At 61.6% G+C, this 56,903-nt stretch carries 53 protein-coding genes and 1 riboswitch (2 of these 54 only partly in view); of the genes, 24 read left to right on the forward strand and 29 right to left on the reverse strand.

The features are described 5' to 3' along the window. A protein-coding gene (locus CLV85_RS00535; RefSeq protein WP_100387674.1) for a cupin domain-containing protein crosses the window boundary here: on the forward strand, positions 1-270 show its 3' portion. Its footprint begins 87 nt before the window's first position; the window shows 270 of its 357 coding nt (coding positions 88-357); its start codon lies off the left edge, out of view; it ends in the stop codon at positions 268-270. 54 nt (positions 271-324) lie between these two features. Continuing rightward, positions 325-693: a hypothetical protein gene (locus CLV85_RS00540; protein WP_100387675.1), complete on the forward strand. Its 369-nt coding sequence runs from the start codon at positions 325-327 to the stop codon at positions 691-693. A gap of 62 nt (positions 694-755) precedes the next feature. Here the strand turns inward: CLV85_RS00540 and CLV85_RS00545 are convergent, their stop codons facing one another. From CLV85_RS00545 to CLV85_RS00565, 5 genes are all read right to left on the reverse strand, one after another. Further along, on the reverse strand, positions 756-1,943 hold the full coding sequence (locus CLV85_RS00545) for an MFS transporter (RefSeq protein WP_100387676.1): 1,188 nt from the start codon (positions 1,941-1,943) through the stop codon (positions 756-758). Between the two features lie 34 nt (positions 1,944-1,977). Beyond that, the gene (locus tag CLV85_RS00550; protein ID WP_100387677.1) at positions 1,978-2,487 is read right to left on the reverse strand and encodes a hypothetical protein; all 510 of its coding nucleotides are present in this window, start codon (positions 2,485-2,487) and stop codon (positions 1,978-1,980) included. 148 nt (positions 2,488-2,635) lie between these two features. Then, positions 2,636-3,109, reverse strand: a complete 474-nt coding sequence (locus CLV85_RS00555) for a hypothetical protein (protein ID WP_100387678.1) — start codon at positions 3,107-3,109, stop codon at positions 2,636-2,638. 296 nt (positions 3,110-3,405) lie between these two features. Next, on the reverse strand, positions 3,406-3,609 hold the full coding sequence (locus CLV85_RS00560; protein WP_100387679.1) for a hypothetical protein: 204 nt from the start codon (positions 3,607-3,609) through the stop codon (positions 3,406-3,408). Positions 3,610-3,651: 42 nt separating this feature from the next. Beyond that, positions 3,652-4,890, reverse strand: a complete 1,239-nt coding sequence (locus tag CLV85_RS00565; RefSeq protein WP_229820430.1) for a Fic family protein — start codon at positions 4,888-4,890, stop codon at positions 3,652-3,654. A gap of 152 nt (positions 4,891-5,042) precedes the next feature. Between CLV85_RS00565 and CLV85_RS00570 the strand changes: the two genes are divergently transcribed. From CLV85_RS00570 to CLV85_RS00580, 3 genes are all read left to right on the forward strand, one after another. Continuing rightward, on the forward strand, positions 5,043-5,543 hold the full coding sequence (locus tag CLV85_RS00570; protein ID WP_100387681.1) for a GNAT family N-acetyltransferase: 501 nt from the start codon (positions 5,043-5,045) through the stop codon (positions 5,541-5,543). 76 nt (positions 5,544-5,619) lie between these two features. Beyond that, on the forward strand, positions 5,620-6,594 hold the full coding sequence (locus CLV85_RS00575) for a 1-phosphofructokinase family hexose kinase (RefSeq protein ID WP_100387682.1): 975 nt from the start codon (positions 5,620-5,622) through the stop codon (positions 6,592-6,594). A 48-nt stretch (positions 6,595-6,642) separates the two neighbouring features. Continuing rightward, positions 6,643-7,038, forward strand: a complete 396-nt coding sequence (locus CLV85_RS00580; RefSeq protein WP_100387683.1) for a GntR family transcriptional regulator — start codon at positions 6,643-6,645, stop codon at positions 7,036-7,038. A 15-nt stretch (positions 7,039-7,053) separates the two neighbouring features. Here the strand turns inward: CLV85_RS00580 and CLV85_RS00585 are convergent, their stop codons facing one another. Together CLV85_RS00585 and CLV85_RS00590 are read right to left on the reverse strand one after the other, a co-directional pair. Continuing rightward, positions 7,054-7,674, reverse strand: a complete 621-nt coding sequence (locus CLV85_RS00585; protein WP_100387684.1) for a response regulator transcription factor — start codon at positions 7,672-7,674, stop codon at positions 7,054-7,056. Continuing rightward, complete coding sequence (locus tag CLV85_RS00590) at positions 7,671-8,918, reverse strand: sensor histidine kinase (protein ID WP_100387685.1); 1,248 nt, start codon at positions 8,916-8,918, stop codon at positions 7,671-7,673. The genes CLV85_RS00585 and CLV85_RS00590 overlap by 4 nt, the downstream gene beginning before the upstream one ends. Positions 8,919-9,081: 163 nt before the next feature. On the opposite strand from CLV85_RS00590, the gene CLV85_RS00595 reads away from it, so the two are divergent. Both CLV85_RS00595 and CLV85_RS00600 read left to right on the forward strand, forming a co-directional pair. Then, entirely contained in the window at positions 9,082-10,155 is a 1,074-nt protein-coding gene (locus CLV85_RS00595; RefSeq protein ID WP_100387686.1) for an ABC transporter permease, read from the forward strand. Then, the gene (locus tag CLV85_RS00600; protein WP_100387687.1) at positions 10,152-10,868 is read left to right on the forward strand and encodes an ABC transporter ATP-binding protein; all 717 of its coding nucleotides are present in this window, start codon (positions 10,152-10,154) and stop codon (positions 10,866-10,868) included. Before CLV85_RS00595 ends, CLV85_RS00600 begins: the two co-directional genes overlap by 4 nt. Before the next feature lie 63 nt (positions 10,869-10,931). Here CLV85_RS00600 and CLV85_RS00605 read toward each other — a convergent pair whose 3' ends face one another. Next, on the reverse strand, positions 10,932-11,744 hold the full coding sequence (locus CLV85_RS00605) for an aldo/keto reductase (protein WP_100387688.1): 813 nt from the start codon (positions 11,742-11,744) through the stop codon (positions 10,932-10,934). A gap of 90 nt (positions 11,745-11,834) precedes the next feature. Continuing rightward, on the reverse strand, positions 11,835-15,305 hold the full coding sequence (locus CLV85_RS00610) for a bifunctional proline dehydrogenase/L-glutamate gamma-semialdehyde dehydrogenase (protein WP_100387689.1): 3,471 nt from the start codon (positions 15,303-15,305) through the stop codon (positions 11,835-11,837). Positions 15,306-15,432: 127 nt separating this feature from the next. Here CLV85_RS00610 and CLV85_RS00615 point away from each other — a divergent pair, with 127 nt between their 5' ends. Continuing rightward, positions 15,433-16,326, forward strand: coding sequence for a LysR substrate-binding domain-containing protein (locus tag CLV85_RS00615; protein ID WP_100387690.1), 894 nt, complete (start codon positions 15,433-15,435; stop codon positions 16,324-16,326). Between the two features lie 3 nt (positions 16,327-16,329). Here the strand turns inward: CLV85_RS00615 and CLV85_RS00620 are convergent, their stop codons facing one another. From CLV85_RS00620 to CLV85_RS00655, 8 genes are all read right to left on the reverse strand, one after another. Further along, positions 16,330-17,322: a LacI family DNA-binding transcriptional regulator gene (locus tag CLV85_RS00620; protein ID WP_100389209.1), complete on the reverse strand. Its 993-nt coding sequence runs from the start codon at positions 17,320-17,322 to the stop codon at positions 16,330-16,332. A gap of 67 nt (positions 17,323-17,389) precedes the next feature. Next, positions 17,390-18,814 carry a GH1 family beta-glucosidase gene (locus tag CLV85_RS00625; RefSeq protein ID WP_100387691.1) on the reverse strand — a complete coding sequence of 475 codons (1,425 nt, stop codon included), beginning with the start codon at positions 18,812-18,814 and terminating at the stop codon, positions 17,390-17,392. Next, positions 18,814-19,725 carry a carbohydrate ABC transporter permease gene (locus CLV85_RS00630; protein ID WP_100387692.1) on the reverse strand — a complete coding sequence of 304 codons (912 nt, stop codon included), beginning with the start codon at positions 19,723-19,725 and terminating at the stop codon, positions 18,814-18,816. Before CLV85_RS00630 ends, CLV85_RS00625 begins: the two co-directional genes overlap by 1 nt. Next, a complete protein-coding gene (locus CLV85_RS00635) occupies positions 19,722-20,825 on the reverse strand; it encodes a carbohydrate ABC transporter permease (RefSeq protein WP_100387693.1) in 1,104 nt (367 codons plus the stop codon). Before CLV85_RS00635 ends, CLV85_RS00630 begins: the two co-directional genes overlap by 4 nt. Before the next feature lie 72 nt (positions 20,826-20,897). Continuing rightward, positions 20,898-22,211, reverse strand: a complete 1,314-nt coding sequence (locus CLV85_RS00640; protein ID WP_100387694.1) for an ABC transporter substrate-binding protein — start codon at positions 22,209-22,211, stop codon at positions 20,898-20,900. 256 nt (positions 22,212-22,467) lie between these two features. Beyond that, the gene (locus CLV85_RS00645; protein ID WP_100387695.1) at positions 22,468-23,016 is read right to left on the reverse strand and encodes a thioesterase family protein; all 549 of its coding nucleotides are present in this window, start codon (positions 23,014-23,016) and stop codon (positions 22,468-22,470) included. Positions 23,017-23,143: 127 nt separating this feature from the next. Continuing rightward, the gene (locus tag CLV85_RS00650; protein WP_100387696.1) at positions 23,144-24,052 is read right to left on the reverse strand and encodes an endonuclease/exonuclease/phosphatase family protein; all 909 of its coding nucleotides are present in this window, start codon (positions 24,050-24,052) and stop codon (positions 23,144-23,146) included. Between the two features lie 22 nt (positions 24,053-24,074). Then, on the reverse strand, positions 24,075-24,887 hold the full coding sequence (locus tag CLV85_RS00655; protein ID WP_100387697.1) for a hypothetical protein: 813 nt from the start codon (positions 24,885-24,887) through the stop codon (positions 24,075-24,077). Positions 24,888-24,900: 13 nt separating this feature from the next. Beyond that, positions 24,901-25,015, reverse strand: a riboswitch (SAM riboswitch). Between the two features lie 162 nt (positions 25,016-25,177). Here CLV85_RS00655 and CLV85_RS00660 point away from each other — a divergent pair. Beyond that, positions 25,178-28,684, forward strand: coding sequence for a TM0106 family RecB-like putative nuclease (locus CLV85_RS00660; protein WP_100387698.1), 3,507 nt, complete (start codon positions 25,178-25,180; stop codon positions 28,682-28,684). A 21-nt stretch (positions 28,685-28,705) separates the two neighbouring features. Here CLV85_RS00660 and CLV85_RS00665 read toward each other — a convergent pair whose 3' ends face one another. The 4 genes from CLV85_RS00665 to CLV85_RS00680 are packed head-to-tail and all read right to left on the reverse strand — an operon-like array spanning position 28,706 to position 35,257. Further along, positions 28,706-29,146 carry a hypothetical protein gene (locus tag CLV85_RS00665; protein WP_100387699.1) on the reverse strand — a complete coding sequence of 147 codons (441 nt, stop codon included), beginning with the start codon at positions 29,144-29,146 and terminating at the stop codon, positions 28,706-28,708. 3 nt (positions 29,147-29,149) lie between these two features. Then, positions 29,150-32,305 carry a helicase C-terminal domain-containing protein gene (locus tag CLV85_RS00670; protein WP_100387700.1) on the reverse strand — a complete coding sequence of 1,052 codons (3,156 nt, stop codon included), beginning with the start codon at positions 32,303-32,305 and terminating at the stop codon, positions 29,150-29,152. Continuing rightward, positions 32,302-34,056, reverse strand: coding sequence for a phospholipase D family protein (locus tag CLV85_RS00675; RefSeq protein WP_100387701.1), 1,755 nt, complete (start codon positions 34,054-34,056; stop codon positions 32,302-32,304). The genes CLV85_RS00670 and CLV85_RS00675 overlap by 4 nt, the downstream gene beginning before the upstream one ends. Continuing rightward, positions 34,049-35,257 (reverse strand): DUF6361 family protein, encoded by a 1,209-nt coding sequence (locus tag CLV85_RS00680; RefSeq protein WP_100389210.1) that lies wholly within the window; start codon positions 35,255-35,257, stop codon positions 34,049-34,051. Before CLV85_RS00680 ends, CLV85_RS00675 begins: the two co-directional genes overlap by 8 nt. A gap of 184 nt (positions 35,258-35,441) precedes the next feature. Between CLV85_RS00680 and CLV85_RS00685 the strand changes: the two genes are divergently transcribed. From CLV85_RS00685 to CLV85_RS00700, 4 genes are all read left to right on the forward strand, one after another. Then, on the forward strand, positions 35,442-37,391 hold the full coding sequence (locus CLV85_RS00685) for a type I restriction-modification system subunit M (RefSeq protein ID WP_229820428.1): 1,950 nt from the start codon (positions 35,442-35,444) through the stop codon (positions 37,389-37,391). Between the two features lie 167 nt (positions 37,392-37,558). Continuing rightward, on the forward strand, positions 37,559-38,764 hold the full coding sequence (locus tag CLV85_RS00690; RefSeq protein ID WP_158592981.1) for a restriction endonuclease subunit S domain-containing protein: 1,206 nt from the start codon (positions 37,559-37,561) through the stop codon (positions 38,762-38,764). 16 nt (positions 38,765-38,780) lie between these two features. After that, on the forward strand, positions 38,781-41,732 hold the full coding sequence (locus tag CLV85_RS00695; RefSeq protein WP_100387704.1) for a type I restriction endonuclease subunit R: 2,952 nt from the start codon (positions 38,781-38,783) through the stop codon (positions 41,730-41,732). 194 nt (positions 41,733-41,926) lie between these two features. Then, on the forward strand, positions 41,927-42,496 hold the full coding sequence (locus CLV85_RS00700; RefSeq protein WP_100387705.1) for a hypothetical protein: 570 nt from the start codon (positions 41,927-41,929) through the stop codon (positions 42,494-42,496). Between the two features lie 74 nt (positions 42,497-42,570). Here the strand turns inward: CLV85_RS00700 and CLV85_RS00705 are convergent, their stop codons facing one another. Continuing rightward, complete coding sequence (locus tag CLV85_RS00705; protein WP_100387706.1) at positions 42,571-43,203, reverse strand: NUDIX hydrolase; 633 nt, start codon at positions 43,201-43,203, stop codon at positions 42,571-42,573. A gap of 87 nt (positions 43,204-43,290) precedes the next feature. Here CLV85_RS00705 and CLV85_RS00710 point away from each other — a divergent pair, with 87 nt between their 5' ends. The 5 genes from CLV85_RS00710 (at position 43,291) to CLV85_RS00730 (ending at position 47,755) form a co-directional block, all read left to right on the forward strand. Next, positions 43,291-44,199: an ARPP-1 family domain-containing protein gene (locus tag CLV85_RS00710; RefSeq protein WP_147433326.1), complete on the forward strand. Its 909-nt coding sequence runs from the start codon at positions 43,291-43,293 to the stop codon at positions 44,197-44,199. After that, on the forward strand, positions 44,196-45,083 hold the full coding sequence (locus tag CLV85_RS00715) for a hypothetical protein (RefSeq protein ID WP_100387708.1): 888 nt from the start codon (positions 44,196-44,198) through the stop codon (positions 45,081-45,083). Before CLV85_RS00710 ends, CLV85_RS00715 begins: the two co-directional genes overlap by 4 nt. After that, positions 45,080-46,495: an ADP-ribosylglycohydrolase family protein gene (locus CLV85_RS00720; protein WP_100387709.1), complete on the forward strand. Its 1,416-nt coding sequence runs from the start codon at positions 45,080-45,082 to the stop codon at positions 46,493-46,495. Before CLV85_RS00715 ends, CLV85_RS00720 begins: the two co-directional genes overlap by 4 nt. 91 nt (positions 46,496-46,586) lie before the next feature. Beyond that, the gene (locus CLV85_RS00725; protein ID WP_100387710.1) at positions 46,587-47,186 is read left to right on the forward strand and encodes a helix-turn-helix domain-containing protein; all 600 of its coding nucleotides are present in this window, start codon (positions 46,587-46,589) and stop codon (positions 47,184-47,186) included. Continuing rightward, positions 47,183-47,755, forward strand: a complete 573-nt coding sequence (locus CLV85_RS00730) for a nucleotidyltransferase (RefSeq protein WP_100387711.1) — start codon at positions 47,183-47,185, stop codon at positions 47,753-47,755. The genes CLV85_RS00725 and CLV85_RS00730 overlap by 4 nt, the downstream gene beginning before the upstream one ends. 34 nt (positions 47,756-47,789) lie before the next feature. Here the strand turns inward: CLV85_RS00730 and CLV85_RS00735 are convergent, their stop codons facing one another. Continuing rightward, on the reverse strand, positions 47,790-48,725 hold the full coding sequence (locus tag CLV85_RS00735; RefSeq protein ID WP_100387712.1) for a DNA-3-methyladenine glycosylase family protein: 936 nt from the start codon (positions 48,723-48,725) through the stop codon (positions 47,790-47,792). A gap of 71 nt (positions 48,726-48,796) precedes the next feature. Between CLV85_RS00735 and CLV85_RS00740 the strand changes: the two genes are divergently transcribed. The 6 genes from CLV85_RS00740 to CLV85_RS00765 all read left to right on the forward strand — a co-directional run bounded on the left by CLV85_RS00740 (position 48,797) and on the right by CLV85_RS00765 (position 53,122). Next, positions 48,797-49,165: a hypothetical protein gene (locus CLV85_RS00740; protein ID WP_100387713.1), complete on the forward strand. Its 369-nt coding sequence runs from the start codon at positions 48,797-48,799 to the stop codon at positions 49,163-49,165. Between the two features lie 9 nt (positions 49,166-49,174). Then, positions 49,175-49,579 carry a hypothetical protein gene (locus CLV85_RS00745; RefSeq protein WP_100387714.1) on the forward strand — a complete coding sequence of 135 codons (405 nt, stop codon included), beginning with the start codon at positions 49,175-49,177 and terminating at the stop codon, positions 49,577-49,579. 18 nt (positions 49,580-49,597) lie between these two features. Then, the gene (gene trhO, locus CLV85_RS00750) at positions 49,598-50,485 is read left to right on the forward strand and encodes an oxygen-dependent tRNA uridine(34) hydroxylase TrhO (RefSeq protein ID WP_100387715.1); all 888 of its coding nucleotides are present in this window, start codon (positions 49,598-49,600) and stop codon (positions 50,483-50,485) included. Between the two features lie 67 nt (positions 50,486-50,552). Continuing rightward, positions 50,553-51,578 carry a 6-phosphofructokinase gene (locus tag CLV85_RS00755; RefSeq protein ID WP_100387716.1) on the forward strand — a complete coding sequence of 342 codons (1,026 nt, stop codon included), beginning with the start codon at positions 50,553-50,555 and terminating at the stop codon, positions 51,576-51,578. Positions 51,579-51,696: 118 nt separating this feature from the next. Then, positions 51,697-52,686 (forward strand): MDR family oxidoreductase, encoded by a 990-nt coding sequence (locus tag CLV85_RS00760; RefSeq protein ID WP_100387717.1) that lies wholly within the window; start codon positions 51,697-51,699, stop codon positions 52,684-52,686. A gap of 28 nt (positions 52,687-52,714) precedes the next feature. After that, entirely contained in the window at positions 52,715-53,122 is a 408-nt protein-coding gene (locus tag CLV85_RS00765; RefSeq protein WP_100387718.1) for a DUF1304 domain-containing protein, read from the forward strand. A gap of 60 nt (positions 53,123-53,182) precedes the next feature. Here CLV85_RS00765 and CLV85_RS00770 read toward each other — a convergent pair whose 3' ends face one another. From CLV85_RS00770 to hemB, 6 genes are all read right to left on the reverse strand, one after another. After that, a complete protein-coding gene (locus tag CLV85_RS00770; protein WP_100387719.1) occupies positions 53,183-53,935 on the reverse strand; it encodes a uroporphyrinogen-III synthase in 753 nt (250 codons plus the stop codon). Positions 53,936-53,977: 42 nt separating this feature from the next. Beyond that, on the reverse strand, positions 53,978-54,205 hold the full coding sequence (locus tag CLV85_RS00775) for a DUF3618 domain-containing protein (RefSeq protein WP_100389211.1): 228 nt from the start codon (positions 54,203-54,205) through the stop codon (positions 53,978-53,980). An 11-nt stretch (positions 54,206-54,216) separates the two neighbouring features. Next, positions 54,217-54,645: a phage holin family protein gene (locus CLV85_RS00780; protein WP_100387720.1), complete on the reverse strand. Its 429-nt coding sequence runs from the start codon at positions 54,643-54,645 to the stop codon at positions 54,217-54,219. Between the two features lie 8 nt (positions 54,646-54,653). After that, on the reverse strand, positions 54,654-55,028 hold the full coding sequence (locus CLV85_RS13500) for a hypothetical protein (RefSeq protein WP_100389212.1): 375 nt from the start codon (positions 55,026-55,028) through the stop codon (positions 54,654-54,656). Positions 55,029-55,203: 175 nt separating this feature from the next. Continuing rightward, the gene (gene hemL, locus CLV85_RS00790) at positions 55,204-56,589 is read right to left on the reverse strand and encodes a glutamate-1-semialdehyde 2,1-aminomutase (RefSeq protein WP_100389213.1); all 1,386 of its coding nucleotides are present in this window, start codon (positions 56,587-56,589) and stop codon (positions 55,204-55,206) included. Then, positions 56,586-56,903, reverse strand: the 3' end of a protein-coding gene (hemB, locus tag CLV85_RS00795) for a porphobilinogen synthase (protein WP_229820518.1). 639 nt of this gene lie beyond the right edge of the window; only the last 318 of its 957 coding nucleotides appear in the window; the start codon falls outside the window, past its right edge — the gene reads right to left on this strand; its stop codon occupies positions 56,586-56,588. The genes hemL and hemB overlap by 4 nt, the downstream gene beginning before the upstream one ends.

Here is a 56,903-nt window from a genome sequence, read left to right on the forward strand (position 1 = left end):
GAGGTGGTGGAGGGCACTCCCACCGCGGGCTACGCCGTGCTCGACACCCTCGGCGACAGCGAGATCGGCGTCTGGGAGATGAGCGTGGGCACCGCAACAGACACCGAGGTCGATGAGGTCTTTGTCGTGATTAGCGGGCGCGCCAGCATCCATTACGCTGCGGATGATCGCACCGTCGTTGTCGGCCCCGGCGATGTTGTGCGGCTCACCGACGGCATGCAGACCACCTGGACCATCACCGAAACGCTGCGCAAGATCTACATCAGCTAGCGCGTAGGCCCGCTTGAGGCTGCTGCTGCGGCCCGGGTCGCGTACCGTAGAAGCATGATTACGAAACGGGAAGCTGCGCTTCGCCTCGACATCCCTCTGGAGATGGCCACGAGGCACGGCATTCCGTCGCGGATGTCGGATGCCGAGTTCGAAGAACTTGAAACCAACCCGCCAGCGTGGCTGGTTCAGTCGCGCGCCAACCGCACCGGCAAGCGCCCTGTGTGGATGCAGCTGACCTGCACGGTCTGCGGCTTCACGGAGGCGGCTCGCCCCAAGAAGTGGTGGCCCGCGTTCACGTACCTCTCGTGCGACTGGCACTCCCCCACGGAGCTCCCCGAGCCTGCTGAGGGCGTGTACCGCTCAGAGATCGACGGCATCGGTAGTCGCTTCGTGGGCATCGTCGACGAAGCCGTTAAGTCCTGAGCTGACTCCCCGGCGGCTAAGCCCTGAGCTGGCTCCCCGGCGGCGTTCGCACGGGCGCTGAGCTACTTCTTCGGCAGCGGTTTCGCTGCGCCGGCGAGCACGAGTGCCACCAGAATCGGAAGCCCGATCGCGAGCAGAGCGCCCCTGATTCCGACGGCGTCGCCGAGGAATCCCAGCAGTGGCGGTCCGGCAAGGAAGGCCACGTAGCCGATAGTGGCAACGACAGACACTCTGGCCGCAGCGTGCTTCGGGTCATCGGCTGCCGCCGACATCCCCATCGGGAAGGCGAGCGCAGCCCCAACTCCCCAGAGTGCGACACCGATCAGGGCGAGCCAGAGGGTGGGGGCGACCACGAAAACGGTGAGGCCGATGGCGGCTGCGGCCATGCTTCCCCGCAGCACGACGACGCGACCGAACGCATCAATCGCTCGGCCGCCGAAGAAGCGCATAGCCGTCATCGCCAGCACGAAGGTGGCGAACATGAAGGCACCGTTGGCTTCGGTGACCTCGAGTCCGTCGACCGCAGCCTTGGCGATCCAGTCATTCCCGGCGCCTTCGGTGAGCGTCGCCCCGAGCACCACAACACCAATGAGCAGGGTGCGGCGGTCACTCCACGCGCTGCGCGCCTGGGGCGAAGCAACGTCGCCTGTGGGCTGAGTCGGCTCCGGGATGCGCGGCACAAAGTAACGCGGAAGCCATTGCGTCGCCACCGCAACAACAGCAGCGATGACGAAGAGGTGAGCCGGTAGCCCGATACCGATGTTGGCAAGACCCGCACCGATGATGGCTCCGAGGAACGCTCCCCCGCTGAAAGCGGCGTGCAACTGCGGCATGATGGTGCGCCCCAGCCTGTGTTCGACGTGGGCACCTTCGATATTGATCGCGACATCCCAGAGCCCGATTCCGATACCGAAGATGAAGAGCGATACGGCGGTGCCCATGGTGGTGGCAGCAGAAAGCGAGAGCGCGACGCCTGCCGCGGCGAGCGCCGCGATGAGGCCGGCGACTCGTACTGTGTTGGCGGCACCGATTCGCTCAGTGATGAAACCCGCCGTCGGGAGCGCGATAAGAGAGCCCACGGCGAGGCACAACAGCAGTCCGCCCATCTGCCCCGGCGTGAGGCTCAGGGTTTCTGTGACGGCGGGGATGCGGGCCGCCCAGCTGGCGAACACCAGGCCGTTGATTCCGAAAACGAGAAACGTCGCAATCGCAGCAGCGCGAAGGCGGGCCGGCGTGGCAGTGGCGGTCATGGGATCAATTCTCCCAGCTAACCGCGCACTCGGCTTACTGCGACTGCATCGGTGAAATGTCGACCTCTACTGCACCGAAGGGGAACGGGAAGAAGAATGTTCCACTGCCATTCCAGTCGGTAATCGGAATTTGCCAGAACCAGACGTGACTGATGACCAAGGATGCAACTACAAGAATCACGATGCCGGCAGCGGCACGGTCGAGATAGCGCATGGCCGCCGCCACCGTACTTGCCCGGCGCTGCACGGCGCGGATCGCAAGAATCGCGATGACAGCGATCGCAATGTAGATGACACCACTCGGTCCGAGAGTGAGGGAGATGCACTGCGGCACACTCTCGGTGACGTTGCCATCCGCATCGATAAAGTCACCGTCGCCGCTGAATCCGCCCGGGCAATACGACCTACCGGCCATGAGAAAGGCGCCGTAGCCGAACGCTGCGAGCGCTGCCGTGATGATCAGTCGCTGGATGCGCGCCACGATCTCTTTGGCCTGAGTCAGGCCCGTGGAATTCGCCGTCTCGGTCATCGACTCCTGGGACATGGGAATCTCCTCGCGTTAATTCGTGGTCCCCCTAGGCTACGGCGAAAGTCGAGAAAATATCGAGCCCGTCGACCAACTAACCCTCCTCGCGCAGCGCGGAGGTTCATTGGGACGAGCCCGACGTCACGATGAGGAGAAGGATCCAGGCCTACCGCGCCAAGGGCAAGAAGAGGAGCGTGCCCCCGCCATCCCAATCGGTGCTCGGAATAGGTGAGAACCAGGCATAACTGATGATCACGGCTGCCACGGCCAGAATGATAATGCCGGCGGCCGCACGGTCGATATAGCGCAGAACCTCTGCAGCCGTGCCCGCCCGGCGCTGCACTGTACGGATCGCAAGAATCGTGGTGACAGCGATCACGACGTAGATGAGGCCGCTGGGCGCTTGAGCCAAAGAGATGCACTGCGGAACGCTGACAACGATGTTGCGACCCGCGTCGAGAAAGCCGCCTCCGCTATTGAGCACGCCCGCACAAATTCCCTTGCCCGCCAGAAGGAACGCGCCGTAGCCGACCGTCGCGAGCGCCGCCGTGACAATCAGGCGTTGGGTGCCCGCCACGATCACCTTGGCCCGCGACAGGTCGTCCGACTCCATCACCTTGGTCATCGAGTCTTGCGACATGAGAAAATCCTCGCGATCGTGCGTAAGCCCCTTCCCCACCCATAGGCTAGGCCAGAAGTCGAGAAAATGTCGAGCGACTAATGGGCAAGCGACAATTAATCGCCGCAAACGTGGACAGCCATAGTGAAGTCGGACATGTACTGAGTAGGAGCAACCCTACAAAGCGGAGAACGTGATGGACCGAATAACAGAACTGCTCGACGCGAGCGCGGGGCCCGTGTCAACCCGGAGGCACAGGTGATGGCTCGCGTCAGAGCCCAATGGAGGTGGACGGGCTCAAGGCGTTGACCGTTTCGCTACTCGGTGTATTCGATCGCGGCGAGTAGCTGGATGTTTTGCGAAAAGATGCCAGCCCACATGCTGGTCGAACGCTGCGTCAGGGCCGTGACGCGAGCGTCGGGATACTTGGCCAGCTTCTCCCGCAGCGCCGCCGCCGCGGCCTCCATGTCAGTGCCGGGGACGGTGACGGTGATTAACTGGCGACCCACATAATCAGACATACGCTCAGGTTACGCGCGCGACCACCTCGGCGCTAGCGACGCTCATACCCCGCGACGAATCCGGGCTGCATAGGAATCAAGCACGCCAAGAATTCCGGGGTGCTCCCACACTCGGTTGCGTGAGAATCCAGTTCGTTCGACAATCACTCCGCGGTCGACGAGCACGTCGAGCGCTCGAACTACGGTTGCGTCAGTGAGCGCCAGCGCCTCGACGAGATACCGAGCGTTGACAACGGGTTGCCCGATCAGGCGCGGTAAGACTCTCCAGGCTGCCGAGTCAGAACGGATGCCGCTTAGCGCCTCGCGAGATCGCTGCAGCTCGGCCGCGAGGCTGTCCACCAGTTCGCGCCCGGTCACGGCTGCGTAGCGGGCGGCATCCGCGAAACGTCGCACGATGGGCCCGGCGTCGCCTGCGCGGTATGCGGTCAACGCCGAAAAATAGCTCTCGGTATCCACGAGCAGACCTGCCGAGAGGGGCACTGTCGTGTGGGTTGTCAGCCCCTTGTTCCGCAACATCGCCTGAGCGATTGCTCTACCGGTGCGACCGTTTCCGTCCACGAACGGATGAATGGTCTCGAACTGAGCGTGCGCCACGGCGACCTGCACAAGTGCTGGCACATCTACTCGACGCATGAAGTGAACAACATCGCTCACCGCAGCCGCCACCTGCCGATGCTGAGGAGCGATGAAGGTTGCTCCCCGCGGCCCAGCATTGTCTCGATTTCCAATCCACACGAGTTCCTCGCGATAGCGTCCCGCTTCGTGCTCAACCCCAGGTTGACGACTGAGCAACTCGTAATGCATCGCGAGGATGCTTGGTTCGTCGAGGGTGGCCGAGAGTCGAATTGCGGCTTCCATAGCGCGAACGTTTCCCACCACAGTGAGTGCGTTGTGCTTGCGGCCTTCGTCAAGCTCGGCAAGCGCAAGTTGCTTTGCGGATGTCGTCAGTTGTTCTATCTGGCTGCTTGACGCAGACTCCGTTCGCAAAAGTATGGCCGACATCGGTGCAAGTGTTGGATCTGCTGACCCGAAAAGCGTGAGCGAGTGAAGGTCAAACTCTCGGAGCGCGAGGGCGGCCTCTTCGACATCTGCCATCGTTTCGCCCCCGAGCCGCGGTACCCATTGCGCGAGCGCGGGGGTGAGCGCTGCCGCGTATTCACCCGTTTGGCGCTCCACTTCGGCTTTGGAGTACATCTGCGGATGCCGGGGAACCCACTGAAGAGTCTCGTGGCGCAGCGGCGGCACGGGGATCATCCCCACTGCTAAGTCATCTGATTCCACGGCTCGACTGTACCATCACTTAATGCACTAAATGATGGTAAAGGACTGCCCGACCCGCGGTTAGCCCCCAGTGGGATGATCAAGCACCAGAACCAGAAAGATAAGGTTGCCACCATTGTGGGCTCGCGATTGCTCCGAGCAGAATAGAGCCAATGCCTCACACGACAACGCAGCCCGCGATCCAGCTCCGCACCTTCCTAACCGCGGATGCTCACGCCACCCTGGCCGTGTTTCTCGACGCGATCACCGTCACTGCCGCGGTCGATTACTCGCCAGAGCAGATCGCCGCATGGGCCCGACCACAGGAACGCGAGCTCAGCGCGTGGGCGCAGGCAATGGTCAATCGCAACAGTGTCGTAGCCCTCGTGGATAACGAAATCGCCGGCTTCTCCGATGTCGACGACAGCGGCTTCATCGACATGATGTTCGTCTCCCCGCAATACTCACGCAAAGGTGTGGCCTCGGCACTTCTCAAGCACAACGAACTAGCCGCCCGCGAGCACGGAGCCATCGCACTCACTGCCAACGTCAGCATCACCGCTCGCCCGCTCTTCGCATCACGCGGGTTTTCGACCGACGCTGAGCAGCACCTGCTTATCCACGGCATCCGGATGACGAACTACCGGATGAGCAAACAGCTCGACAGCGCGTAAAGCGTCGCACCACCCGGTCGACTTTCGCGAGCGCGAACCCACCGCAGCACAACCGCAGCGCCGTAAAATGAGGATCATGGCATCCGCTACTTTTCCGCTGCCCACGAGGGCACGGCCGATCGTGACGCTCACGGTGAACCCTGCGCTCGACATCAGCACGTCGACAGCGCAGGTCATCAAGGATCACAAGATGCGCTGCGGCCCCAGCCGGATCGACCCGGGGGGCGGCGGCGTGAATGTGGCGCGCACCATCCAGAGTCTCGGCGGAGATGCGCTCGCCATCTACGCTGCGGGCGGCCTGACCGGTGCGACCTACCGTCAGCTGCTTGAGGCCGAGAACGTGCCGAGTGTGGTCGTGCCGATTGACGGCACCACCCGAGAGAGTTTCACGGTGGACGAGGGCGGCTCGGGCGAACAGTTTCGCTTCGTGCTGCAGGGCCCCGAGTTCTCCGAGGCCGAGTGGCGCAGTTGCCTCGCGGCGCTCGAGGCCGCGATCGTTCCCGGCGGCTACGTCGTGGCCAGCGGCAGTCTGCCACCCGGAGTGCCCACCAACTTTTATGCCCAAGTCGCGCGCTTGGCGCACCAACGCGGAGCACGCTCGATCATCGACACCTCGGGCGATGCGCTGGCCGCCGCTCTCGCCGAGGGCGTCTATCTCGTGAAACCCAGCCTGCGTGAACTCAGCGAGCTCGTCGGTCGAGAACTCTCCACCGAGCAGGCCGAAGTGGATGCCGCCGCCGAACTTGTCGCGCGCGGCTCCGCCCAACTCGTGGCCCTCACTCTAGGCGACCAGGGTGCCGTGCTCGCCTCGGCTGCAGGCGTCATCCGTTTGCCGGTGCCTCACGTGCAAGTGCAGAGCGCGGTGGGAGCGGGCGACGCTTTCCTCGGAGCGTTCGTGTGGCGGCTGTCGCAGGGGCGCGATCCCGAGGCCGCGTTCCGTTCCGCCGTGTGCGCCGGCAGCGCCACCGCGGCGAAACCGGCTACCGAGATGTGCGCGATTGCCGAAGTGGAAGCGCTCGAAAAACTGCTCCCCGAGGCCACTCGTTACTAGTTGTGAATAGCCTCGGATGCCGCAAAAGGGCGTGTGAGACAATCAACCATGGCTGAATCATGGCGTCGCACCCCGACCGAAAGTCCCGTTACTTTCGAGATCGATACCTCGGCGTCGATCCCGCCTTTTGAGCAGATTAAGGCTCAAGCTATTGCTCAGATCACGAGCGGTGAGCTGCTCGCTGGCACCAAGCTCGCCACGGTGCGCCAACTCGCGAGCGACCTCGGCATTGCGCCCAACACTGTGGCCCGCGCCTACCGCGAGCTCGAAGCCGATGGCTTTCTGCACTCGCGCGGCCGCAACGGCACCGTCGTCAAAGCCCAGCCCGGCGATGCCGCCGCCCTACTTCAACTCGAGGCCAAGGCGTACGCCAGTCGCGCTGCCGAACTCGGCATCAGCGACGACGAAGCGCTGCGCTTCATCACCATCGCGCTCAAGAAATAGCAGCGCAGCTGCGAGCTACCGCAGCACTCCCAGTTCGCGCGCCTTCGACACCGCAGCCGTGCGCGATGACACGTTCAGCTTCGAGAAGATGTGCACGAGATGCGACTTCACGGTGGTCTGCGACACGAACATCTCTCCGGCGATGGCCGCGTTCGACATCCCGGCAGCAACCCGCTCCAGCACTTCGATCTCGCGCTTGCTGAGGCTCACTTGCGGCGCTCGCATCCGATCAAGCAGCCGCCCCGCAATGACGGGCGCCAGGGCACTCTCCCCCGCAGCCGCAGCACGCACTGCTGCGATCAACTCGTGCGGCGGAGCGTCCTTGAGCAAGTAGCCACTCGCGCCGGCTTCGACCGCACCCAGAATGTCACCATCGGTGTCGTAGTTGGTCAGCACCAAAACGTAGGGGGCAGCCTCCAGCGCGCGGATGCGGCGCGTGACATCGGCGCCGGTCTCCTGCGCCCCAAACTGCAGATCCATCAGCACCACACTCGGGTGCACCGACTGCACGAGCGCGAACGCCTCATCCGGAGTCGCGGCCTCGCCGACCACCGTCAGGTCGTCTTCGTGCTCCAGCAGTGCCCGCAGGCCCGCGCGCACCACAGGATGGTCGTCGGCAATCGCTACCCGAATCATGCGCGCTCCTCCGACTCGGTCGCGTCCGCAGCAGAACCAGCAACCGCCCGCGGAGCCACCGTCAGATCGACCATTACCGTGGTGCCCTCGCCCGCCTGCGACTCGACCGTCAGCGCGCCATCGAGCTGCTCGACTCGCTCGCGCGTAGCCGTGAGCCCGAACGAATCTGAGAAACCTCGCGCCGATGCATCCTCGACCACGGCGGGGTCAAAGCCGCGACCGTTATCGGCAATCGTCAGCCGCACGTGCGAACGATCGCGTTCGATCGAGATAGTCGCCTGCGTTGCTTCGGAGTGCTGCACGACGTTCGCCATTGCTCCCTGCGCGATTCGCAACAGCGCGGTCTGCACGGGCATCGGCAGGTCGAGCGCATCCGCCACGCGAACGCGCACTTCGCGTTCAGGGCTCTGCCACTGAGTGTCTGCAAGGCGGCGCAACGCTGCACCAATCCCCTGGTCCACGAGGGCTGCCGGTGCGAGCTCGCGGATGAAGTTACGAGTGTCGGCCAAGTTGGCGGCGGCAGTCTCCCGAGCCAGACGCACATGCTCGAGGCCAGCGGCATCCGGGTCAGCGCGCTCCGCAGCATGCAGCAGCATCTGGATGCTCGACAGCCCTTGAGCCACGGTGTCGTGAATCTCGCGCGCGAGTCGGGCGCGTTCGGCAAGCACCCCGGATTCACGTTCAGTCTGCGCCAGCTGGTCGCGCGTCTCAAGGAGTTGCTTCACCAACAGTTCGCGTTCCGCCGCCTCGGCCGCGAGTGACTTGTAGCCGAGACCGATCACGATCGCGACGCCCGCACCGACGAGGGGGCCGACCACTCCGCCGACCGTCCACTCGCTGTGGAGACCGAGGGCGGCAATGGCCAGCAACGTCGATCCCAGCACGGCGAGGGTGCGCCAGCCGCGCGGCAACAGGTGCAGATAGAGAAAGAACAGCGGGAACACGAGGTAGGCGGCATCCGGGCTCAACCACACCAGCACCAGCCACTCTGCCGACAGCACGAGCGCCCACACGTAGGCGGTGGCTGACTGAGCACTCGCTCCCGAGCTCATGGCATGCCGGGCCAAATACCCGCCGAAACCATAGGTGGCGAGCAGCACTACCGCGAGCACGACCACCGCCACGGTGTAGGGGTTGCTTTCCACGAGAGCACGCACGACAACCAGCACGGTTAAAGCAACAAAGAGAATATGCAAACTGGTGCGCAACCCCACAAAGACAGGGGTCAACGCAGTGTGGCTCATTCTTCGACCCTACTGCCGCGCACGACCGCTCCTATCCACCGAAAGGATGATTGTGGGCTCCGCACTTAGCGTTCGCAAGTGCACCCTCTCGGCCGATGTATCGCCGATACAAACAGAGCAGTCTGGTTACTGTCGCCATTCGTCGACGCCGAAAGGACTCCCCATGTTTGTTGCGTGGCGCGATCTGCGCTTTGCCCGCGGACGATTTGTGCTCATTGGCACCGTCGTTGCCCTCATCACTTTGCTCGTCGGATTTCTCAGCGGCCTCACTGGCGGGCTCGCTGCCCAGAACATCTCGGGCGTTCTCTCACTCCCCGCCGACCAACTTGTGTTTGCAACCCCGAGCAGCAAGGGCGCGGATGAGGCGAGCTTCTCCGACTCGAACGTCACCGAAAAGCAGGCGACGACCTGGGCTGTCGCCGACGGCGTGGTCTCAGCCAACCCCATCGGAGTTTCGCAAACCAAGGCGGAATCCCCCGAGTCCAGCACCGCCATCGCCATCTTCGGCGTTGTCGCCGACTTCGACGACACTGCTCCGAGCGGCGACGGCAAGGTCGGACTCTCCGAGGATGCCGCCACCGGCCTCGACGTCACCACCGGCGACACCATCACGATCGCCGGCACCGACTACACAGTCGAGAAGGTCAGCGGCAACTGGTGGTACAACCACACGCCCGTCGTGCAGATGACGCTCGACGACTGGCAGGGTTACTCCGCTACGACCGGCAATCCGGATGCCTACGCCACCGCCATTGCGGTCACCGGCGATGCCGACTGGGATGCCATCAACGCCGATGCCGACACCCTCAGCAACTCGGTTTTGCTGTCGCTGACCGCTGTCAGTTCGTTCCGCTCGGAGATCGGTTCGCTGCTGCTCATGGTCGCGATGCTGTTCGGCATTTCCGCCCTCGTGATAGGTGCGTTCTTCACCGTGTGGACGATGCAGCGCAAGGCAGACATTGCGATGCTGAAGGCGCTCGGAGCATCCACTTCCTCCCTCGTTCGCGATGCTCTAGGTCAGGCCCTCATCGTGCTGCTGATTGGTGTCGGGATCGGCATCGGGGTAACTGCGTTACTCGGCGCGCTCATGGGTGACGCGCTGCCGTTCATCCTGAGCCCGTTCACCACCCTGCTGCCGGGAGTCGTGATGATTGTGCTCGGCCTCGCCGGCGCCGCCTTCGCCCTGCGTTCCGTCACCACCGCCGATCCACTCACTGCCCTAGGGAGCACCCGATGATCACTCTCGACAACGTCACTCTCACGTTTCCCGATGGCGAAGGCCGCGTCACCGCCGTCGACCACGTCACGCTCAGCGCCCGGCCCGGCACGGTCACCGGCATTACGGGGCCAAGTGGGTCCGGCAAGTCGAGCCTGCTCGCGGTAGCCGCCACCCTCATTCACCCCGACTCTGGTCGCGTCATGATCGACGATGTGGATGCCGCCCAACTGTCTGCGCCAGAAGCGACGGAGCTGCGCCGCGACAGCATCGGCATCGTGTTTCAGCAGTCGAACCTGCTGCCCTCGCTGACCGCACTGGAACAGCTCGCCGTCATGAACGAACTCGGAGCCCCGCACAGCCGCGGCAAGCGTGCCGAGGTTGCCGCTCACGCTCGTGAACTGCTGGATGCCGTGGGCCTCGCCGACCAGGCTCACAAGCGACCGCATCAGCTGTCGGGCGGTCAGCGCCAACGCATCAACATCGCTCGCGCCCTCATGAACGACCCGAAGGTACTGCTCGTTGACGAACCGACGAGTGCTCTCGACCAAGAGCGCGGTGCGAGCATCATCGAGCTCATCCTGCGCCTCACCGACGAACGCAACACTTCAACGCTGCTCGTGACCCACGACCTCGTGCACCTTCCGCGCATGCACGCGGTTGTGAACATGGTGGATGGCGCGCTCGAGTCGGTGCGCGGCGAAGTACGCGGCGAAGTGCCCGTCGCCCTCTAACGAACCGGCCCAGCGAACCGGCCCGGCGAACCGGCCGAGCGAACCGCCTCGCTAGCTTGCGCGCTAGTGACCGATCTGGTCGGAGTCAGCGCCTGACCCCGGCACGTCGATCGCCGCAATGGCTTCGAGGTCGCGCGAGTCGAGTTCGAAGTCGAAGACCGCAATGTTGTCGGCCAGCCTCTCGGGGTTGGCCGACTTCGGAATAGCGACGATGCCGTTTTGCAGGTGCGAGCGCAGCGCGACTTGAGCGGCCGAACGCTCGTGCTTTTCTGCAATCTCGAGCAGCACAGGCTGATCGAGGATGTCTTTGATGGGGCTCCACGCTTCCGTAACGATTCCGCGGGAGTCGTGGTACGCCCGCTCCGCGAGGCGAGCGTTGGTCGGCGAGAGGTCGACCTGGTTGACGGCCGGAACGGTGGCGCCAGCATCCAGCAGCACATCAAGGTGGGCCGGCTTGAAGTTGGAGACACCGATGGAGCGTGTAAAGCCCTCGGCCTGAAGCTTCTCGAAGGTGCGCCACGTCGACAGGAATTCACCGCGGTCGGGCAGCGGCCAGTGAATCAGCAGCAGGTCAACGAACTCGAGATCGAGGCGTTCGAGGCTGCCCCGCAGGCCCTCGATTGCGCGATCCTCACCCTGGTATTGCCCATCCAGCTTGGTCGTGACGAAGAGTTCGTCGCGATCAATACCGCTGCGCCGGATGCCCTCGCCCACGCCCGCTTCGTTGCCGTACTTGGCTGCCGTGTCGATGTGGCGGTAGCCGAGCTCGATGGCGGTCGGCACAACAACAGCGACTTCAGCATCGCCGAGCGGCCACGTGCCGAGACCGAGTTGGGGGATGCTGTGGCCGTCGTTGAGCGCAATCGAAGGGATCATCGTCTTAGGCTAAGCGACGGATATGACAGTGCGCGAGGACTCGCTGAAGCGAATCCCCGCGCACCATCGTGAGCTGGTTATTGAAAGTCCTTAGACCTCGAGGGCAGCCATCGCCGGGTCGGGGTTTCCGAAACGGTGGGCCGTGATCGAGAGCGACTGCTCCTGCACGAAGATCAGCAGTTCGACGCGACCGGAGGTCGTGACTTCTCCCGACCACACAGCGACGTCGGGGTTACCCTCAACGGCTTCAGCGAGGTCAACAGCGGAACCGCCGATGAGACGAACCCGGCTGGTCTTCAACCCACCCTGGGCCGCACGCTCGTTCCAGCGAGCATCCGACTCCACAAGAACCTCACCGACCGAAACTCCCGTGTTTGCCGACTCGAACGATTCGGTGAGCAGCGACGGCAGCGGGATGGCGGAGCTGATGTGGATGGTCGCACCAATGCGCGCGGCACCGGCGATCATCCGCACAAGGTGTCCCATGGGTTCGCCTTCGGAGAGGCGAACGGTGACGGGTACCGGACGGTAACGGAAGACGTTGCGTTCAACACCGAGGTTGGAGACGTCGCGGCTAACGCCAAACTCTGTCTCCCACGCGCGCTGGTCGCTTTCGGCGGCACGACGTACACGGTCGAACTCGTCGAATTCCATGCCCGACTGCGCCTTCTTGATAACCGCAGATACCTGGTCGCTGAGACCGCGAACCTGAATGTCGCGAGCAGCGGGCTGTTCGACGGCTTTCCACTGTCCAAGTGTCATCAGGTAGTTGGGTCCACCAGCCTTGGCGTGGCAGCCCACGGCCGAACGCTTCCATCCGCCGAAGGGCTGGCGACGAACAATGGCGCCCGTGATTCCACGGTTCACGTAGGCGTTGCCGGCCTGAACTTCGTCAAGCCAACGCGCTACCTCGGTGGGATCAAGCGAGTGGATGCCCGCAGTCAGACCGTAGTCCACGGCGTTCTGCATCTCGATCGCCTCGGTGAGGTTCTTGGCGCGCATGATGCCGAGCACCGGACCGAAGTATTCGGTCATGTGGAACTCGCTGCCGGGAACAACGCCGGTGCGAACGCCGGGGGTCCACTGCTTGCCTTCGTCATCGAGCTGGCGTGGCTTCACGAGCCAGCTCTCACCGGGAGCGAGCGTGGTGAGTGCGCCGAGCAGCTTGCCCTGAGCGGGCTCAACAATCGGGCCCATGGTGGTGAGCGGATCCTGCGGGAGGCCAACGCGCAGCGTGCGCACCGAGTCAATAAGCTGGCGCTCGAAGCGTTCGCTCTTACCAACGGAACCGACCAGGATCACGAGGGAGGCAGCCGAGCACTTCTGCCCAGCGTGACCAAAGGCGCTCTTGGTGACGTCAGCAACCGCGAGGTCGAGGTCTGCGCTCGGGGTCACGATGATCGCGTTCTTGCCGCTAGTCTCCGCGAGAATCGGCAGGTCGTTGCGCCACGAACGGAACATCGCTGCCGTCTCCCACGCACCGGTCAGGATGACGCGGTCAACAGCGGGGTCAGCGATCATGACACGACCGAGTTCACGATCCTTCAGGTCAACGAACGTGAGCACGTCGCGGGGGACTCCGGCTTCCCAGAGCGCCTCAATCATCACTGCTGCGCTGCGCTGCGAAAGCTTCGCGGGCTTGATGATGACGCCGCTGCCGGAGGCGAGAGCGGAAAGCACGCTACCGGCCGGAATCGCGACCGGGAAGTTCCACGGCGGGGTAACGACGATAAGACCTGACGGCACGAAGGTGGCGTCTTCGATCTTTTCGAGGTCAAGCGAGCGCTCTGCGTAGTAGTGGGCAAAGTCGATTGCCTCGCTGACTTCAACGTCACCTTCGGCAATGGTCTTGCCGGCCTCGTTGGCCATGACCTCGATGAGTCGGGCACGCGAGTTCTCGAGAGCGTCACCGGCACGGTGCAGGATTGCGGCACGCTCAGCAGCGGGCATCGCACCCCAGCGGCGTCCGGCAGCCGTGGTGGATTCGAGGATGCTCTTCATCTGTTCGGTGGTGCTGACAGCACCAGCGGTGACAGTCTCGACGCCGAGCTGCGACCCTCCGCTGCGGGCCAAGATAGCGCGACCCCACGTGCGGTTTTCGCCAATGGCGGGGTCGGTGTCGGCAACGTTGTTGAACGGGCGGTCGCCGATGATCGCAGCAGGCGTGGAGCGGTCCTGAACCCGGTTGGTGGCCTGAGCCGGCACATCGAGGTTCGCGAGCGATGCCAAGAAACGGTCTTGCTCGCGCACGAAAATGTGTTCGTTGCTGGAGAGTTCGAACAGGCCAGACATGAAGTTCTCGGTGCTGGCGTTCTCTTCGAGGCGACGCACGAGGTAGCTGATGGCCGAGTCGAACTCGGTCGGCTGAACGACGGGCGTGTACAGCAGCAAGCTGCCGACATCCTTTCGCACCGCTTCGGCCTGGCCCGTAGCCATTCCGAGCAGCATTTCGAACTCGATGCCCTCGGTGACGCCTCGCTCTTGAGCGAGGTGCCACGCGAAAGCGATGTCGAACAGGTTGTGGCCGGCAACACCAATGCGAACAGCATCGATGTGCTCGGGAGTGAATGCCCAGTCGAGCACGCGCTTGTAGTGAGTGTCGCTGTCTTGCTTGGTTCCCCAGGTAGCCATTGGCCAGTGGTGGGTCACAGCGTCAACGTGTTCCATCGCGAGGTTGGCGCCCTTAACAACGCGCACCTTGATACCGGCGCCGCCGCGAGCGCGACGTGCCGTCGACCACCGGGTCAGTTCTTGAAGCGCGGTGAGGGCATCCGGCAGGTAGGCCTGAAGCACGATGCCGGCTTCAAGTTCGAGCAGTTCTGGCTGGTCGAGAAGCTTCTCGAATACCGCGATCGTGAGGTCGAGGTCTTTGAACTCTTCCATGTCGAGGTTGATGAACTTCTTCTGTGGCGAGCGCAGCGCGAGCAGGTAGAGCGGGGTGAGGCGGTCGACAACACGGTCGACGGTCTCGTCGAAGGCCCACATGGAAAGTTGGGACACGACTGACGACACCTTGATGGAGACGTAGTCAACGTCATCCCGGTTCAGGAGCGCCCGAGTTCCGGCGAGGCGGTTGTCGGCCTCGTCGTCACCGAGAACAGCTTCACCGAGGAGGTTGAGGTTGAGGTTCACGCCTTCACGACGCAAGTGCACGAGAGCCTTGTCGAGCTTCGCGGGGGTTGCGTCGATGATGAGGTGGCCGACCATCTGGCGAAGTACGCGGCGTGCGATCGGAACGATGATCCACGGCAGCAGTGGCGCGAAGCCTCCACCGACCATGATTGCGAAGCGGAGGTACCACGGCAGGAACGCCGGGATGATGTGAGTGAGGCGCTCGAGGTTACGACCGGCAACGCGCACGTCTTCGGGGCGCACGACCGTGTCGATGAACCCGAGCGTGAACTCGAGACCGTTCGGATCCTTCAGCACGCCAGCGAGGCGCGTGGCACTCGCATCGGCGGGAAACTCTTCGCTTTCGGCCAGCCACCGGCGCACGGTACTGATCGTTTGATCCGCGATGTGCTGGTGTGAAGCACTGAGGTTGTCGGCAGTCGTTGACATGCTCACGAGAATAGGCCTCCGAACGGGGGTTGGGCTGGAACTCTCAGTGTGCGGCCAGAAAGGCCTTTAGCAAAAGCGACGGAATTCGCACGATATCGCTTAGAATAAGTTAACCATTGGAGGAGAAATGCTCGACGTTCGCCGGCTTCGACTTTTGCGAGAACTCAAGCTTCGCGGCACCATCGCTGCCGTCGCCAGCGCGCTCAGCTACACCCCCTCCGCCGTGTCTCAACAACTGGCCCTTCTCGAGGAAGAAGCGCGAGTTCCGCTGCTCGTCAAAGCGGGCCGCCGCGTGCAACTGACGCCCGAAGCCGAACTGCTCGTGGAGCACACCGTCGCCCTTCTCGAACGCCTCGAACTGATGGAAGCGGAGATCCATTCTTCCCTCACCGAAGTGCGAGGAACCGTTCGTCTCGCCGTCTTCCAATCGGCCGCACTCGGCATCATCCCCCAAGCCCTCAGCGTTATCGCGCGGGACTACCCTCAACTGCGCATCAAGATGACGCAGCGCGAGCCCGAGAGCGCCCTCTTCGAAACCTGGACCCGCGAGTTCGACCTCGTGATTGCCGAACAGTACCCGGGTCACGCCGCGCCGCGGCATCCCGACCTCGACATGATCCCGCTCTACGCCGACGAACTGTCTCTGGCCGTTCCCATCGCCAGCGGCATCACCACCCTCGCCGAAGCCGCCGGCAGCTCATGGGTGATGGAACCTCGCGGCACCGCCTCCCGCCACTGGGCAGAACAGCAGTGCCGGCGCGCGGGAATCGAACCCGACGTACGCTTCGAAACCGCCGACCTGCAGGCGCACATCCGCCTCGTTGAATCCGGTCACGCCACCGCGATCTTGCCGGGGCTCGTGTGGGGCAGCCGCACCCCCACCGTCGAACTGCGGCCAATGCCGGGCCTGCCGCGACGTTCGGTTTTCACCTCAGTACGAGAGTCGAGCGTGAGCCGGCCGTCGATCATCGCCTGCCGCGAAGTGCTCGAACAGGTCGTGCAGTCGTTCGCTCCCGAGTAGCCGCTACGCCGAATCGCGGATGACGAGCTCGGTGTTCAGCGTCGTCACGGTGTCGACGGCACGCTTTTCAATCAGCGCCACAATCTTTTCGGCCATGCGGCGGCCCATCTCGATGGAGGGCTGGCGCACCGTCGTAAGCGGCGGAGTCGCGGTGCTCCCGTAGTTGTCGTCGTCGAAGCCGACCACAGCGATGTCTCCCGGCACCGACAAGCCAGCTTCACGGATGGCCGAGTACGCGCCAATCGCCATCTGGTCGTTGGCAGCAAAGATGCCGTCGATGGGTTCGCCGCGCGCAAGGAGACGGCGCATTGCCTCAGCACCCGAGGGCGGCGAGAAGTCGCCAGTCTCCACGAGGTCGCTCGTGAGCCCGTGCTTCGACAGCGTGGTGTGAAAAGCCGACAGGCGATCGACACCCGGAGGCATATCCTGCGGTCCCGCGATCGTGGCGAGACGCGTGCGACCGGATGCCACCAAATGCTCAACGGCAGAGCAGGCTCCCGTGAAGTTGTCGACATCCACGTAGTAGTTGTCGCCGTCAACGTCGCTGAGCGGGCGCCCACCGAACACGACGGGAAGGTTGCGGCTGAGCTCGGAGTACGAGTGATCGCCGGTGTGGTGCGAGACGACCAGCGCGCCATCCACGTTGCCACCGAGGAGGTAACGACGAGTCTTGTGCGAGGCCGAACCCGACTCGATGATCATGTTGAGGGTGTAATCGGTGTCTTCGAGATACTGCGCAACGCCCTGCACAACCGCAGCGAAGAAGGGGTCATCGAAGACCTTGGCTGCCGATTCCGGAACCACCATCGCGATGGCTTGCGTGCGGCGGCTCACGAGCGAACGGGCAGCGCGATTGGGCACATAGTTCAGGTGCTCAATCGCGGCCTGAACGACTGCCGCGACATCCGGACTCACCTTGGGAGACTGATTGACCACGCGCGAAACGGTGGCGCGCGAAACGCCCGCCTCTGCCGCCACCATCTCGAGTGTCGGCATCGAACCGCTGCGCAATTTTTCAGCCACGAGCTCGCTCTCTACCTAATCGTTTCTCTAAGAGTAGCGATCAGACCCCGGCTTTCGTGGCCGCGATGAGCGCGGCGTACTCCTTGGCGCTCTGCTTCGGGATGCGTTCCTGCGTCTCGTAATCGACGTAGACGATGCCGAAACGCTTGTTGTAACCCCAAGCCCACTCGAAGTTATCGAGCAGCGACCACACGAAGTACCCGCGCACATCGGCACCGTCAGCAATGGCATCCGCCACCGCCTGAATGTGTTGCGCAATATAGCTTGCGCGCTTCGGGTCGTCGATGGAGTCGCCCTCACGAGTGTCGTCGTACGAGGCACCGTTCTCGGTGACGTACAGCGGCGGCAGTGTGGGGTACTCCTTTCCGAGACGAACAAGGAGGTGGTGCAAACCGCTCGGGTTGACTTCCCAATCCATCGCGGTGCGAGGGAGGTCACGCGGGGGCATCGTCACAAACTCACTACCGACGAACATGGAGCGACCGGGCTTAGTGGTGGGTCGAAGTCCGGGTGCTGCATCAGCGGGAGCGGGATGACCGCTCACGTTGTCGTCGTGATAGTGATTGACGCCCAAGAAATCGATGGGCGCCGAGATGATGTCCAAATCTCCGGCCTGAATGTACTGCTCGAAGTCGTAGTCGCGCATGTCTTCGATCACATCGGCCGGGTAGGCGCCCAGCACGAGAGGCTCAAGGAACATGCGGTTCCAGATGCCATCGATGCGGCGAGCGGCGTCGATGTCAACGGGATCGCTCGGGTCGTTCGGAACAGCGTTCGTGAGGTTCAGGGTGATGCCGAGCTCGATCTCGCGGCCCTGCTCGGTAGCGAGCTCGCGCAAGCGGTTCGCTGCCAAGCCGTGCGCGAGGTGCTGGTGGTGCAACGCCGCGAGCCCCTGGTTCGGGTCGGTGAGACCGGGAGCGTGCTCGCCCGCGATGTACCCGATGAGCGACGAGCAGAGTGGCTCGTTGAAGGTCGTCCAATGGCTGACGCGATCGCCCAGTACCGAATAGACAGCCTCGGCGTAATCAGCGAAACGGTACGCGGTATCGCGGTTAGCCCAGCCGCCCTTCTCTTGAAGAGCCTGCGGAAGATCCCAGTGGTACAGCGTGAGCCACGGCAGGATGCCGGCCTCGAGCAGCGAGTCGACAAGACGGCTGTAGAAGTCGAGCCCCTCAGCGTTCGGGGTGCGGTCACCGGGAACGACGCGTGCCCAGCTCGTGGAAAAGCGGTATGAGTCGAGGCCTAGCTCTTTCATGAGCTGAACGTCGTCGGTCATGCGGTGGTAATGGTCAACCGCAACTTCGGGGGTGTCCCCGTTGGCGACGGCGAGAGGCTGGCGAGCGTAGTGATCCCAGATGGAATCTTCTTTGCCGCCCTCGTGAGCTGCTCCCTCAATTTGGGCAGCCGCGGTAGCGGAACCCCACAGGAAGCCCTTCGGCCAGGTGGTGGTGCTGAGTGAATTCATTAGCCTTTTACTGCTCCTGCCATGATGCCCGAGACGAGTTGACGTCCCGCGAGAATGAAGACGATCAGCAGTGGCAGTGTTGCCAGTACTGCGCCCGAAAGAACGACTGAGTAGTCGACGTATTTAGCGCTCTGCAGTTGGCTGAGCGCGACTTGCAAGGTGGGGTTCTGCGGCGCAACAAGCAGCGGCCACAGGTAGTCGGTCCACGCGGTCATGAACGTGAAGAGACCGAGGATCGCCATGGCCGGGCGCGCGGCCGGGATGCCGACGTTCCAGAACGTGCGGAACATGTTCGCCCCGTCGACACGGGCCGCTTCAATCAGCTCGTCGGGAATGACATCCACCAAGTATTGGCGCATGAAGAACACCCCGAAGGCCGTGACCAGCGTCGGCACGACGACGGCACCGAGGGTTCCTGTCCAGCCGAGCTCTTTCATGAGCATGAACTGCGGGATGATGCCCAGCTGGGTGGGAACGGCGAGCGTCGCGATCACAAAGATCATGAGCCCTTCGCGGCCCTTGAAGCGCAGCTTGGCGAAGGCGTAGCCGGCGAGCGTTGAGAAGAACACAACCGAGGTGGTGATGATCGTCGACACGATAATGCTGTTGAGCAGCGACTGCCAGAACGGAACCGTCGAAAGCACTTCGCTGACGTTGATCCAAAACCGACCACCGGGCAGCAGCGGCGGCCAGGTTTCGGTGATGGCAGTGTTGTCGCTCGAGCCGACCACATACGACCACCAGAGTGGGTACGAACCGCCGAGGAAGAGGGCGAGCAGGATGCCGTAAACGAAGAAGCCGGGGCGCTCGGCCAGACCACGGGCACGGCCACGACCGCGGCGGTTCTCCTTCGCTTGCGTGCGCGCATCCGTCACTTTCTCAGGGGCACGCGGGGGGCTCGTGGTGCTCATGAGCGCTTCTCCTCATCTACAACGGTTGCCGCCGGTGCGCCGGTGGTGCTGGCGCTGGCTGCGGTGGTGGCGCGGTATCGCGCAAGTTTCTTCGCTCGGCGCTTGGAGATGACTTTCACTTCGGTCGAGGCGATTTTGCGAGAGATCGCAAAGTTCAGCAGGCCGATGCCCACGATGATGATGAACAGCAGCCACGCGATGGCGGAGGCCTTACCGAAGTCACCGCGATTGAACGCCATGTCCCACAGGTAGAGCACGGTGGTTTGGTACTCGCGATGGGCTCCGCCCAGGTTCGCGCTGGTGGGGTTGAAGAGCTTCGGTTCGGTGAAGATCTGCAGGCCACCGATGGTGGCGGTAATGATCACGAAGATCATGGTGGGGCGGATGCTCGGCAACGTCATCGAGAAGAAGCGACGCACAGCGCCCGCTCCGTCCAGGGCTGCCGATTCGTAAATGTCACGGGGAACGGCCTGCATAGCGGCGAGAAGGATGAGGGCGTTGTAGCCGGTCCAGCGCCAGTTGACCATCGAGGCAATCGCGAAGTGGCTTGCGAACACTTCGCTCTTCCACATCACGGGCTCAATGTTGAACGAGGTCAGGATGTTGTTGATGAGGCCGTACTTCTCGCCGAAAGCACTCGAGAAGATGATCGCAACCGCTACCGGGGTGACGATGTACGGGATGAGGATGCTCATGCGCCAGAACGTCTTTGCGCGCAGGTTCTGGTCGAGCACCGCCGCGATGAAAACAGCGGCAACGAGCTGCGGGATCGCGCTCAGCAGGAAGATGCTCATCGTGTTGAAGAGCGAGTTCCAGAAGTAGGGGTCGTTCAGTTCGGCGACGTAGTTGTCGAGGCCGATCCATTCGCCGGGGCCGCTGAGGATGTCCCAGTCGTTGAGCGAGACAACGAAAGTGTAGATAAGCGGGAAGAGCCCGATGAGTGCGAAGAGCACAAAGAAGGGGGCGATGTAGAGGTAGGGGGATGCTTTCACATCGAGACGACTAAGACGCTGCCGTCTGGTGAGCTTGGCCTTGTTGGGCTCAGAGCGTTTCTTCGCCGGACCAGTATCTGGTCGGGGAGGGCTCGTCATGGTCGTCATGGAGAAAGTCGCTTTCAAGAAATGAGGCCCCCGGCAGAGGGGACGCCGGGGGCCTCAGATGTTTCTAGGTGGTTAGTTGAGGTCGAGGTTCTTCAGAACCTCAAGCGCGTTGTTCCACGCCGTGTCACCGTCAACGCCCGAGTCGAGTTCCTTGGTGGCAGGACCGAAGACCTGCTCCTGAACAACGGCGTCGTTCGGGCCCTTGAACTGAGCCTTCACACCCTCTGCACGCGATCCGAGGATCGTGCCGATGGGGGCGTCGTTGAAGAACGTGCTGAGCTCGCTGCCGCCGGTTACACCGTCGTCAGTCTGTGCAGCGACAACGCTGGGGAAGGTTCCTGCAGCCTGGAAGGCGGCAACTTCGGACTCGGCCGAGGTGAGGTACGCGGCGAGCTTTGCTGCCTCTTCCGGGTGCTCCGACTGGGTCGGAACGGTCAGGAATGCGCCGCCCCAGTTAGCTGCTCCACCGGGGAAGACATCTGCGAAGTCCCAGCCGCTGCTGGCGTCTCCGCCTGCTGCTTCAACCTGTCCCTTGACGACTCCAAGCATCCAGCCGGGGCACATGAACGTTGCGAAGGAGCCATCAACGAAAGCCTTTCCCCCGCCCCAGTCCCAGGCGCTCTGCTGAGCCGAGAGACCGGATGCTGCGCCATCGGCGAGCTTGTCCCACTGCGACTTGAGGTCGGCGTTGCCTTCGATGTCGAGCTCTCCACCTGCGGTGTAGTAGCCCTCATCGAGCTGGTTGACCATGGCGTTCCAGACGAATCCGGAGTGGTCGTAGAAAGCCTTGCCGGTTGCGGCGTTGTAGTCCTTGCCAACCTGGAAGAAGTCATCCCACGTTGCGCTGTCGCCACCGAAGAGCTCGGCTACGGCGTCGCGGTCGGAGGGCATGCCAGCGGCTTCGAGGAGGTCTCCGTTGTAGCAGAGCCCTTCCGGTCCGATGTCGGTTCCATAGCCGATGATGCGGCCGTCAGCGTCGGTGCCCTGAGCGAGCTTCCAGTCGACCCAGCGGTCCTTGATGTCGTCGGCGCCGTAGTCGCGAAGGTCATGGAAAGTATCCGAGACCTGCATGACCTGGCCGAGCCATCCTTCTTCAACGGCCTGAACGTCGGCGAGACCGGCGCCTGCTGCCTGCTTGGTCTTCCAGTCGGTCAACGCGTTTCCACCGGTGTCGATGTTCGTTGCCTTGATGGTGATGTTGGGGTTCTCGGCTTCGTACGCTTCGTAGAGTCCGTCGAGACCCATCGTGCCGAAGGTGGTCACGGTGAGGGTGATGGGGCCATCACTGTCTCCGCCGTCAGTTGCCGAGCAACCAGTGGCGAGAAGGGCAATGGATGCTGCGCCTGCGACGGCTGCAACCATCTTGGTGCGTCGTAGAGATTTCACGGTCACTTCCTTGTGAATGAGGGATGTTGGTGTCCGAAAGAGGTCCCTCATCAGGAATGAGAGCGCTCTCACGATTGCAGACTGATCTTATGAGAGCGCTCTCTCGAATGTCAAGAGAGCGCTCTCACGAATCCTGAAATGTGACCTTTACAGCAAGCGCTTGCTGTTTTCGCGGCGCCTGAAAACCACAGCAACCCCGGCACTCTGGCCGGGTTTGCGGCTCAGTGCGGGGGTTGCTGAGAAAAACTGGAGGCGCTTACTCCCAGGTGCTGGGCGCTTCGGCGCGACTGACGGGCAGCGCAACATGGTCGGCCCACTCTTGAACCCATGCGGGCATGACGGGCTGTTCGTCATCCCATCCGATGGTTTCAAGAAGCTCGGCGACCGGCACCGTTCCGCCGCCCCGCTTGAGGAAGCGAGCGCGGGTCATGGCCTGGGCGTAAATCTGACCGTCGACAACGAAGCGCTGTTCGACAAAGACGGCCTTCTCGTCGTAGCCAACGACGCGCGATTCGAGCTGGAACTTCTTCCACAAATCGAGCGACTTGCGAAAGCTGATCGTCTCGTTCGCCATCACCGGGTAAAAGCCCTTGCGCTCAAGCTTTTGCCAGCCGCCGGCGCGAATCAGCAGGTCCATACGACCAATATCCATGATGGAGAAATAGCGGCCGTTATTCATGTGGCGCAGCAGATCAACATCGGTGGGCAACACCCGCATCGTCATGCTGCCGACATCGGTGATGCCAAGCGGCGAGCGACGTGTGCTGAGGATGCGGTGCAAGATGGTGCGGAAGATCAGATTCACTCGCCCAGATTAGGTGAATCGTGATCGACTTCGTAAATCGTTTGTAGGGATGCTCTAGAGTCCGGGTCTGCGTTCGCCTGCTTCAGGTTCGCCCGCTCGAGAGCCGGCCCGGCTAGAGAATCCGGCTTTACGTCTGCTCTACGAACCGCACCACGGCTTGCACGGGGGCGTGATCTGACGGCCAGCCGCCCTCGTAGCGCGTGACATTGATTCCAGCACTCTCTGCGATGACTCCGGGCGTGGCCAGAATCCAGTCGATCCGCTTGCGGTTGCGCTTGGGTGGGCCGTAATTGGGGAACGTGCCCCACACCTGAGTGAGGCGTTCTTCTGCCGTGTTCCAGGTGTCGAGCAGCAGCCCATTACCCGTGAGCTCAGCATATGGATGAGTGTCAGCATCCGTGTTGAAATCGCCGGTCATGATGGTCGGATGCGGTGTCGCCTGCACGATGTTTCGCAACGCGTCGGCAGAACGAAGGCGTGAGGTGCGCGAGCGATGGTCGAGATGGGTGTTCACGGCCTGAAAGTGGATGCCGGTGGCGAGGTCTCGAAAGGTCGCCTCGACGACAACGCGCGGGGTGCGATTGCCCCACGACACCGACCCTGCCACCGTCGGAGTATCGGAGAGCGCGGACTGTCGCCACTCCACCATCTCTAGCCGGCGAGAGTCGTAAAAGATGGGGCAACCTTCGCCACCCGTGTTCTTTTCGCGACCATGCCCGAGCGCACGATAGTGCTCCCCCAGCGCCCGGAGTACAAACTCTTTCTGCGTGAAGAGAGCTTCTTGCACCCCGATGAGCGCCGGCTGTTCGGCGGTGAGTAACCGCCTCATCAGCGGTTGGCGGTGTCGCCACAGGTCAGGGTTACGAGGCAGAAGTTTCGGCAGACGTCGGCGGATGTTGTAACTCATCACGTGCACGCCAGGCGCATCGACCGGGCCGATTAGAGAACTGCCACGCGCAGGGAACGCCAGTCGTGGCTCACGCTCCGGGGCAAGCGCAGAAAAATGCTTTGACCGTGGGGCGGTGATTCCCGTCATTGCTACACCCTATGGGGTGAAGTTATGAGAATTTGGGCGGTCGCGTCGACGGCGGCGACGCGGATCGGGTGATCTCACCGCTGAGCCATTCGACCTGCCACGTTCGAGCATCCGTGAAATGGATCGCTTTGACCGTCGGGTGGCAGCGGGGAGGCGCACCAGCGCGGCCGAGAAAGATGTCGGCAGCCTTGAAAACATTGAGAAGTTCGCTCCAGCTCCAGCCGGGGAAGTTCTCGTCGACGTACTTCTGTGTGTAGCCCCTCCCCAGCGGAATGGCGTGGCCGTAGTGGAGCAAGTGGTCGATCTGGGCGCCGGTGCGGTGCTCACGATAGTTGTCCCATTGTGATTCGCGATTCACGAATCCACTGCTCGGAGTGGCGATCCGAAAGTGAGCCGCCGCATTGAAGCTGACCGGCTCTTGACCCTCCGGGACGCCCTCGAGGGTCGTGAGGAACTCGACCACGGTCTGTGAGATCCCGCTGTTCCGCGCCGGTTGTTCGCCTTCGTCGACGGGATCCCAACTCCACGTCGAGCGGTTTGGGGTTTCGTAAGGACCGAAGGGACCACTCGCCGTGATGACATCGGACTCGGAGCGGTAAATGGTGACCCACGCGATCTCCCGGTAAGTAACCGTGAAACCGAGTTCGATGAGGTGGCCGGTTTGCAGTGCGTCGAGGCGAGCGAGAAGCCCAGCGGCGATGGTGGCCCAGGTCGCTGAGGTCGGGATCTTGTAGGTGCCTAGGGCGGCAAGGTCATCCGGGGTGCTCGGGTTGTGCTGGTTGTTCAGGTCGTTCGGGTTGGGCCGGTCGTTCGCGCTGTCAAAGTTGTCGGGCATCGGATGCTCCTATCCGTCGAGCTTGCGGCTCGCAAACACGAACCGCCCGTTCTTCCCCTGGGGCACCCGCTCGATGGATCGGGTTGCCGTGCGGCCAGCCAGGTACTGTGTGGCCGCAACTCGTGAACGTAGTGATCACGGTAGCGACGACCCCCGACATTGGGGTCAGGGTTTCAGCGGCGCAGGGGTTCATTCGCGATAGCGTGAGGCATCCGCTCCGCGTTGACTGCCAACCGCTGACTACTGACTACTGATCGGATGTCTCCGGCCGGCCATATTCTGATTGAGACATGTACCTACTCACCGACACCGCTCTCGTCACGAGCGCCAGCGATCTGACCCAAGCCTCGAACTGCGAGTTTGGGTTTCTGCGCGTGCTCGACAAGCGGTTGGGGTTCTCGAGGGATCCGCTGCCCGACGACGATGCCATGCTCATGCGGGCGGCGGAGCTGGGCAACGTGCACGAGGAGCGGCTGCGGGATCGCTACCGTGCGCAGTTCGGCGATGCGATGGTCGAGTTCGACAAGCCTCCCGGGCGGGATGCTGCCGTGCTGCGCGACTACGCGGCACGCACGCGCGATGCTCTACTGGCCGGCGCACCCGTCGTTTTTCAGGGCGTCTTCTTTGACGAAACCGACCCCGAGTCACCGTTCATCGGCTACGCAGACTTTCTGGTCAAGCAGCCCGACGGCAGCTATCGGGTGGTTGACTCGAAGCTCTCGCGCCATGTGCGCGTCACCGCCCTTCTTCAGCTGGCGGCGTATCACGAGCAGCTTCAGAAGCTTGGGATTCCCGCCGACGGCACCGTCGAGCTGATTCTCGGCAATGACGCCTCCGAGCTCGCTGCGGTGGCCGACATCGCCCCGGTCTTTCGACGCCGCCGAGCCCGCATGCACGCGATCATCGCCGAGCACCGCGCCGAAGGTAAACCGGTCGAATGGAACGACGAGCGTTACGCGCGGGATGGCCGCTGCAAGTTCTGCAAGGAGCCTGCCCAGCATGCCGATGACCTGTTTACGGTGGCGGGGTTGCGCGCCGGGCAGCGTACGAAGTTCATGGCGGCGGGCATCCGCACCCTCACTGATTTAGCTGAAACCTCCGAGCGCCCCGACGACTTGGCTATCCCGAAAGCGAGTTTCGCCAAGCTTCACCTTCAGGCCAAGCTGCAGCACACCGTTGATCCGACTGACGCTCACGCGGTGCCGCCGGTCGTGGTCGTTGATCCGCTGCCGATCGCTAGCCTTCCGGCGCCCAACCCCGGTGATCTGTTCTTCGACTTCGAGGGTGACCCGATGTACTCCGAGCCGGGAATCGGTGGGGTTCCGCGCTGGGGGCTCGACTACCTCTTCGGGTGGGTCGATGCCGCGGGCGACTTCGATTGCCTGTGGGCTCACTCGCACGCCGAAGAAAAGGTAGCGCTGCGGTCGTTCCTCGACTTCGTTACGAAACGGCGGCAGCAGCATCCGGGTCTCCATATTTATCACTACGCCGCCTATGAGAAGACGCATCTGCTGAGCATCGCCGCCCGGCACGGCGAGGGTGAGGATGTCGTCGACCAGTTGCTGCGCGATGGCGTGCTCGTTGACCTGTACCCGATCGTGCGGGGTGCGCTGCGGATCGGAACGCCGTCGTATTCGATCAAGAAGCTTGAGCCGCTCTATATGGGTGAGGCCGAGCGCGCCGGGGTGACGAACGCTGCCGACTCCATCGGTGAGTACGTCGAGTCGAGTGTGGCGGCCGCGAACGGCAACGTGCAGCGCGCGACCGAGATTCGCGATGCGATCGCCCGCTACAACGAGTACGACTGCGTTTCGACACTCAAGCTGCGCGACTGGCTGCGGGCACTGCCCGAGGTGCAAGGCGTGAGGGTGGAGCCGGTGGATGAGGAATTCGAGGGCAAGGTCTTCGAACCCAGTGCGCTCGACCTCCAACTGCAGTCGCTGGGCGACAACGCCGAAGAGGCGGGCGGTGACACCACTGCGAGCGCCTATCGCATGGCCGCAGCCGCAATTGATTACCATCGGCGCGAGGTCAAGAGCTTCTGGTGGGAGCACTACGACCGTCTCGAGCAGCCGTCGGATCTGTGGGAAGACACCCGCGGTATCTTCATCGTTGACAGCGGTTCGCTCGATCGCGATTGGCATAAAGAGGGACGCCAGCGCACCGAGCGTCGTCACCTTTATCTCCGCGGTCAGTGGGCACCAGGAAGTGGTGCCCCGCGGCCGGGCGGCGACGTTTTTCTCGTTTACGGCGACCCGCTTCCTTATCTGCCGCCGGGCCACCGTGCCGGTGCGCGCCTCGCCCGCGGGGTTCGTTTCGCTGACCCTGCCGAGGATGAGGGCGGCATCTTCGTCATCGAATCCCGGCCCGACGAGATCCCCGCGTGGGACGAGATGCCCACGCACATCACGCCGGGGCCGCCGCCCCGCGCAGACAGCATTGTCGCCGCGATTGAGGCGTGGGGCGAGACTGTCGTCGATGCTGCTCCGGGCTGGCCCGCTGACGCGATGTCGGATCTTCTGCTGCGCAAAGCGCCCGCCGAGGTGGCTGCCCTTGAGCCCATGACGAGCGCGGATGATGGCGTGCGCGCTGTGATCGCCTCGCTGCTGTCGCGCGAGAGCGGCTACCTCGCGGTGCAGGGCCCACCCGGCACCGGCAAGACCTATCTGGCTGCGCACGTTATTCAGCGGTTGGTCGAGAAGCATCACTGGAAGGTCGGCATCACCGCGCAGTCACACAAGGTGGTGGAGAACGTTCTCGACGCAGTGGTTCTCGATGCGAGCCTCGACCGGGACCTTGTCGCGAAGGCGGTGCCGGGCGAATTCGGCGTTGGCTATTACGCCGATGGCCCGTTCAGCGAGTTGCCGGCGAATGGTCACGCAGGCTTTGCGCGCGAGCATGACTCGGAGGGCTACGTGATCGGTGGCACGGCCTGGGACATGACCAACCGCAAGCGGGTGCAGGCCGACCAGCTCGATCTGCTCGTCATCGATGAGGCGGGCCAGTTCTCGCTTGCGAACACGATCGGCGTTGCTGCGAGCGCGAAACGCATTCTGTTGCTGGGCGACCCGCAGCAGCTCCCGCAGGTGAGCCAGGGCATCCACCCGGCACCGGTTGATGGTTCGGCGCTCGGTCATGTGATCGGCGAGCTTGCCGTGCTTCCGGATGACTTCGGCTACTTCCTCGAAGAGAGCCGCCGTATGGATGAGGCCGTCACGCGCCCAGTCTCGCTGCTCTCCTACGACGGCCTACTGCGGTCGCACGCGTCAACCGAGGGGCGGATGCTCGAGGGCTTCGCCCCCGGCCTGCACTCGGTGCCGACACCCCACGTCGACAACTCGACGTTCTCCGCCGAAGAAGCCGACCGGGTGGTCGAGCTGGTTCGAGAGCACCTCGGAGCACTGTGGACTTCGGAAGCCGACGGCAAGGCGAAGCCGCTCGACGAGGACGGCATCATTGTGGTGACGCCCTACAACGCACAGGTGGAACTCATCCGTGGCCGTCTCGATGCTGCCGGCTATACCCGAGTCGTCGTCGGGACCGTCGACAAGTTTCAGGGCCGAGAAGCCGTGATCTCGATCGTCAGCCTCGCCGCATCCAGCGCCGACGACGTGCCCCGCGGTCTTGACTTCCTGCTCTCCCGCAACCGCCTCAACGTCTCCATCTCGCGCGCCCAGTGGGCGGCGTACCTCGTCTACTCGCCGGCGCTGCTCGACTCGCTGCCGCAGTCGGCGGAAGGGGTAGCGACGCTGAGTCGGTTCATCTCGTTGCTGGAGGGTGCGCGTGACGCCTCATGACCATCGCGGAGGGTGAAAACTTCACAGACCGTGAGTTTTGCGCCACAACCAGTTCCTCCGAAGCGGGTCAGCGCCCTCGGTGCGTATGAGTTCACGCAGCAACTGGTAGTCGTCGCGACGGAGCGTCGCGAGCTCCTTCGAATAAGCAGGCGCTGCGACTTGATCTAGGGTCGCTCCTGCCCAGAATTCCCAGGTGTTATCGGTCACTCTGCCGAGCCGGCGAAGATCGATCTCGTCTTCGCATAGTTGAAGGTAGCCACGCACTACCGGGCGGTCTTCCTTGCGGGCGCGCCCAGTGATCGTGAAGCCAGCAGAGCGTTGGTCCATGAGAACCCAGTAGCGTGTTACATACAGCTGCTCGAATTCCCGGTGCATCTGTCTGCTGTGAAAAAGTAATTGCCATGCAGCAAAAATGATCGCTAGTGCCGTCACTCCCTGCACGATCGAAGAGAAGATTTCCATTCGTTAGATGTCCTTAGGTTTCATCGTGGGCGGGGCTTCGATGGGAGCCGTAATTGATGACTCTGGCGGGCTTAAGTTCAGCACCGGCATACTCGCCGCATCGACTCCCCTTCGCTTGAGGATCTCCAGCATGTCCTCTTGCCGCGGTTGGCCCAGCGTCAAGCGATAAAGAGTGAGCGCCTCTCTAAGTCGATCGATCTTCGTGAGGTCACGACTGAGAGGAAATGAGACGAGTTGCCGTTCAATTTTGGCGTCGCCCGGGTAGACCCAGAATGGCGAAAAGTCGCCGAGTTCTTCGTGGGTCACTGCAGCCGCTTCGAACGCAACCTTCCACGGATTGGGGTCCTCCGAACTGACGACGTCTGATGCATGGGCGGCAGCGATATTCTTACGCACAGCGTGACCGGCGAAGCGGTTGACTCTACCCTCACGCTGTTCGAAGTCGACAGGGTTCGACGGCACATTCCAGTGCACCACGGCATGACTCCACCAGTGGAAGTCGATGCCCTCTTGTCCGACGCTGGTGGATGCCAGCACGAACGGCCAGAACGGGCTATTGAATGCGTTGCGGATTTCAGGCTGTCGAGCGCTCTCTTCATTCTGACTCTTCCCTCCATAACGTAGGGCGAATCGTGCCGTAAGCGGGATGCTCTCACCCTGCGCGGAGTGATTTCGGGCGTGGTAAACCGAGGGCCGCATCGTGATTGCGCTTACCGCTCTCTCCGCCAGGGCCATAAGAAGTTCGTCATCGAGAACCGCTCCTGCAACTTCGCTCCTCAGTTGGAAAAAGTACTCATCTAGTGCGGCTTGCAGGTTTCCGTCCGCGCAATAGTCCAACACCGCGCGCCAATAGTATTCATCTTCAGCGGAGTTGAGTTTGTCGAGCAAGAGCATGCTTTCGGCTCGATTAAAGAGTGACCGGATCCCGTTAGAGAGCAGTGCCGCAGCTCGCCATTGGCCGGCATCGCTAGTCAAGTCGTTGTCATCGCGTAAGCGGCCCAGAGCGCGGTAGGCGATATTGCCCGGTGAGTGCAGCGCCAATCGAGCGAGATAGGGGTGAGAGGCGACATTTTCAGGCCGGTTGATTATTTCGATAGCGTGAGAAACGTGCGCTGTGATTAGTCGACCTGCAGAATTCTCGTTTTGATCTGCGCCTTCGGTAGCCCTAGCGGTCAACAATTGAGCCAGCTTAGAAGGTTCGAGTGGTAAGCCTGCGGGCCTCGCGCCACTCCTCGAAAAAAAGGCCTCCCACGCAAACTTTGTTTCCGGTCCAGTCGCTAAACGTGTGGAAACAAATAATTCCGCCTCGTCTGCGGTGATCCTGTCGCCCCCGCTATCACGCAACACCCGCAGAGGGTCGCCTGCCAGAGCTAACTCTGGATGCGGCCAGAACATTGCGAGCGTCGACATTCTGGCGGGCCGGTCGTCACTCACGCTGTAGTCCAAACGTGACGATATTGATTGGCGGGCTTCAGAAGAGTTAACGGTTAGCCGAGAACCCTCTGTAATCCGCCGCTCAGCTTCGTAGCTGAGGAGGCTGGCAACCGCTGTCGGCGTTGCAGTCCACGACGAAAACACAACTCGTTTCGTTACGTCTTCATTCGCGATCGAGCCGTAGATGCTTCCTGGCGCGAGGTACGGGAGGGATGGCGGCAACCAGAGCAGCTTCCACCAACCTTTGTCCAAGGTCTCTGCTGCAAGGGCGCGCAAATGACTGTTTCCGAACTCTATCTGTCCGTAACTACTGATCGTGTGTGCGTCGATCTGCTGGAGATCTTTGAGCTCTCCAGCAATGCTTCCTTCGTTGTCGAGCAGGCGCCGATCAAGTGCGCTAGCGACTTTGTAGTTGTCCATGAAGCTAGCGAAGTAGGGGACGGACTTCCAATACTCGAGACCGATGGGGGTCCCCAACTCCGTGGCCAGGCGTTCAAGCGCGACAAATCCAGCCAGATCAGCGCCCGTTGGGGGGAATGAAGGCAGCTGACGTTCCCGAATAACGCCACCCAACTGAGGTCGCTCAGTTCTGCTCATGATGGTTAGAAGGTTCTCGCGCAGGCGGGCGAGGTGCTCAGTTGCGGGCTTGCCGCTGACTATCTGTTGACGGTATTCCGCGAAACCCTCGCGGATATCTGCTATCGCTACGGACGACCCTTGGGCAAGGAAACTCAGGGTAGTCATTAGGTCGTGGTAGTGGTCATCGCCTGATTCGTCGTTTGCTTGAGTAAACGGCTTGTAAGGAGTCGCCGAGAGCAGAAGGACCTTTGCGTCAGAGTAGTTGAATAGGTCGTGCGCGAGCTTTGCGGCATCGCCTCCCTCACCCTCATCGAGGAGGTGTCGGAAGCGCTGGAACTCGTCGAGGATGATTAGGTCAGGTTCGAGTGAATCAACGCTGGCAGCGGCGAGGGCCGCACGCAGTTTCGCCGTGAGATGCCGGATTTGTTCCTTAAGGAAAACTGGCACGGTTCCTTCGCCTGCCAAATCACTCAGCAACGAGAGGTAGCTGTCGCCCAGCCTGGACTCTGCAATTTTGCGTTCGAACGCGCGAAGAATGGGCTGCTCAACCCTTCCATCGAGTTTATGCAGCATGCGATCAACCAGAAGAGCGAAGCGTTCCGGGGTCCTTATTGAGTCCTGAAACAGCACCTTCGACGAATCTTGCTGGGGGCCCGACAAACCGAACAACTCACTAAGAATGATGTGCAAGAGCGCGCGCTCTTCTCCTGACCCAGTACGAAACGACCCCATTTCAAACGAAGTCCCGGGGGTGAACGAAACCAGATTGACCGGCTTTCGCCCGGCTGTGTTCGTCCCCGCGAGGCGATGTGACTCGCGGGCGAGCAAAGTGAGCCTGCTGGTGAGCCCGATGTGAGGATCCCCGGTGACGTTCAGCCGGCGCAGGTTCTGTGAGGCGAGATCTGAGTTGGAGCAGATGTAGACGATGTCGATGCGGTCGACCGAGTCGTCATGCTGCAGCCGCTCGATGGTTCGCGCGATGATTCCCCGTGCGATAACGCTCTTACCCAACCCTGTCTCGTCGGCGACCAAGAAGCGCCCGCTTGCGTTGGGAGCGTCATATAGCCGGTACATGACATGTTCGACGGCGTCTCGTTGGAAAGACTTAAGTTCAGCGAGGATCGCATCTGCGGAGAAGTCGCTCACGCTGCGCCCCCTTTCTGTGCGAGCCTTGCGCGCCAGATTGGCTCCCAGAGCTCATCGAAGCCTGCAGGTAGCGATCCCGAAGAAGCTGCGTCGCGCATCCGTTCAACCAGTCTGGCTAGATCGTCTAGGCCCTCAGGGTTTTCAGCGAGAGAACGTACGAGAGTTTCGAAAACCCCTGCACCGTCGCTCGACCATGAGCCGAACCCTCCGGAGCCACCAAGCGGATTGTGCGCGCCCACGGAGCCACCGAGGCTGAGCATCAAGTGCAGGAATCGCAAAAACTTCTCTGGCGTATCAATCTGCCGCGCAAGGACTGCATCGCGGCGATGCTTCACGTCACCTATCAAGTCGGCACACACCACAGTGCTCCGGTGTTCACCGCGTTCATCTCTGGCGTGAATGATCACGAACGGGGTGATCTCTGTGAGGTCGAGGTCGGCGAAAATCGCTGGTGGCCCATCCAAAATCGGCAGTGAATGTGTATTCCCGGGCTTACTGAGCAGCTGCACGTGTGCCTCAACACCTGCGATGGGCTTTGCGTTGTCGATCGCTTGAACGTCGATCGAGAACGTATCGTCCTCGCCAGACCGAACCGTGTTGCGGAGACGCGTGCCCGCGAGTGCACGAATAGCATCGTCGAGCTCTCGGTCAGCTTTCTCCGCCTCGGTCTCTTGCACTCCACCGTTGCTCTCGTACGGCATGGTGAGCTTGCGTAGCCCGGAGTCTTCGCCGAACACGGCTTTGACCCCGACGATGTTCTTGTTCCCGATCATCTCGATGAGCATTTCCACGTTGCCGCCAAAAGCGGCCTGGGTGGCGTTAGCTGATCCGAAGAGTGCAAATGTTCGCTGGTCGCGGCTCCACAGGTAGGCCTTGGCGTGCAGCCCAGCCAGCGGGTCGTCATCGACTTCATCGCTGTCGCGAACCGCGTCGTCGAGCACATGAGCGTCAATGAAGTCGAGCGTCTCGGGACGCAGCCGGTCGAAGCTTTCCGCACGCGAGATAACTTGCACTTTTTCGCCGCGTGACGATGTGATGGCTGCTATTCCGTCATCAGAAATGAAGGGGGAAATAACGAGATGTCGCTTGCCAGTGAAGTCGATGACGTTCGGCCGCCCGATTCCTAGAGCGTGGAACTCCAGTGAACGGATGTCGTCAGGAAGTTCCCACGAGACGTTTGCGATGCGCTCCGCTAATCCTTCAATTCGTTCACGTCGTTCTTGCGCAAGCGGAGTCACCGCCAGTGAAGGAAGGCTGCGGAGAAGATCACCCAGTGGCTCGTTCTGCTTGAGCGGTTCATCCCCGTCTTCCCCATCGAGCCGGACAACAAGGTCCCAGCTACGGTCGTTCGTGATGTTTCTGCTGGAGCACAGCAGCCGATAACTGCGGTGGGGCCCTCTCGCGTACTCGAGGATCCATACCTTCGGGTGGAACAGCGCACCGAGTCGAGGCGCGGTGACGGGGTGAACCATGGGCTCAAGAAAGGCCACAAGATCGGAGGCTTGCCGTGGCACTGCAATGTTCCCCGCTTGCGCGAAAATATCGACACGATCAGCGGCCCGACGCACAGCATCCAAAATGGCAATCGGATCGTCGCTTTCGCGGACGTGATGGCCGGCGAAAGACAGCGGAACTGAAAGCGCACTGGTGAGGTCAAGAGTGAAGGTGGTGCCGACGGCGTGGACTAGTTCGTACCCGCTCGGGGGCCGCAGTTGTTCAGTGAGGGCGGCGCGTGCATCTGGCTCAAGCATCTGCTCTCTCCAATCCGTCGTGGAGATCCGCAAGGATCCCTCTCACTTGCCGCCATCGAAATGTGAGTGCACTAGCGCCGGATGCTCCCTGCCAGGTCTGCAGGAGTCGGGAGTTATAGAGTCTCGCTTGAGGCCCCTTGTGTTGGTGCTCGCGCTGCCGAATTAGCGAGCGGAGATCTTCATCGTCGGCAATCACGAGTGATTCGGGACCCGTCACAGCCTCAAGCCAACTATTTATGAACGCTCGAGATCTCGGGTTGATCCGCGGATTCTTGGCGTCGATCAGCGCCCAGAAATCTTTCCGATCCCACGTTGAGAGAGAGCTCGACGCCGCATCGCGATCGTTCTGCCATCGACTCACGCGTTCGCGGTACGCTTCCGCCCTACCGGTGACACGGTCGTTTCCAGCAGCCTCGTAGGTCTCCGCCAGCAGAAGGTTGTAGAGCAGTGACGTGCCGTGGAAGGCGAGAGAGAACATCCGAGCATGGACAAGCTCACGCGCAGCGCTTTCGGGTGCGTCAAGTGTGGCGGGTTCCTGCCACGGCGCATCGCTGTCGGCTTGCGGGCGGTGGTCAAGCAAGTGGGCGAGAAGGGTTCCTTCGCTTCCTTTGAGCATCCTGTCCCGCAACCATTCCGCTTCAGTGCGACTCAAATCAAAGCCGCCCTCGGTGTCGTGAGGAAAGTTAGCGGGAACCGGAGGGAGCGTCGGTGACCATGGCCCCGTCGAGTGCGATTCATCATCGTCAGCCGGAGCGCTGTGGATGCTGGTCGCGATGGCGTCTGCTTGGTTCTGCGAGGGGTCGCTCAGGATTTCGTACTGTCGCAGAGCAGCCCAATAGGTGCTCGAAGGAAGGTTCTTGAGCGCTACCCCAGCGGTCTTGCCGAGAAGCCCCTCGCCGTCGGTCTCTCTTTTGAGAGTGCCGATCAGGTTGCGCTCATTCTTGTCGACTCGGCGAGCAATTTCATCGACGCCTACGCCATGTTTGACGGCAGCGGTGAACGCCCACGGAATGAGAATCATGTATCTGGCCCGCGTGAGCAGAGTTGACGTTCCGGGGAAAAGCGTGTCGCTCAGCACGTCGCGAACCTGCCCGACGCCGAGCTCATCGCGACTATCGCGTTCGCTGAATAGGTTGACGATCTCGCGCATGCGGCGCTGATCTTCGCTCGATGCGTCGAGCCACGCTATAAGTGACGGCAACGTCCACTCCCCCTGCGCCACCGACCGGGTATGGGCAGGCGCAGTCTCAGAGTACAGATGTGAGCCGACATCACCTGCGGGCCGCCCTCTCAAAGTCTGCGGTTCACGATACGATTCGAGCGCGTGATGGCAGAGACACATGATTCCGGACGCCTGCCTCGCGATCTGAATGGAGCATCAAGAAGTGAACAGCACCACAAACCAACGCTTAGCGCAATTGATCTGGAACATCGCTGATGACGTATTGCGTGACCTTTATGTTCGCGGTAAGTACCGGGACGTCATTCTTCCGATGACTGTGCTCCGCCGCCTCGACAGTGTTCTGGGGACGACAAAGCAAGAGGTTCTAAGCCGAAAAGAGAGTTTGGATGCTGCGGGAATCCTGAACCAAGATGCCGCTTTGCGCCAGGCTGCGGGCCAGGATTTCTACAACACCAGTCTGTTCTTGATGAAGGATCTACGGTCTGCCAACTCACAGATGCAGTTGCGCCAGAACTTTGAGGCGTATCTCGATGGGTTCTCGCCGAATGTGCAGGAGATCCTTGAGAATTTTGAGTTCCGCAACCAGCTTCCGCGTCTTACAAAGGCTGATGCGCTCGGGACGTTAATTGAGAAGTTCCTTGACCCCACTCTTGATTTGTCTCCGTCGAGCCTAGACAACCATGGCATGGGCAGCGTTTTCGAGGAACTAGTTCGTCGTTTCAATGAGGAGAATAACGAAGAGGCTGGAGAGCACTGGACGCCTCGCGATGTGGTGAAGCTCATGACCCGCCTAATGTTCGAGCCGATTGCCGACAGCATCCCCGATGGCACCTATCTCCTGTACGACGGTGCTATGGGTACTGGTGGGATGCTGACCGTAGCCGAAGACACGCTCACCGAGCTCACTAAAGATAAGAAGATATCTACGCATCTGTACGGACAAGAGATCAACGCCGAGACTTTTGCGATTGCCAAGGCTGACCTTATTCTGAAGGGTGACGGTCGTGCAGCTGACAACATTAAAGGTGGGCCAGAGTTTTCGACGCTTTCGAACGACGCGTTTTCGAACATGGAGTTCGACTTCATGCTCTCGAATCCACCCTACGGCAAATCGTGGAAGACCGACCAGGAACGTATGGGTGGTGGGAAGAACATCACCGACCCGCGCTTCGTCGTTAACCATGCGGGCGACTCTGAATTCAGCCTCGTGACGCGATCCAGTGACGGGCAGATGCTGTTTCTGGCGAACCTGATCGCCAAGATGAAGAACAGCACCGTAGCAGGCAGCCGCATTGCAGAGATTCACAACGGTTCGTCCCTCTTCACTGGGGATGCCGGGCAGGGCGAGTCCAACATCCGCCGCTATGTAATCGAGAATGACTTGCTCGAAGCGATCGTCGCCTTGCCGCTGAGTCTGTTCTATAACACGGGGATCGCTACGTATGTGTGGGTGTTGAGCAACCGCAAGCAGGAGCGTCGCAAGGGCAAGGTCCAGCTCGTCGATGCGACCAAGTGGTTTACGCCGCTGCGGAAGAATCTGGGGAGCAAGAACTGCGAGCTTTCCGATGACAACATCGAAACGATCATGAAAGCTTTCCATTCTTTCGACGAAGCGGATCCGGAAGTGTCGAAGACCTTCAACAATGCGGACTTCGGCTACTACAAGGTGGCGATTGAGCGGCCGCTACGTTTGGCCGGCGCGGAAACGGGGCGGGTATACAAAGCTGCCGAAATTAGAGCGCTGAAGGAGAGCAGCGCACGCGCCGACGACGCACCGGCGATTATTAAGAAGGTGCACAAGCCCGGCACGACAGCCGACCCGTTACACGGGCTCTTTGAGACACTAGTCGACGGGAGAGTCCGGGTTGTCGAGTACGAACGCGACACCGATCTTAGCGATTCCGAACAGATTCCTCTCACCGAATCTGCGGGCGACTACGGGAGCGGTATTGAGGCATTTATTCGGCGCGAGGTGCTCCCCCACACCCCGGATGCCTGGGTCGACAAGTCAAAAACCAAGACTGGTTATGAGGTGAGCTTTACCCGTCACTTCTATAAGCCAACGTCGATGCGCTCCCTCGACGAGATCCGCTCCGACATCCGTGACCTGGAGGCAGAAACTGACAACCTCCTGAGCGAAATTGTCGGCTGATGTTTAGAGATCTAAGGAGCCACAAGGGCTACAAGCCCTCCGGAATCACGTGGATGCCGACTATTCCTAGTCATTGGCGAACGCAGCGTCTGAAAACAGTGGTGTACGAGAAGAACGTTAAAGGCTTTCCTGATGAGCCACTCCTCGCGGCAACGCAAGCGCGAGGAGTGATTCTGAAGACCGAATTCGAGACGCGAACGGTCGAAGCGCAGAAGTCACTCGAAACTCTAAAGCTTGTGGATGTCAATGACTTCGTTATCAGTCTTCGATCGTTTCAGGGGGGAATTGAACGTTCGCACGCTCGCGGGATTATCAGCCCGGCCTACACAGTTCTTCAAACGCAAAATGCTGGAAATCGCGAATACTTGGCGTTGCTCTTCAAGTCTCGGCAGTTCATTGATGCGTTGACGTTGACGGTCACCGGAATTCGTGAAGGTCAGAACATTGAATATCCGCGGTTGGCTCGCGAACTCGTGGCTCTTCCACCGGCCGCCGAGCAAGCCGCGATCGTAAAGTACCTCGCACACGCACAAGCGCGCGTCGACAAGGCGATCAACGCCAAGCGCAAGCTCATAGCGCTAATCGAAGAGCGAAAGCAGGTCATTATCGACCAAGCGGTGACCCGCGGGCTTGCAGCGTCTACACAGTTTAAGGATTCCGAAGTCGCATGGCTCGGCGAGGTCCCCACGCATTGGAAAATCCGGCGAATCAAATATCTGCTCCGGCCGATAAATAAACGGTCCATAGCTGGTGATGAACAACGGCTTACAGTGTCATCAGCCAAGGGAATCGTCCCGCGCGCCGATGCGTCAGTCACGATGTTCGAGGCCGCGACGTATGTAGGACACAAGTTGTGCTGGCCCGACGACTTGGTAATCAACAGCCTTTGGGCTTGGGGCCGCGGGTTGGGGGTGTCTCGGCATCACGGTCTCGTGAGCGCTGCCTACGGGGTCTATCGTTCTCGAGTCGGAACCGGATTGGTTCCGGCCTACTTGCATGAGGTGGTGCGGTCGAGACCATTCCATAAGGAATTATTTGTTCAATCGCGTGGAGTTTGGAAATCTCGCCTTCAGCTAACAGACGAGCGATTTCTAGCGCTGTACATGCCGTTGCCCCCGCTCTCTGAGCAGATTCAGATTGTAGAATATCTGCGCGGAAAGTCGACCGAGTCTGATAACGCTGTCGCTAAAATCGCACGAGAGATCGAACTCCTGCGCGAATTCCGCACCCGGCTCACTTCTGATGTTGTGACAGGACAGGTCGATGTTCGCGAGATCGCAGCGACTCTGTTCGAACTGAACGACGACGTCCCGCTTGGTACAGGCGACGAACTGATCGATCCGGAGCCCGAGCTCGAAGAGCCCGGCGATTGAAACAAAGGAGCGACCGATGCCACCAGCAAACCTGAATGAGGCAAGTCTCGAGGAGCTAATCGTCGACCAGATGGTCGAGAACGATGGTAGCTCCGGGTGGATCGAAGGCGATCCCAAAAGCTTCAACGCTGCTTACTGCTTAGACCTCCCTACATTTCGTGAATTCGTCAGAGAGACCCAGCCGGCCCTGATCGACACCCTCGACCTCGACGGGGACTCGCCCACCACCCACAAGTTCCTGGCACGGCTGCAAGGCGAAATAACCAAACACGGAATCATTGCCTGCGTGCGAGACGGAATCACACACGGCCAGCACCACATTGACCTTTACTACCCGACACCTGTAGCGCAGAATGCCAAAGCTGCCGAACAGTTCGCAACCAATCGGCTCACAATTACCCGCCAAGTCCACTACAGCACCAGCGATACGGGCAAGTCGCTCGACCTCGTCGCGTTCGTCAATGGATTGCCCATTGCAACCTTCGAGCTAAAGAACCAGATCACCACACAAACCGTCGAAGACGCAGTCAAGCAGTACAAGACTGATCGCGATCCACGCGAACCTATCTTCGCGTTCGGACGATGCATGGTGCACTTCGCTGTCGACGACCACCATGTGCGGTTCTGCACACAACTAGCCGGAACCTCGTCGTGGTTTCTTCCCTTCGACCAAGGCAACAACGGCGGTGCCGGAAACCCGGTTAACCCACACGGAGTCATGACCGACTACCTCTGGCAACAGGTACTTGAACCTCGCAGTCTCGCCAACATCATCGAAAACTACGCGAGCATCGTTCGCACCAAAGACTCCAAAACGGGCAAGAAGACCGCATCAATGATCTTCCCCCGCTACCACCAACTCGACGTAGTGAGAAAGTTGCTGGCGGATGTCAGCGAGCGAGGCTCTGGAACCCGCTACCTGATCCAACACTCGGCCGGCTCCGGAAAGTCAAACTCCATTGCTTGGCTTGCACACCAACTGACCGGGGCAGAACACAGTGGGGCACGGGCTTTCGACTCGGTCATTGTGGTCACTGATCGGGTCATCCTCGACAGCCAGATTCGCGACACCATCAAAGGCTTCACCCAAGTGGGCTCAACCGTGCAGCACGCCAACACTTCCAAAGATCTGCGCGAAGCGATCGAAGCCGGCAAAAAAATCATCATCACTACGGTTCAGAAATTTCCCTACATCGTGCAAGACCTTGGCGGAGCGCAGCGATACAAAAACTTCGCGATCATCATCGACGAAGCGCACTCCAGTCAGGGCGGCAAAATCTCCGCCGCACTTGCGCAAGCCCTATCTAAGGACGGGCTCGATGAAGGCGTAGAAGATACAGAAGACGCGCTCAATCGCCTTATGGAATCAAAGAAGATGCTCCCCAACGCATCCTATTTCGCCTTCACAGCCACACCGAAGAACAAAACTCTCGAAACATTCGGCCAGGCGTACACCGCTGACGGCGTCGTCAAACATCGGCCGTTCCATAGCTACACAATGAAGCAGGCAATCGAAGAAAAGTTCATACTCGATGTTCTTGCCAACTACATCCCCATCGACACGTATTACAAACTCATCAAGACGATCGAAGACGATCCCGAGTTTGATGCCAAACGTGCCTCAAAAAAGCTACGCGCCTACGTAGAAGGTCAGAAGTTTGCCATCCGCCAAAAAGCGGAGATCATGGTCGACCACTTTCAGGCGCAGGTGTACCAGCCTCGCAAGATTGGCGGTCAAGCCCGAGCTATGGTGGTGACGAGCTCGATCCAGCGCGCTATCGACTACTTCGAAGCAATCAGCAGCTACCTCACCGAAACGAAGCGCCCATACAAAGCGATCGTCGCCTTCTCCGACTTCACCAATAGTTCCGGCAACAAGGTTACAGAAGCGCAGTACAACGGCTTTCCGAGTGCTTCCATCCCTGCAAAAATTCAGGAAGAGCCCTACCGGATTCTGATCTGTGCGGACAAATTCCAAACCGGATACGACGAACCACTGCTTCACACCATGTACGTCGACAAAACTCTATCCAGCGTAAAAGCTGTCCAGACACTCTCCCGACTCAACCGGGCGCACCCCAAAAAGAATGACTGTGCTGTTCTCGACTTTGCCAACGATGTTGACACAATTCAGCTGTCATTTCAGGACTACTACCAAACCACGGTGCTCTCAGGCGAGACAGATCCGAACAAACTCAATGACCTTGCGGCCGAGATCATGAAGGCTGGTTTGTTCTCGCAAGAACACGTCGACACATTCGTCGAACGCTACTTGGCTGATGCGCCAATCAACGTGCTGCACCCCCTGCTCGACGCACCAGTCGCTGAGTACACCGAGGGCATGGACGAAGACGAGCAGGTTAGTTTCAAAGGCTCCGCGAAAGCGTTTGTGCGAACATACGGCTTCCTTTCAGCGATACTTCCCTATTCGAGCGTGTGGTGGGAGAAACTGTCGATCTACCTCGGCTTCTTGGTCCCGAAGCTTCCCTCGCCCCAGGGCGAGGATCTCTCTGCGGGCATTCTTGAGAGCATCGACCTCGATTCCTTCCGGGTGGAGAAGCGAACCGCGATGAAGATCGCACTCGCAGACGGCGAAGCTGAAATCGATCCAATTCCTGACGCCGGCGCCGGTGGTCATACCGATCCGGGTATGGAAAAGTTGAGCGAAATCGTTGCCTCTTTCAACGCCCTGTTCGGGAATGTGCCTTGGGAAGACGAGGAACGCATCCGACGTCGGGTAACAGAGGAAGTACCCGCCAAAGTCGCCGAAGACCCGATATATAAAACAGCGATCGCGAACAATGACCAGGCCAACGCGAAAGTTGCGATGGTCGATGCGCTCGGGAAAGTAATGCTTGACCTGGTCAAGGATGAGACGCAGCTCTTCAAGGAATACTCCGACAACGTGGACTTCAAGAAGTGGTTTGAAGACGCTGTGTTCCGGGCAACCTACAAGAAGAGTGCGTAGAGACTATAGATTCGGTTCAACGCCGTTGTCTTTCAATCACTTCGAAGCAGAAACGGAGAACACTCATTGGACGAGAAAGCTGAAGTCAAAAGAGCTGGTTGCGGAACTCTCGTTCTCATCCTTTTCACCTGCGCCCTGTTGCTAACAATCGTTCTGAGCGGTTTTCTCGCATTGGCAGGAGCGTTCGAGCCAAAATGATAATCGAAGATCTTCCCGAGTACACGGGATTCGAGCCAGCGGTGCTCGACTCAACTGCTGAGTCGATCGTCTCCGACCTTCTTAGAGCAGTCGAAGCCGTGCGTGATGAGGCTAATAGCCTGCTAAAGATTAGGGCATCCGAACAGGCAATTGCCCACCGAGTTGCCTTTCAACTAGAGGTTTTACTTCGACACGGGGCGAAGCCGTGGGATGTGGATTGCGAATATAACCGCGTTGGAAATGAAAATGATTCTGATGACCGTCAACAGTATTTGACCAAACGGCTCACCTCAAACGGGAATACTTTTGACGTTAACCCTGACCTAGTGGTGCATAGGCGCGGAACTAGCGACAACGAACTCGTCGTCGAGATGAAAGTAGACGGTCGCAGCCACAGCACACGGAAAACAGCGGGCTTCGACCTGAAAAAATTGAAACTATTTCACGATGACCCAAGATTCAGATACCGCGAGGCTGTGTTCATCTTGTTTTACGTTGGAGAGGCCCCCCGTTGGGACATCCACCGATACGCTCCGCCCGGTGAAAACTCGAGCACCAACGTCTGAGCAGCCTTGGAGCGGGCAAGCCGTGATTGCCGACGAGCTGCTTCCCAAGCGCAGCCCTCCATCTCCCACCGCACCTAGAACTCGAACAACCGCGCAGGCTTCCCCACCGTGCCCGCCGCAACTTCGCCAGTGGTCCGCAGCTGCGGCTCCATCGCGCGACGGAAGCTGTCGCGCATCAGCGGCTCGCCAGCGACAGCCTCGTGCAGGTCCTGGAGCTGGCGGAGGGTGAAGGCGCCGTCCAAGAGGTGGAGCGGATCGGGCGCCGACGCATAGCTCGAGCGCAGCGTCGCCACCGCGCGGTCGAGGATCTCGTTGTGCCCGTAAGGCAGGGCGCCGACATCCGTCACCGGCACCACTCGCGCTAGGTCGGCGTCGATGCTGAGGCGCGACCATGGCACGGCGTCCAGGTGGGCGACCGAGAGAACCCAGCCGCGATTGTCGCGGGCGGGGTCGTCGAAGACGTGGAGTTGGCGGGGTGACAACCCGGATACGCCGGCCTTGGTCTGCAGCGAACGGAGTACGGCATCCGCGAGCCTCTCTCCCTCGTGGAGGAAGGTGCCGGGGAGGCGCCATTCGTCGCCGGTGCGCACGAGCAGCACGCTGAGAGCCGCGCCCGGCGGGACGGTCAGTACAGCGGTGTCGACGGCGACGGACGGCCGAGGGTAGTCGGTGAGTGCTCGGTTGTGCGAGTCGCGGTAGGTCTCCATGACGCAATTATCGCAGATCCGCGCTAAATGTCAGTGGGGTGTCATACTCTGAATTTGCGCAACAATGCGCTAATTATCGGAGGCGCCATGAACGGACACACGAACAGACACCCCAACAGACAAATCCCCCAACTCCACGTGGGGCACGGCAGCCACCACGGCAGCCTCAGCATCTTCCCCGTCTGGGTCGACTCGCCCAGAGTCACCGGCCTCGACTGGAAGGCCACCAGCATCCGCACCGCCGAACGCGAAGGCTCCCCCGTCGTCGGCGAACTCGTACTGCACAACAGCACCGCTCGCCCGGTCGTCGCCCTCGAAGGCGATCTCCTCAAAGGCGGTTGGCAGGATCGGATGCTCGCCGCCAGCCTCCTCCTTGAACCGTTCGAGGCGCGGGTCGTCGCAGCGCTCTGCGTCGAGCACGGGCGGTGGGGCGGACGCACGACGGAGACGCAGAGCACCCATGAAACCAGCGGTCGGCGCAGCGCACTCAGCGTGCGGCACGGCAACGTGCGCGGCGTCGATCAACAGGGCGAAGTGTGGCGACGCATCGGCCGCTACGAGAACACCCTCGGCGCTACCGCGAGTTCGTCAATGCTCGACCACCTCGACCGCTCCGCCCCCATCGACGCTCACCTGCTCGATGGACAGCGCGGCGTAATCATCGGCATCGGTGGTCGCGTGGTCGGTGCCGAACTCTTCGGCAGCCCCACCGGACTGCGAACACGGTGGCAGGGCATCCTCGACGCTGCCGCCCTCGACGCCCGGCTCGCTCCCCACCGTCGCACCACCGCCCACGATGCTCGTGTTTTCGCTCGCCACCTGCAGGCCGTGACCCTCGAAGACGGAGCAGACGCGGGGCTGGCCCGAGCGGTACGTTCACCAGAGGGCCGACTGCGGGCATCCGGAATCGTGCAAGCAAACGCAAGTGCAGCAACACCGAGCATCATCCACCTGACTGCGTTTGACGACGCGCACCCCCTATTGGAGAACGCATGAACGAACTGAACACCACCCCGGAACGCCCCACCATCGAGCCTCAACGTTTCTACACCCGCTTCACCGACACCGGCTTTCTACACGTCGGCACCTTCACCGGCATCACCCTCAACGGCGAGCGCCGCTACTTCATGTGGCAGACGGATGCGTGGAAGGAGATCTACCTCTCAGGGTTCGAGTACTACCGCGATGACGATGACACCCACTTCGCGGAATCCAGTCGCGTGGACGTGCAGCAGCTCAGCCCTGGCGCTGTCGAGACAGAACCGGGCGGCGGGAGCTTTCTTGACGCCTACTTTGGCCACGATCTCGACGACCCCATCAATCAGCAGGGGCGCACGAAAAAGGCTGACGAACTCGAGGCGCACATCAGCGACGCCGACAACGAAGACGAGGAAGACGACATGCTCATGACCGAGGTCGACGCGATGGTGCAGCACGGCATAGCGGTCGGCATTGCGACGATCGCCCACCGCGGGCAGCTCGACAAGCTCGGCTACGACTACATCGATCATCCGGCGCGGGTTGCCGAGAGCTTCGATTGGCTGAATGAGCCGGTCGAGCATTGCACCGCGTGGCTGCACGATGTGATCGAAGACACCGACATCAGCGCCTCCGACCTTCTGAAGGCGGGGATGCTTCCCGAGATCGTGACGGCAGTCGAGCTGATGACCCGGCGGACGGATGTCGCTAACGCCGACTACTACGACCGCATCCGCCAGAACCCTGCTGCTCTCGCGGTGAAGCTCGCGGACATCAACGACAACCTCGCCGATTGGCGCTTTCGCAAACTCGACTACGACACCCAGGTGCGCTTGTCGAACAAGTACTTCCACGCGCGGCAGCTTCTGCAGCCCGCGACGGACGAAACGGAGAACTCATGAAATTCACCTCTGCACAGAACGACCGCGCCAGCGGCGTCATGCTCGCGATGGCCTGTGGCGATGCGCTCGGCGCCGGCTACGAATTCGGCCCGCCCTTCGAGGGCGAGGTGCTCATGAAGGGCGGCAACGGCTTCAACTGGGCTCCCGGCGAGTGGACGGATGACACCTCCATGGCCATCCCGATCCTGCGGGCTGCGGCATCCGGCCTTGACCTGCGCGACGAGGGGGTTCTCGACGAGATAGTCGCTGCGTGGGTCGACTGGGCGACAACGGCACCGGACGTCGGCGTGCAGACCAGCGGGGTGCTCCGCGGTATCGAGCCCACGGCATCCGCAGCTCGCGCCTCGGCCAAGCGTATCCACGACGCCCGCGGCCGCAGCGGCGGCAATGGCTCGCTCATGCGCACGGCGCCAGTCGCCCTCGCCTACCTCAAAGACCCGGCCGGGCTGGCCGAAGCCGCTCGTGCGATCAGCGATCTCACCCACTTTGACGAGGATGCCGGCGACGCCTGCGTGCTCTGGTGCCTCGCCATCCGTCACGCGATCCTCACCGGCGAAGCGGATGTTCGAGTCGGGCTCTCGGCGCTGGACCCCGACCGCGCTGCACTCTGGTCCGACCGCATTGACGATGCCGAGACGAAGCAGCCCCGCGACTTCACGAAGAACGGCTGGGTTGTCGAGGCATTGCAAGCGGCCTGGTCGGCGATCGTCAACGGTGAGGGTCTCGTCGATACTCTCGAACGCGCGGTGCGCGGCGGTCGTGATGCGGACACCGTCGCCGCGATTGCGGGCGGCCTCGTCGGCGCCCAGTGGGGACTCTCCGCGATTCCCGCCGCCTGGCAACGCATCGTGCACGGCTGGCCCGGGTTGCGCAGCCTCGACCTCGTTCGTCTCTCCACCGAGGTGCTGCGGGGCAAGCCGACGGAGGAACGCATTGACTACGCCGGGTACGGCGACATCTCGACGCTCGTGCAGCATCCGCACGACCCCGGCGTGTGGCTCGGCGCGGTCGGGGCTCTCGATAATCTTCCGCCCGAGGTGGATGCCGTGGTGTCGCTCTGCCGCATCGGGTCGAAACAGGTGCCGGCCCGCATCCGCGAGCGCCTCGAGATCCGTCTGATCGACAAGGTCGACCCCGCCGAGAACCCGAACCTCAACTTCGTTCTGGCGGATGCCGCGGATGCCGTCGCCACCCTCCGCGCCGAAGGCCACACGGTCCTGCTGCACTGCGTGCAGGCGCAAAGCCGCACGCCCACGGTCGCGGCACTCTATGCGGCCCGGCACCTCGACATCCCGATCGACCGCGCCCTGTCAGAAGTCTCGGCAGCACTGCCGCACGCTCGCCCCAATCGCGCGTTTCGCGCAGCGCTCCAATCCCCTGCGCTCACAAACTCGCGCTCGGGGCGCAGCTAAGCAGCGCTCGAAATTTCACATTCTATGCGTATACGCATAACCGCTGGAGTACACTGGACTTCAGCACTCGTGACTCGAGAAGGGAGAACCGATGCCACTCGCAGCCGAAACGATCCGCACCGCTCGCACCCGCGCGGGGATCAGCCAGGCCGCTCTCGCTCGTCGCGCCGGTATCGCGCAGTCGACCATCAGCCGGATCGAGCACGAAGAAATCGACCCGACCTGGGCGACGATGCAAAGCCTGCTCGCTGCCACTGGCTGGGCGATTAACCCACAGCCGACAGCTACCGCACAATTGCTTTCGCCGGAGACGGTATCTCGGGCGATGGCGCGAAGTCTGCGCAAAGCCGACTCGGAGTCAGCGATCCGAGACCTCACTGAGGGCGTAGGGCGCCTGATTCGAGCCGGTGAGGCCGGTGAGAATGTTCCCGAGTGGGCCATAGCGAAACCCTCGAAGCCGATCGGGATCCCGCTCTGGGACACCTTCCTCTCGACCGCATTTGCGTACGGGCTCGAGCGTGCAGGCCAAACACCACCTCAGTGGATGCTCGATGCACCGTCATTGCCGCACGAGACCTCACCCGGTGACGACCCCGGTCCAGAGTTTCGGCAGTGGTTGCGAGCGCGAACACCGCCGGTTTTCCTCAACAAGAACATCCTCTCGCGGGCTGAAGACTGGGCGATCGCGTGAGCGGCGGCTACCGTCAACTCAACGCGAGCGAGATCACGGAGTTGCTCGGCGAGCTCCTCGAGCGCGCCGATGCAGAGGGCCTCAAGGTTGATGCTTACATTATCGGCGGCGCCGCGATGGCAATTCATTTGGGCCGTGACCAGCTCACCCCCGACGTCGATGGCCTCTTCTTCCCGTTCGAGCGCGTCAAACTCATCGGAAGACAAATGGCTGAAGAGCACGGCCTGGCTCCCGACTGGGTCAACGAGAATGCCCGCCCTTTCATTACGTTTGACACAACAGATCCGCGACATTTCGTGGAGGTCGAACTCCGCGGACACAAGCTTCGGCTTGCTTCGCAGCGCGCCCTTCTTGCCATGAAAATGGCACGGTATGCGCGCAAAGACTATGCAGACATCACAGCGCTGATCCACTCATTAGGCCTCTCACTCCCTGAACAGATTGTCGACCTGACATACGACGTACTCGGCGAAGAGTCGTTATCGCTCACCGCAGGCCGGGATGATCTAGTGATATTGGCCGCAGAAGCATTGGCGCGTGTGAAGCGAGAAACCGAACCGCAGCGTTGAACTTATAGCTGCGGGGCGCATCTCCCGAGCAACGCTAATGCGAGCGATGATCCTGAATCGTCATCCGCGGCCCGAAGGCTGGCTTGCGAAAACCGGATGCCGTGATGAGCCGCACGACACGTTGACGGTGGCCGCGCCAGGGCTCGAGCAATTCGAGCATCCGCTCATCGTCGACGGGTTCGCCAATCAGGGCCCAGCCGACGACGGCAGCCAGGTGGTAATCGCCGACGCTGGGGCTGTCGGGGTCGGCGTGGGAGCGCTGCATGGTTTCGGCGGCCGTCCACACGCCAACGCCCACGACTGATCGCAGCGCGGCCTCGATGCGCGGTCCGCCTCGCCCCCAGTCGGCGGTGCGCTCAAGGGATGCCGCCACTTGTGTCGCCCGCATCACGGTCGCCGAGCGCTGCGGCCCGACTCCCGCGCGGTGCCACTCCCACGACGGAATTCGCGCCCAGCCCTGCGGGGTCGGCACCACGCGCATTCCGGCCGGAGCTGGCCCGGGCGCCGGCGAACCATGCTTGGTGACGAGGATGCGCCACCCCCGCTTCGCCTCAATCCCGGTGACTTTCTGCTCGAGAATCGCCATCACGAGCGCTTCGAACACGAGCTTGGTGCGGGTGAGCCGCAGGCCTGGGTTCTGCCGCTGGGCCTCAGCCGCGAACGGAAGCGCCGAGATATCGAAGTCGCTCCAGTCGTCGCCCTCTCCCAATAACTCGGGAACGCTGTCGATCGCCCACTCTGCTCCAGCGCCCCACGCGGTGCACTCCACATGCGACTGGTGCTGCACGAGACGCAAAGTTGCGGGACCAGCAGGGGTGAGCATCGTGCGCCAGATGCCCGCGTCATCCACTCGCATCGTCGGGTCACCGACACCGCGCTTGAGCGGTCGCAGCGTCGCGCGAACATCGACGGGCCGCCCGGGCGCAAAACGCATGCGCACCGGCTCGTCGACGGCGAGCGCGAAGGTCATGAGCCCTAGATTACGCGCCACCCCTGACGTAGAGTTTCACTCATGAAACTGGTTCCCGGCGGCGGTTCGCGATGACCACCTACAGCGCCATGCTCCTCCTCGGCGCTTATACCGGGATGCTTCAAGTGGATGCCCGCAAGCCGCGCTCCAGTCGGCCCGCCCTCGTTGGCAGTGTGCTTGTCATCGCTGCCGCAGCGGTCTTCATCTTCAGCTTCGACCGCACGAACTGGATCGCGCCGTTCGTGTTCTTCGGCTGCCTGTGGCTGTCGTCGGCGCTCTACGCCGCTTGGGGCTGGACCAACCGCTTTCCCGAAGCCGGAATGTCGTTCTGGGCGTTTTTCGTGCGCGAGCTCTACGACAACTCCTTCACAGCAAAGCAGTACGCCACGATGCTCGACGACCGCGAACGCTCAGAAGCCCAGAGCGCCGCCGCTGACTAAACTGCACTCATGCTCCTCTTTGTCGGCGCGATTGTCGGCGGCCTCCTCATCGGGGTCGTCTATGCCAAGGTGCATGTGCCCGCCGCGCAACGCCTCCCCCGCGTCGGCGCGATTCTGCTCGGCTTCGCCGGCGCGATGGGCGTGCTCTTTCTGCAGCCCGATGAAGCATCCGGCCAACAGGCGCTGGTCACCCTCGTCGCCTATGCCCTCAGCTTCTTGCTGGCCTCGACACTGGTGCGCGGCATTCTCTGGCACCGGTTGCTCCCCGAATCGGGCCGCACTCTTGCCCAAACCATTGGCCGCGTCTTCCTGCGCCCCGACGAGATCTACGACGAGTGGATGCTCTTCCTCCAGTCCGAGGTCGCCGCCGCCACCGCAGCCGAAGAGTCTGCCGAAGAGTCTGCCCCCAGCTAACAGCCGTAAACTTGCCCTGTGGCTGTCCCTAAGATCCTTCTCTTCTACGTGTTCACGCCGCTGGCCGATCCGGAGGCTGTGCGGCTGTGGCAGCGTGACCTCTGCGAGTCCCTCGGGCTCGGCGGTCGCATCATCCTCTCTAAAGACGGCATGAATGGCACCGTCGGTGGCGAGCTCAAAGATGTGAAGCGTTATGTGCGCAAGACGCGCGAGTATCCGGCGTTCAAGAACATCGACTTCAAGTGGAGCGAGGGTCAGGGCAACGACTTCCCGAAGCTCAGCGTGAAGGTGCGCGACGAGATCGTTAGCTTCGGAGCTCCCGGCGAGCTGCAGGTCGACGAAAACGGCGTGGTTGGCGGCGGCACCAAGCTCAGCCCCGAAGAACTCCACGAACTCGTTGCCCGCAAAGACGTGACCTTCTTTGATGGCCGCAATCCCATCGAGGCGGCAATCGGCAAGTTCACCGATGCGATAGTTCCGGATGTCGACACCACTCGTGACTTCGTCGCCGAACTCGACAGCGGCAAGTACGACCACCTCAAAGACACACCAGTCGTCACGTACTGCACGGGCGGCATCCGTTGCGAGGTGCTCTCCTCCCTCATGCGCAGCCGCGGCTTCGGCGAGGTCTACCAACTCGATGGCGGCATCGTTCGCTACGGCGAAAAGTACGGCGACTCTGGCCTCTGGAATGGTTCGCTATACGTCTTCGACAAGCGCATGGCCATCGACTTCACCGCCGATACGCAAGCAATTGGCGAGTGCTACCAGTGCGGCACGGCTACCAAGCGCATCGAGAATTGTCACAACAAGGCGTGCCGCCAGCAATTCGTGGTGTGCGACGAGCACGCCTCCACCACGGCATGCTCCGAGCATCCGATCGCCAGCCTCTCCCCTGTTAAATAACGCACGAAGTTAACATTTTCTGGTTTTCGTGGCTTTCAGGCCTAGATGAATGCGCCATGATGGGTTCATGAAGATTGGAATCCTGACCAGCGGTGGCGACTGCCCCGGGTTGAACGCGGTTATCCGTGGCGTAGTGCTCAAGGGCACTCAGGTATACAACAAAGAGTTCGTGGGATTCCGCGACGGTTGGCGCGGTGTTGTCGAAGGCGACGCCATGCCCCTCGAGCGCAAAGACATCCAGGGCATCTCGAAGCAGGGTGGCACCATTCTGGGCACCTCGCGCACGAACCCCTTCGAAGGCACCAACGGTGCTGACACGGTTCGCGAGAACATGGAACGTCTCGGCGTCGACTCCCTCATCGCGATCGGTGGCGAAGGCACGCTCGCTGCTGCCAAGCGGTTGACGGATGCCGGAATCAAGATTGTCGGCGTTCCCAAGACGGTAGACAACGACCTTTCCGCCACCGACTACACGTTCGGCTTCGACACTGCCACGCAGATCGCCACCGACGCTATGGACCGCCTGCGCACCACGGGTGACTCGCACGGCCGCTGCATGGTCGCCGAGGTTATGGGTCGCCACGTCGGCTGGATCGCTCTCCACTCGGGTATGGCTGCCGGCGCACACGCCATCCTCATCCCCGAGCAGAAGACGAGCATGGCGCAGATCGTGGAGTGGGTGAATTCTGCTCGCGACCGCGGCCGCGCTCCCCTCGTTGTTGTTGCCGAAGGCTTCACCCTCGACACCATGGACGACGCACACTCCGAGCGCGGACTCGACGCCTTCGGTCGCCCCCGCCTCGGCGGCATCGGCGACCAGCTCGCCCCCGAGATCGAAGCCCTCACTGGCCTCGAGACTCGTTCGACCACTCTGGGTCACATCCAGCGCGGTGGAACCCCCAGCGCCTACGACCGCGTGCTCGCAACGCGCTACGGTCTAGCTGCGGTCGACGCCGTCATCCACGGACGCTGGGGCCGCATGGTGTCGCTGCAGGGCACTGAGATCACCAACGTGGCGTTCGAGGATGCCCTCGGCAAGCTCAACACGGTGCCTCAGTCGCGCTACGACGAGGCCGCCATCCTCTTCGGCTAAAACTATTCATCCAGCGCGAGTGACGCGGGCACCGGCCTGCGCACTCGCGCTGTCTTGTTCGCGCACCATCGCAGTCGCGCCTGAGCCAGAACTCAGCCTGCGGTTCTAGGCTGACGGTATGTGGCGTGGAATCGAAGTAGTCAAGAACGAGTCCGACCCGAAAGCACCGGCACACGTCGAGCTTTCTGAGCAGTTGGATGACAGCATCCTGATGCCGGGTGACGTCACGATCGACGTCGAGTTCTCCAGCCTTAACTTCAAAGACGGCATCGCGCTCACGGGCAAGCCGGGCATTGTTCGCGCGCCTCGCCTCATCGCCGGTATCGACCTCGTCGGTGTTGTTGCTGAGTCGACCGATGACCGCTTTTCTGCTGGTCAGCGGGTTCTCGTGAACGGTTGCGGCCTCAGTGAAACCCACCATGGTGGTTTCGCCGAACGTGCGCGCGTTCCCGGGGATTGGGTGGTTCCAGTGCCCGCGGGCATCAGCAACCATCAGGCCGCGGCGATCGGCACCGCCGGCTTCACCGCGATGCTCTCGGTGCTCGCGATCGAGCGCGGCGGAGTCTCCGGCGAAGTGCTCGTGACCGGCGCGGCCGGCGGAGTGGGATCGGTGGCAATCGCTCTACTGAACAAGCTCGGCTACAGCGTGACGGCATCCACGGGTCGCGAAAGCGAGCACGACTACCTGCGCCAGCTCGGCGCCACCACGATCATTGACCGTGCCGAACTCAGCGCGGAACCCAAAGCGCTCATGAAGCAGCGCTGGGCTGGTGCGATCGACGCCGTCGGTGGTTCTACACTCGCGTCGGCCATTGCCGCGACCGAATATGGCGGCACTGTGACGGCGTGCGGCAACGCACAGTCGAGCGAGCTGCACACGAGCGTGATGCCGTTCATTCTGCGCGGAGTGAGCCTCGTCGGCATCAACTCTGTCTTCACCCCGCGGGAGCTGCGGCTCGAAGCGTGGAGCCGGCTCGAACGTGATCTTGACCTCGGCAGCCTCGAATCGACAACGTCCACGATCGGACTAAGCGACACGATTGCAGCGGGTGCGGACATCATGGCCGGGCGCATCCGTGGCCGCACGGTCGTTGACGTGCACGGCTAACAAACGCAGCTGTGCCAGACTTTCGAGCATGAACAGTCTCTTCGCCATTCTTGGATCAGCTTTTGTATTTCTCGCCGCCCTCGTTCACCTCATGATTTTCTTCATGGAGAGCGTGCTGTTCCACACGCCTCGCGTGCAGCAGATCTTTGGCGTGCGTGCTCAGGATGCCGAGATCATCAAGCCATGGGCCTACAACCAGGGCTTCTACAACGTCTTTCTCGCGCTCGGCGCCGGCACCGGCCTCGTACTCATGGGCACCGTCAGCATGTGGCCAGCCGGAATCGCCCTCGCGCTGTTTGCAGCGCTCAGCATGCTGCTCGCCGCCGTGGTCTTGATCACGTCACAGCCTAAGCAGATGGCTCGCCCCGCCATCATTCAGGGCGCCCCGCCGCTGCTCGGAATCATCTTCCTCGTACTGGCGCTCAACGTCGGCTAACCGGCCGCCCTCAGAACCAAACAACGAGAACCGAGGCTGCTCGCGGAACTCACCACTCCGCTAGCGGCCGAGGTACTCCGCGAGGGTGTCGACGAGCGACTGGCTCGAGCGGTCTTCGGCAATCACGTGAACCGTGAGGCCCGCATCCCGAGCATCAAAAGCGGTGCGCGGCCCAATGCAGGCCACAATCGTGTCGTCGGGCAAAGGCGCCAACTGTTCGGCGACTTGACGAGCGACTGAACCGGAACTCACCAAGATCGCTGAGATACGGCCGGATGCAACATCCTCCCGCACCTTGTCTGCCACGGGGATACCGACAGTGCGGTACGCCGAGACGGCTACGACCTCATGCCCGAGAGCACCCAAGCCATCGACCAGCGTGGTGTCAGCCAGGCTCGACTGGGGTGCGAGCACTCGCAAGCCGGGGCCGGCATCCGGCCATTCCTTGACCAGGCCGCGCCCGGAGTTATCGAGTTCCGGCACGAAGTCGACGCGATGCCCGGCAAGAGTCAAGGCACTAGCCGTCGTCTCGCCCACGGCCGCGATCTTCGTGTTCTCGGGGATCTTTACGCCGCTCGCCATCAAAACATCGACGGTGGTCGCGCTTGTGACGGCGATCCAATCGAACTGCCCATCATTGAGTTCGTGGAACGCGTTAGCGAGCGCGGAAACGTTCTCTGAGGGTGCGAAGTTGATTAGGGGTGCGATAACGGGAATTGCTGAGTGGTCCCTCAGCAACGCTGCGACGCTGTCGCCCCAATTGCCTCCGCGTGGAACGAGCACGCGCAAACCATCGAGTGCTTTGCTTGCCATGTTCCTATACTCCCCCTGTTGGGGAGTAAGACGCTAATCGAGCTAGTCGTCGTCGCTCAGAATTGCCCAGGCAACTACGGAAACAACCGAGACTGCGGCTGCTGCAGCACCGATAATCCACGGGAGCGGATTGGTCTCGTACGAGCTGCGAACGCGGGTTGCGACCTCGTCAACGCGCTTGCCGACGTTGAACTTATCTTCGATCGCGTCGAGCGTTGCTTCGAGCTCTTCGCGAGCCTGTTCGAGCTTGTCGTTGGTTTTGATGCTCATATCTTCAGACATTATGACCTCGGCTTTCGGGTGCCTTTGATGGCACGAACGTCGCTCTTAATACTTTCGATCGTCTCCGTGGGCGCTGGCGGCGTTCCCTTTTTGACGAGCGCGACGCCCACCAGAACCAGGATGGCCACGATGACCAGCAGGATGCCGGCAACAATGAGCGCTGCCGCCCACGCCGGAACTACTTCAGCAAAGCCAAGCACTGCTGCAGCGATGAGAACCATGAGAGCGAAAAGTGCGAAGAACGCAGCTCCCGCAAACAGCCCAATGCCGATGCCGGCGTTCTTGAGCTTGCCCACCATCTCGCTCTTGAGCGATTCGATTTCACCGCGAACGAGCTCGCCTAGGAGGCGGGGAACGTCAGCGATGAGTGCAGCGAGCGAACGCTTGGGCTCGCGCTGCGGGTCTGACTTCGGTGTGTCACCGTTCATGGCAGCCCCTACTTCGAGTTAGTGGACTTCGTCGTTGATGCCGATGACGAAGACTTCTTGGCGGCAGGCTTCTTCTTGGAGGAGCTGCTCGAGGACGTCGACGACTTCGACGCGGTCGTGCTTGAGGAAGAGTTGTTGCTGTTGCTCTTGCTGCTCGCAACCTGCTTAACAACCTTCTTGGCGCCGTCTGCGAGGAATTCCGCGACATCCGGGGCCTTGTCTTTTACAAAGTCTTCAGCGTTGTGGCGCTGCTCCGCAATGCGGGGATCGTTCCACAGCTTGTTAGCGGTGGCCTTGATCTTTTCGTACTTTTCGCGGCCAGCGCGGGTGCCCAGCACGTAGCCGATGCCGAGTCCTACTACTAGGAGGATCTTGCCCTTCATGGTGAACTCCGTTTCTTGTTGGCGGTTGGTTATTCCAACATACTCGCGATAGCTGCAGCCCGTGGTCAGGGTTTTCTGGTATCGCAGGTAGCCAGTTTGGAGCATATTCTCAGATAGGCATAGCCCTAACGCCAGAACTCACACAGAGTTTGCAGTTCTGTTGCTGCGCGTTGTTCTACTCCGGAGCGGATGCCGCGGCGGCAGCCTTTGCGGCGGCGGGCAGTGCTTCGACAATCTTCGAGACCACGCCATCGTCGTGGGCTGCCGAAACGAACCACGCCTCGAACACGCTCGGAGGCAGTGAGACTCCCGACTCCAGCATGGAGTGGAAGAACGGTGCGTAGCGGTAGCCCTGCTGCGCCTTCACGTCAGCGAAGTTCAGAGGCTCAGTGCCACTGAACACAAACGAGAACAGGTTGCCTGCGTGCTGCACGACGTGCTCAACACCCTCGGCGGAGAGTGCCGCAGAGGTTTCGGTCGACAGCGTTTCGGCAACCTGGTTGAGCCGTGAATACACGGCGTCGTCAGCGAGCCGAAGCGTAGCGAGGCCCGCAGCGACGGCGACGGGGTTTCCGCTCAGGGTGCCTGCTTGGTAGACGGGGCCGAGGGGAGCCAGCAACTCCATAATGCGAGCCGAACCGCCCAAGGCGGCCAGCGGCATCCCGCCACCAATGACCTTGCCAAAGGTGAAGAGGTCGGGAACCCAGCGTGCCTCAGGGGCGTCGGGGTTCGCGACCGCCGCGGCACGAGCATCCAAGCCCCAGTAGCCGGCGGAGTCGACACGGAAGCCGGTGAGAACTTCATCGCTGATCGCGAGGGCGCCGTGCTCGTGGGCGATGCGCACGATGGTTTCATTGAAGCCGGGCTGCGGGGCAAGAACACCCATGTTCGCGGCGGCGGCTTCAAAGATCACGCCAGCAATGTCGTGGCCATGTTCGGCGAAGACCTGCTCGAGAGCGGCAACGTTGTTGTACTCGATCACGAGCGTTTGAGCTGCGGTCTCGGCGGTGACTCCCGCAGAGCCGGGCATCGAGAGCGTGGCAAGACCAGAGCCGGCTTCAGCCAAGAGCCCGTCGGAGTGACCGTGGTAGTGACCGGCGAACTTCACGAGCAGGCGGCGACCGGTGGCACCGCGAGCAAGCCGGATGGCCGTCATGGTCGCTTCGGTGCCGGTCGAGACGAGACGCAAGCGCTCGATGGGGCTCACTCCCCCGACGCTAATGCGGGCACGCACGAGTTCGGCGAGTTCAGTCTCGGCGGGAGTGGATGCTCCAAAGCCGAGGCCGCGCGACGCTGCCTGCTGAACGGCGTCAATCACTTCAGGATGAGCGTGGCCGAGAATGGCGGGGCCCCAGGAGTTGACGAGGTCGATGTACGACCGGCCCTCAACATCCGTCACGTACGAGCCGGAAGCTTTCACGTAGAAGCGAGGCGTTCCGCCGACGGAACCGAAGGCACGCACGGGCGAGTTCACGCCGCCTGGCAGCACGCCGCGAGCGCGGTCGAACGACTGCTGGTTAGTGGCGGGGGCGGGCGGGGTGTTGGACGTGGTGTCGCTCATCGGCGTAGCCATTCTGCAAGTTCGGTTGCGTAGTAGGTGAGCACCGCTTCGGCGCCCGCCCTCTGGATACTGAGTACTGATTCTTCGATAGCACGGCGGCGGTCGATCCAGCCGTTCGCTGCGGCGGCCTCGATCATCGCGTACTCGCCGGAGACTTGGTACGCCCACACCGGCACACTGCTGATGGCGCTGGCGTCGGCCAGCACATCGAGGAAACTCATCGCGGGCTTGACCATCACGACGTCGGCACCTTCGTCGATGTCGAGTTCAACTTCGCGGATGCCTTCGCGGCGGTTGGCCGGGTTCTGTTGGTA

It is taken from the genome of Salinibacterium amurskyense (assembly GCF_002797685.1).
GTDB lineage: Bacteria > Actinomycetota > Actinomycetes > Actinomycetales > Microbacteriaceae > Rhodoglobus > Rhodoglobus amurskyensis.

What these genes read in the sequence shown, in the direction of transcription:
- CLV85_RS00655 (WP_100387697.1), bottom strand. Translation starts at nt 24,887, where the DNA reads ATGCCCGACAACTTTGACAGCGCGAACGACCGGCCCAACCCGAACGAC.
- CLV85_RS00635 (WP_100387693.1), bottom strand. Translation starts at nt 20,825, where the DNA reads ATGACGACCATGACGAGCCCTCCCCGACCAGATACTGGTCCGGCGAAG.
- CLV85_RS00625 (WP_100387691.1), bottom strand. Translation starts at nt 18,814, where the DNA reads ATGAATTCACTCAGCACCACCACCTGGCCGAAGGGCTTCCTGTGGGGT.
- CLV85_RS00720 (WP_100387709.1), top strand. Translation starts at nt 45,080, where the DNA reads ATGAAATTCACCTCTGCACAGAACGACCGCGCCAGCGGCGTCATGCTC.
- CLV85_RS00745 (WP_100387714.1), top strand. Translation starts at nt 49,175, where the DNA reads ATGCTCCTCTTTGTCGGCGCGATTGTCGGCGGCCTCCTCATCGGGGTC.
- CLV85_RS00590 (WP_100387685.1), bottom strand. Translation starts at nt 8,918, where the DNA reads ATGAGCCACACTGCGTTGACCCCTGTCTTTGTGGGGTTGCGCACCAGT.
- CLV85_RS00755 (WP_100387716.1), top strand. Translation starts at nt 50,553, where the DNA reads ATGAAGATTGGAATCCTGACCAGCGGTGGCGACTGCCCCGGGTTGAAC.
- CLV85_RS00540 (WP_100387675.1), top strand. Translation starts at nt 325, where the DNA reads ATGATTACGAAACGGGAAGCTGCGCTTCGCCTCGACATCCCTCTGGAG.
- CLV85_RS00585 (WP_100387684.1), bottom strand. Translation starts at nt 7,674, where the DNA reads ATGATTCGGGTAGCGATTGCCGACGACCATCCTGTGGTGCGCGCGGGC.
- CLV85_RS00710 (WP_147433326.1), top strand. Translation starts at nt 43,291, where the DNA reads ATGAACGGACACACGAACAGACACCCCAACAGACAAATCCCCCAACTC.
- hemL (WP_100389213.1), bottom strand. Translation starts at nt 56,589, where the DNA reads ATGAGCGACACCACGTCCAACACCCCGCCCGCCCCCGCCACTAACCAG.
- CLV85_RS00765 (WP_100387718.1), top strand. Translation starts at nt 52,715, where the DNA reads ATGAACAGTCTCTTCGCCATTCTTGGATCAGCTTTTGTATTTCTCGCC.
- CLV85_RS00550 (WP_100387677.1), bottom strand. Translation starts at nt 2,487, where the DNA reads ATGTCCCAGGAGTCGATGACCGAGACGGCGAATTCCACGGGCCTGACT.
- CLV85_RS00600 (WP_100387687.1), top strand. Translation starts at nt 10,152, where the DNA reads ATGATCACTCTCGACAACGTCACTCTCACGTTTCCCGATGGCGAAGGC.
- CLV85_RS00760 (WP_100387717.1), top strand. Translation starts at nt 51,697, where the DNA reads ATGTGGCGTGGAATCGAAGTAGTCAAGAACGAGTCCGACCCGAAAGCA.
- CLV85_RS00560 (WP_100387679.1), bottom strand. Translation starts at nt 3,609, where the DNA reads ATGTCTGATTATGTGGGTCGCCAGTTAATCACCGTCACCGTCCCCGGC.
- CLV85_RS00725 (WP_100387710.1), top strand. Translation starts at nt 46,587, where the DNA reads ATGCCACTCGCAGCCGAAACGATCCGCACCGCTCGCACCCGCGCGGGG.
- CLV85_RS00615 (WP_100387690.1), top strand. Translation starts at nt 15,433, where the DNA reads ATGCTCGACGTTCGCCGGCTTCGACTTTTGCGAGAACTCAAGCTTCGC.
- CLV85_RS00610 (WP_100387689.1), bottom strand. Translation starts at nt 15,305, where the DNA reads ATGTCAACGACTGCCGACAACCTCAGTGCTTCACACCAGCACATCGCG.
- CLV85_RS00555 (WP_100387678.1), bottom strand. Translation starts at nt 3,109, where the DNA reads ATGTCGCAAGACTCGATGACCAAGGTGATGGAGTCGGACGACCTGTCG.
- CLV85_RS00715 (WP_100387708.1), top strand. Translation starts at nt 44,196, where the DNA reads ATGAACGAACTGAACACCACCCCGGAACGCCCCACCATCGAGCCTCAA.
- CLV85_RS00650 (WP_100387696.1), bottom strand. Translation starts at nt 24,052, where the DNA reads ATGACGGGAATCACCGCCCCACGGTCAAAGCATTTTTCTGCGCTTGCC.
- CLV85_RS00775 (WP_100389211.1), bottom strand. Translation starts at nt 54,205, where the DNA reads ATGAGCATCAAAACCAACGACAAGCTCGAACAGGCTCGCGAAGAGCTC.
- CLV85_RS00595 (WP_100387686.1), top strand. Translation starts at nt 9,082, where the DNA reads ATGTTTGTTGCGTGGCGCGATCTGCGCTTTGCCCGCGGACGATTTGTG.
- CLV85_RS00705 (WP_100387706.1), bottom strand. Translation starts at nt 43,203, where the DNA reads ATGGAGACCTACCGCGACTCGCACAACCGAGCACTCACCGACTACCCT.
- CLV85_RS00740 (WP_100387713.1), top strand. Translation starts at nt 48,797, where the DNA reads ATGACCACCTACAGCGCCATGCTCCTCCTCGGCGCTTATACCGGGATG.
- CLV85_RS00580 (WP_100387683.1), top strand. Translation starts at nt 6,643, where the DNA reads ATGGCTGAATCATGGCGTCGCACCCCGACCGAAAGTCCCGTTACTTTC.
- CLV85_RS00660 (WP_100387698.1), top strand. Translation starts at nt 25,178, where the DNA reads ATGTACCTACTCACCGACACCGCTCTCGTCACGAGCGCCAGCGATCTG.
- CLV85_RS00675 (WP_100387701.1), bottom strand. Translation starts at nt 34,056, where the DNA reads ATGCTTGAGCCAGATGCACGCGCCGCCCTCACTGAACAACTGCGGCCC.
- CLV85_RS00570 (WP_100387681.1), top strand. Translation starts at nt 5,043, where the DNA reads ATGCCTCACACGACAACGCAGCCCGCGATCCAGCTCCGCACCTTCCTA.
- CLV85_RS00605 (WP_100387688.1), bottom strand. Translation starts at nt 11,744, where the DNA reads ATGATCCCTTCGATTGCGCTCAACGACGGCCACAGCATCCCCCAACTC.
- CLV85_RS00620 (WP_100389209.1), bottom strand. Translation starts at nt 17,322, where the DNA reads ATGCCGACACTCGAGATGGTGGCGGCAGAGGCGGGCGTTTCGCGCGCC.
- CLV85_RS00780 (WP_100387720.1), bottom strand. Translation starts at nt 54,645, where the DNA reads ATGAACGGTGACACACCGAAGTCAGACCCGCAGCGCGAGCCCAAGCGT.
- CLV85_RS00735 (WP_100387712.1), bottom strand. Translation starts at nt 48,725, where the DNA reads ATGACCTTCGCGCTCGCCGTCGACGAGCCGGTGCGCATGCGTTTTGCG.
- CLV85_RS00770 (WP_100387719.1), bottom strand. Translation starts at nt 53,935, where the DNA reads ATGGCAAGCAAAGCACTCGATGGTTTGCGCGTGCTCGTTCCACGCGGA.
- CLV85_RS00630 (WP_100387692.1), bottom strand. Translation starts at nt 19,725, where the DNA reads ATGAGCACCACGAGCCCCCCGCGTGCCCCTGAGAAAGTGACGGATGCG.
- CLV85_RS00695 (WP_100387704.1), top strand. Translation starts at nt 38,781, where the DNA reads ATGCCACCAGCAAACCTGAATGAGGCAAGTCTCGAGGAGCTAATCGTC.
- CLV85_RS13500 (WP_100389212.1), bottom strand. Translation starts at nt 55,028, where the DNA reads ATGAAGGGCAAGATCCTCCTAGTAGTAGGACTCGGCATCGGCTACGTG.
- CLV85_RS00575 (WP_100387682.1), top strand. Translation starts at nt 5,620, where the DNA reads ATGGCATCCGCTACTTTTCCGCTGCCCACGAGGGCACGGCCGATCGTG.
- CLV85_RS00700 (WP_100387705.1), top strand. Translation starts at nt 41,927, where the DNA reads ATGATAATCGAAGATCTTCCCGAGTACACGGGATTCGAGCCAGCGGTG.
- CLV85_RS00665 (WP_100387699.1), bottom strand. Translation starts at nt 29,146, where the DNA reads ATGGAAATCTTCTCTTCGATCGTGCAGGGAGTGACGGCACTAGCGATC.
- CLV85_RS00545 (WP_100387676.1), bottom strand. Translation starts at nt 1,943, where the DNA reads ATGACCGCCACTGCCACGCCGGCCCGCCTTCGCGCTGCTGCGATTGCG.